Annotated in this window: 49 protein-coding genes and 1 pseudogene (2 of these 50 running past the window's edge); 45 read left to right on the forward strand and 5 right to left on the reverse strand. The window is 41.6% G+C overall.

Features of this window, described 5'->3' with window-relative positions:
• The 36 genes from BMZ41_RS03955 to BMZ41_RS04130 form a co-directional block, all read left to right on the forward strand.
• Window positions 1–6,313, forward strand: the 3' portion of a protein-coding gene (locus BMZ41_RS03955; protein WP_090527047.1) for a family 43 glycosylhydrolase. Its footprint begins 1,037 nt before the window's first position; 6,313 of the gene's 7,350 nt are visible here — the last part of the coding sequence; its start codon lies off the left edge, out of view; the stop codon is at window positions 6,311–6,313.
• A gap of 72 nt (window positions 6,314–6,385) precedes the next feature.
• Window positions 6,386–6,925 carry a YqeG family HAD IIIA-type phosphatase gene (locus tag BMZ41_RS03960; RefSeq protein ID WP_090527049.1) on the forward strand — a complete coding sequence of 180 codons (540 nt, stop codon included), beginning with the start codon at window positions 6,386–6,388 and terminating at the stop codon, window positions 6,923–6,925.
• Entirely contained in the window at window positions 6,922–7,368 is a 447-nt protein-coding gene (gene rpiB / locus BMZ41_RS03965) for a ribose 5-phosphate isomerase B (RefSeq protein ID WP_090169026.1), read from the forward strand. Before BMZ41_RS03960 ends, rpiB begins: the two co-directional genes overlap by 4 nt.
• A 92-nt stretch (window positions 7,369–7,460) precedes the next feature.
• Window positions 7,461–8,804: a trigger factor gene (gene tig, locus BMZ41_RS03970; protein WP_090527051.1), complete on the forward strand. Its 1,344-nt coding sequence runs from the start codon at window positions 7,461–7,463 to the stop codon at window positions 8,802–8,804.
• 144 nt (window positions 8,805–8,948) lie between these two features.
• Entirely contained in the window at window positions 8,949–9,533 is a 585-nt protein-coding gene (clpP, locus tag BMZ41_RS03975; RefSeq protein WP_090169022.1) for an ATP-dependent Clp endopeptidase proteolytic subunit ClpP, read from the forward strand.
• A gap of 53 nt (window positions 9,534–9,586) precedes the next feature.
• Window positions 9,587–10,876 carry an ATP-dependent Clp protease ATP-binding subunit ClpX gene (clpX, locus tag BMZ41_RS03980; protein WP_090527053.1) on the forward strand — a complete coding sequence of 430 codons (1,290 nt, stop codon included), beginning with the start codon at window positions 9,587–9,589 and terminating at the stop codon, window positions 10,874–10,876.
• Window positions 10,876–11,496, forward strand: a complete 621-nt coding sequence (yihA, locus tag BMZ41_RS03985) for a ribosome biogenesis GTP-binding protein YihA/YsxC (protein WP_090169018.1) — start codon at window positions 10,876–10,878, stop codon at window positions 11,494–11,496. Before clpX ends, yihA begins: the two co-directional genes overlap by 1 nt.
• Window position 11,497: 1 nt before the next feature.
• On the forward strand, window positions 11,498–12,487 hold the full coding sequence (locus BMZ41_RS03990; protein WP_177184150.1) for a metal ABC transporter substrate-binding protein: 990 nt from the start codon (window positions 11,498–11,500) through the stop codon (window positions 12,485–12,487).
• 110 nt (window positions 12,488–12,597) lie between these two features.
• Window positions 12,598–13,341, forward strand: coding sequence for a metal ABC transporter ATP-binding protein (locus tag BMZ41_RS03995; protein WP_090527057.1), 744 nt, complete (start codon window positions 12,598–12,600; stop codon window positions 13,339–13,341).
• Entirely contained in the window at window positions 13,334–14,125 is a 792-nt protein-coding gene (locus tag BMZ41_RS04000) for a metal ABC transporter permease (RefSeq protein WP_090527059.1), read from the forward strand. The genes BMZ41_RS03995 and BMZ41_RS04000 overlap by 8 nt, the downstream gene beginning before the upstream one ends.
• 183 nt (window positions 14,126–14,308) lie before the next feature.
• A complete protein-coding gene (locus BMZ41_RS04005) occupies window positions 14,309–15,349 on the forward strand; it encodes an ATP-binding protein (RefSeq protein ID WP_090527061.1) in 1,041 nt (346 codons plus the stop codon).
• 400 nt (window positions 15,350–15,749) lie between these two features.
• Window positions 15,750–17,231: a flagellin N-terminal helical domain-containing protein gene (locus BMZ41_RS04010; protein WP_090527063.1), complete on the forward strand. Its 1,482-nt coding sequence runs from the start codon at window positions 15,750–15,752 to the stop codon at window positions 17,229–17,231.
• A gap of 588 nt (window positions 17,232–17,819) precedes the next feature.
• On the forward strand, window positions 17,820–19,331 hold the full coding sequence (locus BMZ41_RS04015; protein ID WP_090527065.1) for a flagellin N-terminal helical domain-containing protein: 1,512 nt from the start codon (window positions 17,820–17,822) through the stop codon (window positions 19,329–19,331).
• Between the two features lie 399 nt (window positions 19,332–19,730).
• Window positions 19,731–21,263, forward strand: a complete 1,533-nt coding sequence (locus BMZ41_RS04020) for a flagellin N-terminal helical domain-containing protein (protein ID WP_090527067.1) — start codon at window positions 19,731–19,733, stop codon at window positions 21,261–21,263.
• Between the two features lie 193 nt (window positions 21,264–21,456).
• Window positions 21,457–21,981: an adenine phosphoribosyltransferase gene (locus BMZ41_RS04025; RefSeq protein ID WP_090169002.1), complete on the forward strand. Its 525-nt coding sequence runs from the start codon at window positions 21,457–21,459 to the stop codon at window positions 21,979–21,981.
• 50 nt (window positions 21,982–22,031) lie between these two features.
• A complete protein-coding gene (gene tsaA, locus BMZ41_RS04030; RefSeq protein WP_090527069.1) occupies window positions 22,032–22,706 on the forward strand; it encodes a tRNA (N6-threonylcarbamoyladenosine(37)-N6)-methyltransferase TrmO in 675 nt (224 codons plus the stop codon).
• Window positions 22,707–22,729: 23 nt separating this feature from the next.
• The gene (locus BMZ41_RS04035) at window positions 22,730–23,302 is read left to right on the forward strand and encodes a cytidylate kinase-like family protein (RefSeq protein ID WP_090168998.1); all 573 of its coding nucleotides are present in this window, start codon (window positions 22,730–22,732) and stop codon (window positions 23,300–23,302) included.
• Between the two features lie 180 nt (window positions 23,303–23,482).
• The gene (locus BMZ41_RS04040) at window positions 23,483–25,474 is read left to right on the forward strand and encodes an oxidoreductase (RefSeq protein WP_090527071.1); all 1,992 of its coding nucleotides are present in this window, start codon (window positions 23,483–23,485) and stop codon (window positions 25,472–25,474) included.
• 155 nt (window positions 25,475–25,629) lie between these two features.
• The gene (locus tag BMZ41_RS04045; protein WP_090527073.1) at window positions 25,630–26,481 is read left to right on the forward strand and encodes a LysR family transcriptional regulator; all 852 of its coding nucleotides are present in this window, start codon (window positions 25,630–25,632) and stop codon (window positions 26,479–26,481) included.
• A 57-nt stretch (window positions 26,482–26,538) separates the two neighbouring features.
• Window positions 26,539–28,179, forward strand: a complete 1,641-nt coding sequence (locus BMZ41_RS04050) for a glycoside hydrolase family 9 protein (protein ID WP_090527075.1) — start codon at window positions 26,539–26,541, stop codon at window positions 28,177–28,179.
• Window positions 28,180–28,300: 121 nt separating this feature from the next.
• Window positions 28,301–29,113 carry a Cof-type HAD-IIB family hydrolase gene (locus tag BMZ41_RS04055; protein WP_090527077.1) on the forward strand — a complete coding sequence of 271 codons (813 nt, stop codon included), beginning with the start codon at window positions 28,301–28,303 and terminating at the stop codon, window positions 29,111–29,113.
• 66 nt (window positions 29,114–29,179) lie between these two features.
• The gene (locus BMZ41_RS04060; protein ID WP_090527079.1) at window positions 29,180–29,764 is read left to right on the forward strand and encodes a hypothetical protein; all 585 of its coding nucleotides are present in this window, start codon (window positions 29,180–29,182) and stop codon (window positions 29,762–29,764) included.
• A gap of 172 nt (window positions 29,765–29,936) precedes the next feature.
• Window positions 29,937–31,001: an acyltransferase family protein gene (locus tag BMZ41_RS04065; protein WP_090527081.1), complete on the forward strand. Its 1,065-nt coding sequence runs from the start codon at window positions 29,937–29,939 to the stop codon at window positions 30,999–31,001.
• 149 nt (window positions 31,002–31,150) lie between these two features.
• A complete protein-coding gene (gene ychF, locus BMZ41_RS04070) occupies window positions 31,151–32,251 on the forward strand; it encodes a redox-regulated ATPase YchF (protein WP_072911057.1) in 1,101 nt (366 codons plus the stop codon).
• Between the two features lie 86 nt (window positions 32,252–32,337).
• On the forward strand, window positions 32,338–32,574 hold the full coding sequence (locus BMZ41_RS04075; RefSeq protein WP_072911059.1) for a polya polymerase: 237 nt from the start codon (window positions 32,338–32,340) through the stop codon (window positions 32,572–32,574).
• Window positions 32,575–32,659: 85 nt separating this feature from the next.
• On the forward strand, window positions 32,660–33,598 hold the full coding sequence (locus BMZ41_RS04080; RefSeq protein WP_090168983.1) for an AEC family transporter: 939 nt from the start codon (window positions 32,660–32,662) through the stop codon (window positions 33,596–33,598).
• A 16-nt stretch (window positions 33,599–33,614) separates the two neighbouring features.
• Entirely contained in the window at window positions 33,615–34,835 is a 1,221-nt protein-coding gene (pepT, locus tag BMZ41_RS04085; protein WP_090527083.1) for a peptidase T, read from the forward strand.
• Window positions 34,836–34,860: 25 nt separating this feature from the next.
• Window positions 34,861–35,727 (forward strand): YitT family protein, encoded by an 867-nt coding sequence (locus BMZ41_RS04090; RefSeq protein WP_090527085.1) that lies wholly within the window; start codon window positions 34,861–34,863, stop codon window positions 35,725–35,727.
• Window positions 35,728–35,745: 18 nt separating this feature from the next.
• Window positions 35,746–36,372: a uridine kinase gene (gene udk, locus BMZ41_RS04095; protein WP_090168978.1), complete on the forward strand. Its 627-nt coding sequence runs from the start codon at window positions 35,746–35,748 to the stop codon at window positions 36,370–36,372.
• A 183-nt stretch (window positions 36,373–36,555) separates the two neighbouring features.
• Window positions 36,556–37,320: an ATP-binding protein gene (locus tag BMZ41_RS04100; RefSeq protein WP_090168976.1), complete on the forward strand. Its 765-nt coding sequence runs from the start codon at window positions 36,556–36,558 to the stop codon at window positions 37,318–37,320.
• Window positions 37,321–37,440: 120 nt separating this feature from the next.
• On the forward strand, window positions 37,441–38,631 hold the full coding sequence (locus BMZ41_RS04105) for a 2-hydroxyacyl-CoA dehydratase family protein (RefSeq protein WP_090527088.1): 1,191 nt from the start codon (window positions 37,441–37,443) through the stop codon (window positions 38,629–38,631).
• Entirely contained in the window at window positions 38,631–40,181 is a 1,551-nt protein-coding gene (locus BMZ41_RS04110; RefSeq protein ID WP_090168972.1) for a 2-hydroxyacyl-CoA dehydratase family protein, read from the forward strand. The genes BMZ41_RS04105 and BMZ41_RS04110 overlap by 1 nt, the downstream gene beginning before the upstream one ends.
• A gap of 12 nt (window positions 40,182–40,193) precedes the next feature.
• Window positions 40,194–40,982, forward strand: coding sequence for an acyl-CoA dehydratase activase (locus BMZ41_RS04115; protein WP_090527090.1), 789 nt, complete (start codon window positions 40,194–40,196; stop codon window positions 40,980–40,982).
• A 163-nt stretch (window positions 40,983–41,145) separates the two neighbouring features.
• Entirely contained in the window at window positions 41,146–41,865 is a 720-nt protein-coding gene (locus BMZ41_RS04120; protein ID WP_090168967.1) for a carbon monoxide dehydrogenase, read from the forward strand.
• 13 nt (window positions 41,866–41,878) lie between these two features.
• Complete coding sequence (locus tag BMZ41_RS04125; RefSeq protein WP_442960245.1) at window positions 41,879–44,752, forward strand: FAD-dependent oxidoreductase; 2,874 nt, start codon at window positions 41,879–41,881, stop codon at window positions 44,750–44,752.
• Window positions 44,753–44,887: 135 nt separating this feature from the next.
• Entirely contained in the window at window positions 44,888–45,232 is a 345-nt protein-coding gene (locus BMZ41_RS04130) for a hydrogenase maturation nickel metallochaperone HypA (RefSeq protein ID WP_090168965.1), read from the forward strand.
• A gap of 48 nt (window positions 45,233–45,280) precedes the next feature.
• Here the strand turns inward: BMZ41_RS04130 and BMZ41_RS04135 are convergent, their stop codons facing one another.
• Entirely contained in the window at window positions 45,281–46,255 is a 975-nt protein-coding gene (locus BMZ41_RS04135; RefSeq protein ID WP_090527092.1) for a bile acid:sodium symporter family protein, read from the reverse strand.
• Between the two features lie 143 nt (window positions 46,256–46,398).
• Here BMZ41_RS04135 and BMZ41_RS04140 point away from each other — a divergent pair, with 143 nt between their 5' ends.
• Both BMZ41_RS04140 and BMZ41_RS04145 read left to right on the forward strand, forming a co-directional pair.
• On the forward strand, window positions 46,399–47,151 hold the full coding sequence (locus tag BMZ41_RS04140) for a M15 family metallopeptidase (RefSeq protein ID WP_242942010.1): 753 nt from the start codon (window positions 46,399–46,401) through the stop codon (window positions 47,149–47,151).
• Window positions 47,152–47,165: 14 nt separating this feature from the next.
• Entirely contained in the window at window positions 47,166–48,383 is a 1,218-nt protein-coding gene (locus BMZ41_RS04145; protein ID WP_090527094.1) for an acyltransferase, read from the forward strand.
• A 356-nt stretch (window positions 48,384–48,739) separates the two neighbouring features.
• On the opposite strand, the pseudogene BMZ41_RS16115 reads toward BMZ41_RS04145, so the two are convergent.
• From BMZ41_RS16115 to BMZ41_RS04160, 3 genes and pseudogenes are all read right to left on the reverse strand, one after another.
• A pseudogene (locus BMZ41_RS16115) lies at window positions 48,740–48,925 on the reverse strand (DnaJ domain-containing protein); the annotation flags it as partial.
• On the reverse strand, window positions 48,922–49,779 hold the full coding sequence (locus BMZ41_RS04155) for a DUF5685 family protein (RefSeq protein WP_090527096.1): 858 nt from the start codon (window positions 49,777–49,779) through the stop codon (window positions 48,922–48,924). The gene BMZ41_RS04155 and the pseudogene BMZ41_RS16115, both read right to left, overlap by 4 nt.
• A 4-nt stretch (window positions 49,780–49,783) precedes the next feature.
• On the reverse strand, window positions 49,784–50,221 hold the full coding sequence (locus BMZ41_RS04160) for a hypothetical protein (RefSeq protein ID WP_242942011.1): 438 nt from the start codon (window positions 50,219–50,221) through the stop codon (window positions 49,784–49,786).
• Between the two features lie 248 nt (window positions 50,222–50,469).
• On the opposite strand from BMZ41_RS04160, the gene BMZ41_RS04165 reads away from it, so the two are divergent.
• From BMZ41_RS04165 to aspS, 3 genes are all read left to right on the forward strand, one after another.
• Window positions 50,470–50,850 carry a metal-dependent transcriptional regulator gene (locus BMZ41_RS04165; protein ID WP_090168957.1) on the forward strand — a complete coding sequence of 127 codons (381 nt, stop codon included), beginning with the start codon at window positions 50,470–50,472 and terminating at the stop codon, window positions 50,848–50,850.
• 2 nt (window positions 50,851–50,852) lie between these two features.
• On the forward strand, window positions 50,853–51,320 hold the full coding sequence (locus BMZ41_RS04170; protein WP_072911114.1) for a Fur family transcriptional regulator: 468 nt from the start codon (window positions 50,853–50,855) through the stop codon (window positions 51,318–51,320).
• Between the two features lie 73 nt (window positions 51,321–51,393).
• Complete coding sequence (aspS, locus tag BMZ41_RS04175; RefSeq protein ID WP_090527099.1) at window positions 51,394–53,157, forward strand: aspartate--tRNA ligase; 1,764 nt, start codon at window positions 51,394–51,396, stop codon at window positions 53,155–53,157.
• Window positions 53,158–54,065: 908 nt separating this feature from the next.
• On the opposite strand, the gene BMZ41_RS04180 is transcribed toward aspS, so the two are convergent.
• Window positions 54,066–54,626, reverse strand: a complete 561-nt coding sequence (locus BMZ41_RS04180) for an ECF transporter S component (protein ID WP_090171370.1) — start codon at window positions 54,624–54,626, stop codon at window positions 54,066–54,068.
• A 120-nt stretch (window positions 54,627–54,746) separates the two neighbouring features.
• Between BMZ41_RS04180 and pdxR the strand changes: the two genes are divergently transcribed.
• The 4 genes from pdxR to BMZ41_RS04200 all read left to right on the forward strand — a co-directional run.
• Entirely contained in the window at window positions 54,747–56,051 is a 1,305-nt protein-coding gene (gene pdxR, locus BMZ41_RS04185; protein WP_090527101.1) for a MocR-like pyridoxine biosynthesis transcription factor PdxR, read from the forward strand.
• 63 nt (window positions 56,052–56,114) lie between these two features.
• Window positions 56,115–56,951, forward strand: coding sequence for a transporter substrate-binding domain-containing protein (locus tag BMZ41_RS04190; RefSeq protein WP_090171364.1), 837 nt, complete (start codon window positions 56,115–56,117; stop codon window positions 56,949–56,951).
• A gap of 15 nt (window positions 56,952–56,966) precedes the next feature.
• Window positions 56,967–57,623, forward strand: coding sequence for an amino acid ABC transporter permease (locus BMZ41_RS04195; protein WP_090171360.1), 657 nt, complete (start codon window positions 56,967–56,969; stop codon window positions 57,621–57,623).
• Window positions 57,624–57,634: 11 nt separating this feature from the next.
• On the forward strand, window positions 57,635–57,671 hold the start of the coding sequence (locus BMZ41_RS04200) for an amino acid ABC transporter ATP-binding protein (RefSeq protein ID WP_090527103.1). Its footprint extends 716 nt past the window's final position; 37 of the gene's 753 nt are visible here — the first part of the coding sequence; the start codon lies at window positions 57,635–57,637; its stop codon lies off the right edge, out of view.

Below are 57,671 nucleotides of genomic sequence, written 5' to 3' on the forward strand. Positions count from 1 at the left end.
TCAGGCAGATTATGATGCTCTTGAGATTTTCCAGGCTGATGATGTAAGAGGAAACATCACTCTTCCTTCAGAAGGAAAATATGGTTCAAAGATTACATGGAAGTCGAGCGACACAGATGTAATCACAGATAAGGCTACAAAGAATGATGATTACGCATCTACACCAGCAGGCGTAGTTACAAGACAGTCTGAGGATACAAAGGTAATTCTTACAGCTACTGTATCCAAGGATGGTGAAGAGAAGGAAAAGGAATTTGAGGTTACTGTTAAGGCTAAGAAGAAGCAGGAAAAGACTACAGATTACCTTTTTGCATACTTCACAGGAAATACAGTAAAAGGCGAGAATATTTTCTTCGCTGTTTCTAATGATGGTCTTAATTACAGCGAGCTAAACGATGGCAAGGATGTACTTACATCTACAAAGGGCGAGAAGGGGTTAAGAGACCCATTTGTTATGAGAAGCCATGAGGGTGATAAGTTCTACCTTATTGCAACAGACCTTAGTATTGGACGCAACGGTGACTGGACAAGAGCTCAGAAGTCTGGAAGCCAGGCAATCATGGTATGGGAGTCAAAGGATCTTATCCACTGGGGCAATCAGCGAATGGTTACTCTTACAGATACCATTGAGGCAGGCTGTACATGGGCACCAGAGGCTTATTACGATGAGATTACTGGAGAGTATGTAGTTTTCTGGGCATCTAAGACTACAGCAGATAACTACGGACTTCAGAGAATCTACTATAGCAAGACGAGAGATTTCAACACCTTTACTGAGCCAAAGGTTTGGATTGATAGAAAGACAGTATCCACAATCGATACAACTATAGTAAGTGGAAATGATGGATATCTTTACAGAATCTCTAAGAACGAGGGAGGCGGAACTCTTCCAGATGGAACAAAGCTGACAGCTTCAACCGTATATATGGAGCGTTCTAAGAGTATCTTCGGTGAGTGGGAGAAGGTTGATTCGCCATCTCTTGAGGGCATTCAGGGTGTTGAAGGACCTACAGCTTTCAAGTTTAATAAGGATGATGTAGAGGAAGATACATGGTGTGTTCTTCTCGATCACTTTGGAGGAAGTGGATACAAGCCAGTTATAACAACTGATATTGCAAAGGGTAAGTTCAAGACTCCAGAGGAATATGCTCTTCCATCTGCTCCAAGACACGGAACAGTGCTCAACATTACCTCAGAAGAGTACGATGCTTTGGTAAAGGAATATGGCATCAAGGAGCCAGAGAAGGACCCACTTGATATGGAAAATATTCCAGATGATGTTTTATACTTCATCGATTCAGGTGCAAACTCAAGCACTAAGTTCAACAAAATAAGCGATAAGTTTGGTGTTCTCAATGAGACTCCAGATGCTATCTATGGAGAGGATAGCTCTTGGGGAATCGTAAATGAGGATGAAGCAAATTGTGGAAAATATACATCTTCCAGTGATGATGTATTCTCAGATGGCTGGTGGGCTAGAGGCGACAAAAACTGCGAATATATCGTCCCTCTTTCAGAAGGTGAGTACGTAGCTACTGGTATCTTCAATGAATGGTGGAGCGTAACAAGACCTATGAACTTCTATGTTACATACAAGGATGACAAGGGCAAGGAAGTTAAGTCTGATGTGACAACAGTTAAGCTTTCAGGTTCTGAGCCACGCATCATTGATAAGGTAGAATTCAAGGTGGAGAATGTAGCTAAGACTACTGAGGTTCACTTTGTTGTTACTCCTGAAAAATCAGGAGATCCAGATCCAGTTATTTCAGGTCTTATGATTTCTGGTACAGCTCAGAAAGCTGAAGTGGTAGAAGAAAAGGCTTTTGATACTGAAATCAAGCTTAACCCATCACAATCAACACGTTTCAACGATACAGATGAAGACGGATTTGGTGAGTTCCAGGGCTGGGGTACATCCCTTTGTTGGTGGGCAAACAGAATAGGCTACAATAGCAAGCTTACAAAAAAGGCTGCAGAGGCAATCTTTGGAGATAAAGGACTTCGCCTTAACATTGGACGCTATAATGTTGGTGGTGGTGATGACCCAATCCATAATCATATTATTCGTTCAGATTCTGGTGTGCCTGGTTACTGTGTAGATGTAACGAAGATGGATTTGAGTAAGCATAAGCTCAGCTACTATCAGGAGAAATTTGATAGAGCTGATAGGACTAGCGGATATGCTTGGAACTATGACTGGAGCGCTGACAACAATCAGGATAACGTTCTTGTTGCAGCCGCAAAGGCTTCAGGAGATGATTTCATCGCCGAAGCATTTTCAAACTCGCCACCTTATTTCATGACAGAGAGCGGATGTTCATCAGGAAATAAGAACGCTAATGATGACAATCTTCGAGAAGATTGTGTCACAGCATTTGCTTGTTACATGGCAGATGTTATCGAGCATCTTGATAAGGCAGACAATGGAGTAAGCTTCCAGAGTGCAACTCCAATGAATGAGCCTTATACAAATTACTGGCAGGCAAATTCAAACAAGCAGGAGGGTTGCCACTTCGATATAGGAGAGTCTCAGTCACGTGTACTTGTTGCACTTAATAAAGAGCTTGAGAAGAAGGGACTTAATATTATCATTTCAGCATCTGACGAGACTTCTATCGACACAGCAATTGATTCTTATAACGCACTTTCTGACGAGGCAAAGGATGTTGTTACAAGAATTGACACACATACATACAGCGGTTCAAAGAGAAGCGCACTTGCTAAAACTGCAGTAAACGGTGGCGAGAATCTCTGGATGTCAGAGGTTGACGGTTCATTTACTGGCGGTCAGGATGCTGGTGAGATGTCAGCAGCTATCGGTATGGGTGCCAGAATTGCCACAGATATCAAGGGATTAGATTGCACAGCGTGGATAATGTGGAACGCAATCGATATGCATGTGGATAGCTCAGATTATGGTAAATCATGGGTTAAGAAGGGATCAGAAAATGATTACCTTACAGTAGCTGCCATGGAAAAGGCATGGGCTTCAAGGACTGATAAGGGATATTGGGGTGTTGCAGCAGCTGACCATGATAATAGTGAGCTTATCCTTTCTAAGAAGTACTATGGATTTGGTCAGTATACACGCTATATCCGACCAGGCATGACAATTATTGGAGCAAATAGCAGCACACTTGCGGCTTATGATCCAAAGAATGATCAGGTAGTTGTAGTAGCAATCAACTCAGCTAAGAAGGACAAGGTGGCAAAGATTGATCTTTCTGGATTTGATGAGATTACAGGAGAGACAAAGATTACAGCTATCAGAACAAGCGGAAGCTTGGAGGATGGTGAAAACTGGGCAGATGTAACAGACTCAGATGAGATTTCACTTAGCAAGGCAGAGTCAGCAGCTTTCGCTAACTTACTTGGCAATTCAATTACTACATATATTATTGATGGAATTCACTACTCAGGCAGTGGCAACGGACAGCAGACAGCAGAGAAGAAGACACGTACAGGTGCTGAGCTTGCAAAGCTTGAGGAAATCAAAATTGAGCGCTCTATGGTTTCAGGTTCTAAGCCATGGGCTGACAGCGCTGATGTAGATAAGGCAATCGACAGCAATCTTCATACATACTTTGATGGATTAGAGTCTGGATACCTTCTTGTGGACCTTGGCAAGGAAGAGGAAATCGCAGCATTCTCATTTGCTCCTAGAAAGGGTTACACAGACAGAATGCTTGGTGGCTGCTTCTATGGCTCAAAGGATGGCGAGAAGTACACATTACTTCATGAGATTTCATCTACAGAGGCACCAACAGCAGAGGTACTTACAAATGTATTTGCTGGGGAGTTCCAGTCTAAATCAAATACATTCAGATACATCAAGTACGAGCCAGCTGACGGAGCTTGTGCAAACATTGCAGAAATCAAGCTTTACAGAGAGCTTACAGGTGATAACAAGACTACATATTCTACAATCTCTGGTACAAACGGTGATGTAAGATATGACGACAAGGGTCAGGTTATTCAGGCACACGGTGGACAGATTCAGAAGCTTACAGTTGACGGTGTAACAAAGTACTACTGGATTGGTGAGGACAAGACTAGTGATTATATGCCATGTCCTGGTGTTCACATGTACTCATCAACAGACCTTTACAATTGGAAGGATGAGGGACTTGTACTTCGCACAATGACTTCGGAAGAAGATTTCGATAAGGATTACTTCAAGTCACTTTACGGTGGTCGTGAAGATGGAAAGCTTTCAAAGGAACAGAAGGCAATTTATACAGATCTTTGGGCTGGTACAGCAGATGGCGGAAGCGTAATCGAGCGTCCTAAGTTCCTTTACAATGAGAAGACAGGCAAATATGTGATGTTCTTCCATGCAGACGGACAGAGCCCATATGCTTCAGGTTCATCTTCAAACTATGCAAAGGCAAAGCTTGGTATAGCAGTGTCTGATACAGTAAACGGACCATACAAGCTTCTCGGTACATACCTTCTTCATCAGGATACCGGTTATGACTATGGCTGGGACAATGAAAATGGTCATGTAAGAGACATGAATGTATTTAAGGATGATGACGGTACAGCTTATGTAATCTACTCATCAGATGGAAATGCAAATATGTACATCGCTAAGCTCAACAATGAGTACACAGGTCTCGAAGGAGATGAGTACACTGTAAACTTCGTTGGAGCAAGCCGTGAGGCACCAGCAGTATTTAAGCGTGATGGAAAGTATTACATGATTACATCAGGCTGCACAGGTTGGGCACCAAACGCCGCGCAGTATGCAGTGGCAGATTCTATGCTTGGTGAGTGGTCAGTAAAGGGAAATCCTTGCACAGATGAAGGCGCTTCCACAACATACGATACACAAAGCACATGTGTGGTAGATTTAGGAAAGGGCAGATATATGTACATGGGAGATCGTTGGTCAAATCCTGACAAGGGATACCTCCTTCGTGATTCTAGATATGTATGGCTCCCAATCGAATTTACATCAGATGGCGGAATCAGAATCTTTAGATACAATGACTGGGATTTATCAATTTTTGATTCATTAAAGTCATACGATATAGTTACATCACTTCCTACAGTTGTGGCAAGTGTAAAGGAATTAAAGGAAAATCTTCCCCCTGATATCGAAATTAAATATCAGGGGGAGGAAGAGACAATTAAGATTCCAGTTGTTTGGGATTCAATTGAGGCTGACGATAATGCAATCGGTGAAATGGAAGTTTCCGGTCTCATGGAAAATGGACGTACAATCAAATTTACAGCAAATGTTGTAAATGACAAGCTAATCTATTTCTTCGATTGTGCCTCTACAAATGCAGACGGACAGAAGATTGATAACAGCTTCTTCAATAAAGTTCAGAATATGCAGGGTAAGGTACTTCGCAATGACGAGACAGACCAGGCATATACTTCAGAGAATCACGCTGGATACACAGGAAACTTTACAGACGATCTTGGCGTGAAGTATTCAAGTGACGATATCTGGGGACATGGCTTCTGGGCTCGTTCAAACAAAAATATTGATTACAGCTTTGATCTTGAGGCTGGTAAGTATGCTGTAGATCTTGGTGTTTCAGAGTGGTGGAATACAACTCGTCCACTTAGAATTACAGTAACAGATGGTGATAAGGAGATTGCAGTTAAGGACTTCACACTTAAATATAGTGATGTTGAAAATCAGCAGACTGTACTCTTCGAGCTAGCAAAGAAGGCAACAGTAACAGTATCACTTTCTAAGACAGGAAGCGCTGATGGTGTATTGAGCTGGATTGCTCTTATCAAGACTGATTTAGTAAAGGCTGAGCCAACACCAGAGCCAACTCCAACTCCTGCACCAGCACCACAGCCATCAACTAGTGGAAGTACAGGTGGTTCTTCATCCAGCACATCATCAGGTAGCAGCTCATCTTCATCAGGAAGTAGCTCTAGCACAGCATCATCTACAACCACAACAGCATCAACAAATACTGAGGCTGTAACAGTTCCTGAGACTCAGGTGCCACTTGCTGGAGATACAAATAAGCCTAAGACAAAAGGTTCTACTAATAAAAAGCAGACTAAGACAGAAGAGACTGCTGAGGAAGAAGTAGCTGAGGAAGAGGAAGTAACTGAAGAGACTTCTACAGAAGCTTCTGAAGAGAGCTCAGAGGTAGAGGAAACAAATCCTGAGACATCAGAGGAAACAAAGGAAATTTCTGAGGAGGAAGCTCCTAAGTCAGTATTAGATAAGAGAGATACTTCTTTTGCTCAGAAGGTTGCAGCAGTCATAGTAGTACTTGGCGCAATAGCAGTAATCGCTTATACAACACTCTTAAGAAAAAGAAATTTGAAAAAATAAGACAGTGATATAGGCAATAATTATACAGGGGCATGGTTTTCATGTCCCTGTTTTTGTGTTAAAATCGAGCCTATGAGTAAAAGAAATTTATATCCAAGAGACTATGTAGATAGTACTTATTCAATTGATTTTAAAAAGCTTTATGAGCAGGGCTACAGAGGAGTTATCTTTGATGTTGATAACACACTTGTCCCTCATAATTCCCCAGCAGATGACCGAGCAAAGGAATTTTTTAAGGAGCTTCACGAGATAGGCTTTCAGGCGTTGCTTCTATCTAATAATAAAGAGCCACGTGTAAAGACATTCAAGGAGGCTGTTACATATTGTTCTTACATCTACAAGGCAAATAAGCCATCGGCAAAAGGCTACCAGAAGGCTATGGAGCAGATGGGCACAGATGTCACCAACACTATCTTTGTAGGAGATCAGATTCTCACAGATGTGTGGGGAGCTAACCGTGCAGGCATCCGCTCAGTAATGGTTAAGCCAGTATTAAAATGGAAAGAGGAGCCTCAGATTATCCTAAAGCGCTTCCTCGAGGCGGTTATTTTGCTTGGCTATAGAATTTATAAATTATATGGAAAGGAAATAAATAAGGTACCTGTAAAATGAAAATCGTAATCGCTAACGACCACGCAGCACCAGAACTTAAATTTGAGATTAAGGAGTACATTGAGAGCCTCGGACATGAGGTAATCAACATCGGCACAGATTCAAAGGAAAGCTGCCACTACCCAGAGTACGGCGAGAAGGCAGCCAGAATGGTAGCAGCAGGAGAGGTTGATCTTGGAGTTCTCATCTGTGGAACAGGTGTAGGCATCTCCCTTGCAGCTAACAAGGTTAAGGGCATCCGCTGTGGTGTTTGCTCAGATACAGCTACAGCACGTCTTATCCGTCAGCACAACAACGCTAACATGATTGCCTTCGGAGCAAGAATTGTTGGCTCAGAGCTTGCGAAGGATATCGTGAAAAGCTTCTTAGAAGCTGAGTTTGAGGGCGGTGGACGTCACCAGACAAGAATCGATATGATTTCTGCTATTGAAAATAAAAATTAGTTCTGCTATAATTTTTTGGCATGTTTAAATGCGCAAATAATAGACCTTTAAGGTCGTACCTGATATATACATTAGAGGAGGAATATTAGTAAATGAACGTACAGGTAGAAAATCTTGAGAAGAACATGGCAAAGCTTACAGTCACAGTTGACGCAGCTGAGCTCGAGAAGGCTATTACAAAGGCATATAACAAGCAGAAGAACAGCATTTCTGTTCCTGGCTTTAGAAAGGGCAAGGTTCCTCAGCACATGATCGAGAAGATGTATGGTGCAGAGATTTTCTATGAGGACGCTGCTAATATTATTATGCAGGAGACATATCCACAGGCTTATGATGAGTCTAAGCTTGATATCGTTTCACAGCCACAGGTTGATATTACACAGCTTGAGAAGGGCAAGGATTTCATCTACACAGCTACAGTTGCTGTTAAGCCAGAAGTTAAGCTTGGTAAGTACAAGGGTGTATCTGTAACAAAGATCGATTCTAAGGTTACAGCTACAGAGGTTAACGATTCAATCAAGGCTGAGCTCGAGAGAGATGCTCGCATGGTTACAAAGAACGGTAAGGCTGCTAAGAACGATACAGCAGTTATCGATTTCGAAGGCTTCATCGATGGTGTAGCATTCGAAGGTGGAAAGGGTGAGAACTATGATCTCGTTCTTGGTTCTGGTTCATTCATTCCAGGTTTCGAGGATCAGCTCATCGGTCACAAGGCTGGCGAGGATGTAGATGTTGAGGTTACATTCCCAGAGACATACCAGGCTGAGGATCTTGCAGGAAAGCCAGCAGTATTCAAGTGCCACATCCACGAAGTAAAGAAGAAGGATGTTCCAAAGCTTGATGATGAGTATGTTTCAGATCATACAGAGTTCGAGACAGTAGACGAGTACAAGGCATCTGTTAAGGAGCGCCTTGAGAACAATAAGAAGGCAGAAGGCCGTCGTGCACAGGAAGATGAAGCTATCGCTAAGATCGTTGAGGATTCAGAGATGGAAATCCCAGACGCTATGCTTGATTACCAGGTAGAGAACATGATTAACGACTTCGCTAACAACATGGCACAGCAGGGTCTTTCACTTCAGCAGTACATGCAGTTTACAGGCATGACAATGGACGCTTTCCGTGATCAGGTTCGTCCAGATGCTCTTTCACGTACACAGTCTTCACTTGTACTTGAGGCAATCGCTAAGGCTGAGAAGATTGAAGCTACAGACGCTGATGTTGACGCTAAGCTTGAGGAGATGTCAAAGCAGTACGGCATGGAGCTTGAGCAGATCAAGAACCTTGTTGGTGAGAACGAGAAGGAGTCTATGAAGAAGGATATCGCTATCGAGAAGGCTATCGAGCTCATCATGGACAACGTTAAGGAAACAGCAAAGAAGAAGACTACAAAGAAGGCAGAGGCTGATACAACAGAGGCAGCTGACGCAGAATAATAGTCTATTTTGTAAAGTTTTTATTAACTTTTTGTAAAATCCGAGACAGAAGGTTTAAAAACCTCTATAATTAATAACGTAATTTAGCAATAGCCTGAGCGTAAGCTCGGGCTTAGCTTCTATTAAAGGAGGATACTTAAAACTATGGCAACAATACCTTATGTCATTGAACAAAATTCACGCGGAGAGCGTTCGTATGATATTTACTCTAGACTTTTAAAGGATCGTATCGTATTCCTTGGTGAGGAAGTTAACGAGGTTACTGCATCACTTGTAGTTGCTCAGCTTCTTTTCTTAGAGTCAGAGGATCCTAGCAAGGATATTCATCTTTACATTAACAGCCCAGGCGGTAGCGTTACTGCTGGTATGGCTATTTACGATACAATGCAGTACATCAAGCCTGATGTTTCTACGATCTGTATCGGTATGGCTGCATCTATGGGTGCATTCCTTCTTGCAGGTGGACAGAAGGGTAAGAGATTTGCACTTCCAAATGCAGAGGTTATGATTCACCAGCCACTTGGCGGCGCAAAGGGACAGGCTACAGAAATCGAGATCGCTGCTAAGAACATTTTAAAGACTAGAGAAAAGCTCAATCGTATGCTTGCAGCAAACACTGGCAAGGATTACGAGCAGGTTTGCATCGACACAGAGCGTGATCACTGGCTTGATGCTCAGGAAGCTCTTGATTATGGTCTTATTGATGAAATCATTACTAAAAAGAACTAAATAGCCGATAAATATATAGGGCTATTGTTTTTAAATTTATTTAAGAGGTAGTTATGTCAAGAAACGATGATAGAATTCGCTGCTCATTCTGCGGCAAGACACAAAATCAGGTTCGCAAGCTTATTGCAGGTCCTAATGGGGCGTTCATTTGTGATGAGTGTGTAGATATCTGCCAGGAGATTATTGTTGAAGAGCTTGAGGATTTTGCTCCAGCAGCTGACAACGATTCAATCGAAATCAACCTTCAGAAGCCAGAAGACATGAAGGCATTCCTTGATCAGTATGTTATTGGTCAGGATGAGGCTAAGAAGGTTCTTTCTGTTGCAGTGTACAATCATTACAAGCGAATCATGGCAAATCCAGACGACATCGATGTAGAGCTCCAGAAGAGTAATGTGCTTATGCTTGGACCTACAGGTTCAGGTAAGACACTTCTTGCTCAGACACTTGCCCGTGTACTTGGTGTTCCATTTGCTATCGCAGATGCTACTACTCTTACAGAGGCTGGTTATGTAGGTGAGGATGTTGAGAATATCCTTCTTAAGCTTATCCAGGCAGCAGAGTTCGATATAAAAAAGGCAGAAATCGGTATCGTTTATATCGATGAGATAGATAAGATTACAAAGAAGTCTGAGAACGTATCTATTACACGTGATGTTTCAGGTGAAGGCGTTCAGCAGGCACTTCTTAAGATTATCGAGGGTACAGTTGCAAATGTTCCACCACAGGGCGGACGTAAGCATCCACAGCAGGAGACTATTGCCATCGATACAAAGAACATTCTCTTCATTTGCGGTGGTGCATTTGAAGGTCTTGAGAAAATCATTTCTCAGCGTACTAATGTCAGCGCTATTGGTTTTGGTGCAGACGTTAAGGATAAAAACAATCAGAAGATTGACGAGCTTTTACAGCAGGCTCTTCCACAGGATTTCATTAAGTATGGTCTCATTCCTGAGTTCATCGGACGTGTGCCTATTAATGTATCCCTCAATGAGCTTACTGAAGAGGATATGATTCGTATCCTTAAGGAGCCAAAGAATTCTCTTACAAAGCAGTACCAGGCATTATTTAAGATGGATGGTGTAAAGCTTCACTTTGAGGATGAGGCACTTCGCGAAATCGCTAAGAAGTCAATCGAGAGAAAGACTGGAGCCCGTGGTCTTCGTGCTATCGTTGAGTCAGTTATGATGGATTACATGTATCATGTTCCATCTGACGAGAGCATTACAGAGATCACAGTAACAAAAGAGATGGTAGATGCAAATCTTCTCCTTATCGATAAGGAAGCAGAGGATGAGGCAGCAGTCGTATCCATCGAGGATAAAAAGGAAAAGAGCGCATAATGGTTATCCGTTCATGTAATCTTGAAACAGTGTGCGGGCCTACATCCACACTTCCTAAGAACGACCTCCCAGAGGTTGCCTTCGCAGGTAAGTCAAATGTAGGCAAGTCATCACTCATAAATGCGGTTATGAACCGTAAGGCTTTAGCCAGAGTTTCAGCACAGCCGGGCAAAACTCAGACGATAAATTTCTACAATATTAATGACGAAATTTACGTAGTTGATTTGCCGGGCTATGGCTTTGCTAAGGCATCTGAGAAAGAGCGTGAAAGATGGGGTAAGATGATTGAAACATATCTCAACACCTCAGATATGATTCGCGCTGTTTTTCTGCTTGTGGATATTCGTCACGCACCATCTGCCAACGATAAGCAGATGTTTGAGTGGATGGATTATGTTGGCTACGATCCAATCGTTATCGCCACAAAGGCTGATAAGATTAAGAGAAGCCAGCTAGACAAGCAGATTAAGATCCTTCGCGAGGGCTTAGGTGCTGGAAAGGATACCATTATCGTACCTTTCTCATCTCAGACTAAGCAGGGCTTAGATACTATTCAGGACTTTTTAGACCAAGTAATAGAAAACGAAGCATCTCTCACAGATGTAGATGATCTGGATTAATATGAAAAAAAATAAATATATTTTTGTGCTGCTACTGCTAATCTCCATCACCGTGGTGTGCAGTATCGGCACATTTTTTTATGTAAAACTAAATAATGAACAGGTGGCAAAGGAGGATGAGATACTGGTAATGACCAGCTGTAATCCTGTATATATTGCCACTTTAAACCTTCTTGATGGAGTAGAAGGCTATAAGGTTCAGAATCTTTCACAGCCTACCACAGGTTGCCTTCACGATTACACCCTTACCACAGAGGACATGAAGAATCTGTCAAAGGCAGATGTGCTTATTGTAAATGGCGGGGGTATGGAAGGCTATCTTGATGATGTGGTGGCTGCATATCCAGACCTTAAGATTATAGATACCTACGAGGCTATAGAGCATTCAGATGGATTCATTGGTATGGACGAGTATTTGATAGAGGAAGATGAAGAGGAAAGCCATGAAGAAGAGGATGAGGTGTCTGAACACCATCACGATCATGGTGCCAACAGTCATATCTGGATGGATGACAGGCTCTATGCGTGTCAGGTAGCTGCTATAGCCAATGAATTAATGGGGCCTAATCCAAATAGAGAAGAGACTCCTATTTCTAAGAACTTTTTCGAGTATAGCCATAAGCTTGATAATGAAATAGACAAACAGGGATTAGATGTGGCAGTGGCAAATGAAAACGTTGCCATCCTTCATGAAGCATTTGCATATACAGCACAGTCTCTCGGAGCTAATGTAGTAGCAACCATGGACCTTGATGAAGAGCGCCAGGTCAGTGCAGGTGAAGTCAGCGCATTCATTGATGAAATCAAAGAACATAATGTTAAGCTTGTCTTTGCAGAATATGACTATGGCAAATCTATGGGAGACCTCATCGAGGAGCAGACAGATGCGAAGGTAGTATACCTTGAGACGCTAGTACACGGAACGTATGATAAAGATTCGTACATCTTCGTACAGAATAATAATTATATGAAAATTAAAGAAACATTATAAGATTAAAGTGAGTCAGTAAGCATCAAGCTCTGAGGTCTTTGAACGAGACATGTTAGTCGAGAGAAAAGACACTCAGGCTTGTAGCTGTAACTGACGGACTAGGATATTAGATGAAGAAAATTATCCCATGTGGATTCCACTGTATTAAATTCAATAATTTAGGCGTAGCCTTCGGAGACCAGCAGGTACTGGAGAATATTAATCTACATGTGCACTGTGGTCAGATGACTGCTGTGGTAGGCCGTAATGGTGCTGGTAAGTCCACACTTGTGCGAGCTATCTTAGGTGAGGTGCCATATACAGGTGAAATCCAGTTTAAGAATAAAATGAATAATAACATGCCAAGTCTTAAGATTGGCTATGTGCCTCAGACTGTTAATATAGATAGAAGCACACCACTTTCAGTGTATGATTTATTCCAATCCTTCACAGGCAAACTCCCAATTCTTCTTAATAGCAAGAAAGAGCATGAGCATGTCCGTGAAGCCTTAGCAGAGTTTGATGTGGCCGAGCTTATTGACCAGCCAGTAGGTACACTTTCAGGAGGACAGCTTCAGAGAGTGCTTCTTGCCATGGCAGTACATGACACTCCAAACCTTCTATTGTTAGATGAACCAGTTTCTGGTATTGATAAAAATGGTATGGATGCTTTCTATGAAAAGATGAAGTATCTAAAGGAGACACATGATCTTGCTATTATCCTTGTAAGTCATGACCTTGATTATGTATATAAGTACGCAGACAATGTCATCCTTATAGATAAGACAGTGGCAGCTGCAGGCCGTCCAAAGCTTGTTTATGAGACTGATGCCTTCAAGAATGTATTTGGAAAGGGGGCGGCAGGAAATGTTTAGTTACGCATTTATGGTGCGAGCCACCATTGCAATCCTCCTTATCTCTCCATTGTTTGGAATGGTAGGTACCATGATTGTTCAAAAGCGCATGGCATATTTTAGTGATGCACTGGGACACTCAGCGCTTACTGGTATCGCAGCAGGTGTCATCATGGGCATAGCCAACACCACAGTGTCCATGATTATCTTTGGTGTTTGCTTCGCACTTCTTCTTAATTATATAAGTAGAAAGGGGCTCAGCTCATCAGATACACTTATCTCTGTTTTTGCAAGCTGTGCCACAGCCCTTGGTCTTGCAATCCTTTCAAGAGGCGGCAGTTTTAGCAACTACTCAGCAATACTTGTAGGTGATATATTATCAATCACCGTTACAGAGATTATTCAGCTTATAGTATTGTTCGCTGTAATCCTTATTTTCTGGTTTGTAAGTATCAACAGACTGACAGCTATCAGTATCCATGCCACTTTGGCAAAGAGCCGAAGCATGCAGGTGCGAGTAATGGAGGATGCTTTTGCGGTACTTATAGCACTTCTAGTAATGCTTAGCATTAAGTGGGTTGGAATCCTTCTTATTAATGCATTGCTTATCCTTCCAGCAGCCAGCAGCAGAAATATCTCTGAGAATTTTAGAGAGTATACCTACTTCTCTATGATATTCAGTATTTTCTCTGGCGTGGCAGGACTTTTTGTATCCTACTTCACAGATATGGCCACAGGCCCAATGATTGTAATCATAGCAAGTGTTATTTACTTTGCGACATATATATACGGCAAAGACCGTTAAAAGGAAGGCTTCCCAATGTGGAAGCCTTTTATGATGAATTATGATAAAAAATGCGAATTATGATTGATTATGATAATATTATCAAAAATTGGCAGTTTTATGATAGATTATGATAAAATATGCGTATTATGATAATTTATGATATAATATGCATATCAATAGAATTGGAGTTTGGAGGGAACTATGAAGAAGGATAACCCATTTACACTTACCTTTGGAAAGCAGCCAGGTGAATATATTTCTAGATATGAGAATACTGATACAATCATTAGCACATTCGAGGCAGACAATCCTATTAGTAATGCCTATTTGATAGAAGGTGTTAGAGGTAGTGGTAAGACTGTGCTTATGACTACTATTGCTAATATTCTTTCTGAGAAGACAGAATGGGTTGTTGTAGATCTTAATTCTACTCAGGACTTGGTTGAGGATTTTGCACAGAGATTAAGTGATGAATGTAGGAAAATCCCCAATTTGTTTAAGAATGGATTTAGTGTTTCTGCCGGTGGTATTAGTATAGGACTAAATGGAATAGGGCAGACACAGGATAATGTAGGTATTATAGATAGCATACTGGCATCATTGAAAAAGAAGAATAAGAAAGTTCTTATTACAATAGATGAGGCTATGCCTACAGAGAATATGAGACATTTTGCAAGCCAGTTTCAGATATACCTGAGAAAGGACTACCAGATTTTCCTATTGATGACAGGTTTATATGAAAATATTTATGCAATTCAGAATGACCCTGCATTAACATTTTTGCTTAGAACTCCTAAAATAAACATGGAACCGCTGAGCATACCACAGATTACCAAGCAATATAAATCAATTTTCAATCTTGAAATAGAGGATGCTCATAAGATGGCTATTGTTACTAAAGGGTATGCTTTCGCATTTCAGGCATTAGGAATGCTATATTATGAGTATAATGATAGCTTGGATTGGGACGAGATTTTATCTAAGCTAGATGATTTGTTAGATGATTTTGTTTACAAAAAGATATGGGAAGGCTTGTCAGAGAAAGATCGAGATCTTATAAGAGCAATTGGTTCAAAGGTTGCATCAGTTTCAGACATATGTGATGTGCTTCAAATTTCAAACACCAGCTTCCCTAGATATAAAGAGCGTCTGCTAAAAAAAGGAGTTATATCTGTGGCAGGCAGAGGATTGGTTGAACTTTCTTTGCCTAGATTTGCAGAAGTTGTTGAGTTATATCCATAAATATAATATTTAGAAAAGAGCGTCCATTTTGGAGGCTCTTTGTATTATATAACAACAAAATAAATGAATATGGTAAATTAAATATAACAAAACCTGATCTTGTCGTTATTTTTGAATGAAAGTTAACAGGCAATTTATGAACAATTAGTGAAAAGTCTGTTAATTCCAAAAAAAGGTGTTATTATATGGTTACAGAAATGAGGAGAGATTTCTGTGCGTTAAAATTTTATAACGCAAAAGCAAAGACAGTATACCGCACGAGTACTGTTGGTTAGGTATTAACATTCAAGTCTTTTTGGAGATTCGGATTTGGGTGTTAATGTGAGGTTATTAACTGATGTGCTAGGCACATCAACCGGGAAAGGATTCTCGGACAGGTATCTACAAGGAGGTAGAGATTATGGTAGTACAACACAATATGCAGGCGTCAAATGCTTCAAGAATGCTTGGTATCACAGCAAGTAGTCAGGCAAAGTCAACAGAGAAGTTAGCATCTGGTTATAAGATTAACCGTGCAGCTGATGATGCAGCTGGTCTTTCAATTTCTGAAAAGATGCGCAAGCAGATTAGAGGTCTTTCTCAGGCGTCTACAAATGCACAGGATGGTGTATCTGCAGTGCAGACAGCTGAAGGTGCTCTTACAGAAGTTCATTCAATGCTTCAGAGAATGAATGAGCTTGCAGTTCAGGCTTCAAACGGAACAAACAGTGAGTCAGATCGTTCTTCTATCCAGGATGAAATTAATCAGCTTACAACTGAAATCGATCGTGTTGCTGAGACAACAAAGTTCAACGAGTCTTACTTATTAAAGGGTGACTACGGAACAAAGAATATCAAGATTGCAGCTCATGATGCTGGTCTTGATGGAACACTTACTCAGAACACAGAGAAGGCTACATTCACAATGAATGCTCTTGCAATGGGTGATAGCTACACAATCGGTGGAACAAAATATACTATTGGTGTAGCCGGTAATAATCCATCAGATCAGCTTGATAAGGCAATGAAGGCATTGGGATTAACTAATGGAGCTAACGATCTTGATCCTGGTGCTGTAATTAAGATTGATGGAAAGTCATTTACAATTGCAGGTGCGACAAATGCAGACACTGCTGAAGTTAAGAAGGATGAGCTTGATACATTTGCAGGTGTAGGCTCAACAATTGAGTACAATGGCAAGTCAGTTAAATTGTTTAATACAGCTACTGGTCCTGCAGCTGATAGAAATGGTGTAGATGAGAAAGATGCTACTCTTATCACAGCAGACCATGCTTATGAATTAATTGCAAATGAATTTAAGGCAGCATCTTCAATTGGTTCTGATGAGGTAATTCAGACAGTAGACAAGGAGTATAATAATACTACCTATAATAGTACTAACACTAACAACAAGTTAGCAAGCGAGCTTGAGACTAGTGGTAAGAGAAATAAGGTTACATTCTCTCTTACAAAGGGTGAGGCTACAGTTCAGGAAGACCTTACATTCAACCTTCATGTTGGTTCTGATGCTGATATGACAAATAAGATTGGTGTTACAATTAGTGCTATGGATTCAGCAGCTCTTGGTATTAAGGGTATTAATGTAGCTGATGCTACAGGTAAGGCTGCTACATACGCTATCGATGCAATTGCTGATGCTGTTTCTAAGGTATCTGCACAGAGATCTTCTCTTGGTGCTATTCAGAACAGACTTGAGCATACAATCGCTAACGTTGATAACGTAGTTGAGAACACTAACGCTTCTGAGTCACGTATCCGTGATACAGATATGGCTGAAGAAATGGTTAACTACAGCAAGAATAATATTCTTACACAGGCAGGTCAGGCAATGCTTGCACAGGCTAACCAGTCTACACAGGGAGTACTTTCTATCTTAGGGTAATGAAAGTTAATCTTAGGTAACTATTAACCAATTTTATCGTGCGACTAGATAATAAAGCATAATTACAGGGGCTTCTTCCATTTGGAAGAGGCCCCTTTTCTATAGTAGTAAATATTTTTTTAAAAATTTTTAAAATAGGGGTTAAGTTTATAACACCTCATCCGATATATAAGGTGTACGGAAGAGAAATGGCTTAAAACTAACCCGATTTAGAATAGAAATAAAAAAGATTAAAAAAATTTCTAAAAGGGGTTAAGTAATAAAACCAATCTTCCGATAAAGCATATGTAAGGTGAAAGAAAAGGAATTCTTTACCTTCGAAAAATAATAATCCAATTTCAAATGAATTCGAAACAGGACATGGATGTTATGGATCGAAAGTAATCAAATTTATTTTCCAATCTCGCTTTACAATTAAATATGCAACTTGAAAAACTTGTACTAACTATACTAGATATTGTTTCGATATTCATAAACAGTATGCCGCGCGAGTACTGTTTTGGATATAAATGTAATTTGTTAACAATATGTGCATAGCACATCTTCCGGGAAAGGAATCCAGGAAGTATCTACAAGGAGGTAGAATTTATGGTAGTACAACACAACATGCAGGCAAGTAACGCTTCAAGAATGCTCGGAATTACTTCCGGACAACAGGCAAAGTCAACTGAGAAGTTAGCATCTGGTTACAAGATTAACCGTGCAGCAGATGACGCAGCTGGTCTTTCAATTTCTGAGAAAATGCGTAAGCAGATCAGAGGTCTTGATCAGGCATCTACAAACGCATCTGACGGTGTATCAGCTGTACAGACAGCTGAAGGTGCTTTAACAGAAGTTCACTCAATGCTTCAGAGAATGAACGAGCTTGCAGTACAGGCAGCTAACGGTACTAACAGTGAGTCTGATCGTTCTTCAATCCAGGACGAAATTAATCAGCTTACAACAGAAATCGATCGTGTTGCTGAGACAACAAAGTTCAACGAGACTTACTTACTTAAGGGCGATTATGGAACAAAGAAGATTCAGATTGCAGCTCATGATGCAGGTCTTATCGGAACACTTACTCAGAACACAACAACAGCTACCTTTACAATGGGCGCTTTAGCAATGGGCGATACCTACACAATCGGAGGTACACAGTACACAATCGGTGTTTCAGGAAGTAGCACAGCTGATCAGCTCCAGAAAGGCTTGAAGGTGATTGGTGCTGGTGATGGAACACAATGTACTCTTTCTGAGGGTTCAGTTATCAAGATTGATGGAAAATCATTCACAATAGCAGCAAAAACTAATGCAGATACATCAGAAGTAGCAGTTACACAGCTTAACAAATTTGCAAGTGAAGGTTCTACAATTGAGTACAATGGTAAGGAAGCAAAACTCTTTAGTGCAGCAGACGGTGCAGAGCCAGATGGAACAGCATCAAAAGTAAAGGGTATCGATGACAAGGATGCTACACTTATTACAGCTGAAAAAGCTTATGAGCTTATTGCTAATGAGCTTAGAACCGCATCCTCAATTGGTTGTGATGAGGTTATTGGTTTAGTAACAGCTACAATCGGTAAAGGAAACTCAATGCAGGATGTTGCTGGTAACTCAAATGCACAGGACCCAACAGATGTTAGACCAAAAACTGGTGATCAGACTAAGGTAGAGTTCAAGATTACAAAGGGTAATGCTTCAGTTCAGAATGACCTTACATTCAACCTTCATGTTGGTTCTGACGCTGATATGACAAACAAGATTGGCGTTACAATCACAGACATGAGCTCTGCTTCACTTGGTATCCAGGGACTTAATGTTTCTGATGCTACAGGTAAAGCAGCTACATACGCTATCGATGCTATCGCTGACGCTGTTGCTAAGGTATCTGCACAGAGATCTTCACTCGGTGCTATCCAGAACAGATTAGAGCACACAATCGCTAACGTAGATAACGTAGTTGAGAATACAAATGCTTCTGAATCTCGTATCCGTGATACAGATATGGCAGAAGAGATGGTTAACTACAGCAAGAACAACATCCTCCAGCAGGCTGGTCAGGCAATGCTTGCTCAGGCTAACCAGGCTACACAGGGCGTACTTTCAATTCTTGGATAATAAATACATGAACATCTTAAGCATAGCTTAGGATTTATCCAAAATAATTGTTTCGCGCAGACTAGTTACCAACTAGTAAAATTGGGGCTCTCCGAAAGGAGAGCTCCTTTTTTGATGTGCGGACTAAAGTTTTTTCACACTCCTCCGATAAAAAAAGTAGATGAAACATTATTCATCATAATAAAATCGTAGCTTTAAAACTGAATAAGGCTATACTACTTAATTTCTTCCCTACTTGATAACCTGGGGTGGTTGGTCACACCTCTTGTTATATAGATACGGATGCAGCCTAAAGTATGTAGCATTCCAAATCAAAAGAAACTTTTAAAAATTTTGTTATGCGTTCGTCGCATCTCTTATGAATGGAATCAGAAGAGTATCTACAAGGAGGTAGAAATTATGGTAGTACAACACAATATGCAGGCAGCTAATGCTTCAAGAATGTTAGGAATAACAACAAATGCTCAGTCTAAGTCTACTGAGAAACTTTCTTCAGGATTTAAGATCAACCGTGCAGCAGATGATGCAGCAGGTCTTTCAATTTCTGAAAAGATGCGTAAACAAATCAGAGGTCTTGACCAGGCGTCAACCAACGCGTCTGACGGTATCTCAGCAGTACAGACCGCCGAAGGTGCCCTCACAGAAGTGCACTCTATGTTACAGAGAATGAATGAATTGGCAGTCCAGGCAGCAAACGGTACAAACTCTGAATCAGACCGAGGATCCATCCAGGATGAAATCCTTCAGTTAACAACAGAAATCGACCGTGTCGCTGAAACGACTAAGTTCAATGAGACCTATCTTCTCAAGGGGGATTACGGCACCAAGTCGCAGGTAATTGCAGCTCATGACGCAGGTCTTGCAGGCACACTTACACAGAACACTACAACAGCCACATTTACTATCAATGCCCTTGCAATGGGTGATACAGTCACAATCGGTGGCGTTAAGTACACAATCGGTGTTCAGGGAACAAGCGTTGGAGACCAGCTTGCAAAAGCTTTAGCAGTTGTTGGTACATCAGCAGATCCAGATACAGGATTAAAACATGGTGAAGTTGTAAAGATCGATGGCAAGTCATTCACAATCGCAGCAAAGACAAACGCAGATACATCTGAAGTAACAGCTTCACAGCTTAACAAGTTTGCCAGCCAGGGTTCTACAATCGAGTACAATGGAAAGGTTGCAAAACTTTTCAGTACAGAGGACGGTGGTGCACCAGGTGAAGGCAAGGGTGATGGTATCGATCCTAAGGATCAGACACTTATTACAGCAGCAAAGGCATATCAGCTTATGTCAAATGAGCTGAGAGCAGCTTCATCTATCGGTTGTGATGCAATCGTAGATCTTCCAGATGTTTGGTATGGTGGAACCAGTGGATCAAAATTCTATGAAAGTGGAACTACAAATCCAACAACAGCGGAAGCTCTGGCAGTTAATGGAAAATTACCTAGTGAGGTAACAGGTGATAACCTGACAAAGGTTGAGTTTGTTTTGAAGAAGGGTTCTGCAGTAGTTCAGAAGAGTTTATCATTCAATCTTCACGTAGGTTCTGACGCAGATATGACTAACAAGATTGGTGTTACTATTGACTCAATGACAGCTACAGCACTTGGTCTTCAGGGACTTAACGTAGGTGATGCAACCGGTAAGGCAGCAACATATGCGATTGACTGTATTGCAGATGCTTTAGCAAAGGTATCAGCACAGAGATCTGGTCTTGGTGCTATTCAAAACAGATTAGAGCATTCTATCGCAAATCTTGATAACGTAGTTGAGAACACAGATGCTTCTGAATCACGTATCCGTGATACAGATATGGCTGAAGAGATGGTTACATACAGTAAGAATAATATTCTTATGCAGGCAGGCCAGTCAATGCTCGCACAGGCAAATCAGGCAACTCAGGGTGTTCTTTCATTACTTCAGTAATTAGCGTGGCCAAACGCAATAAGGTACTTTACGTACTATCCACAAAATTGGGGTCCTTCGGGACCCCGATTTTAATTTGCAAAAATTGCTATAAACCTATATAATTGATAAGGATAATATCTTTTTGTCCAACTATTGTTTGCACTTTCTAAATTGGAAAAATATGGTGCTATACAGTTAGAAGGAGTTTTAAATGAAAAAAGTAGAAGATTACGTAAGAACTATTCCGGATTTTCCAGAACCAGGTATTATGTTTAGAGATGTCACAACAGTTCTTCAGGACGCTGAGGGCTTCAAGCTCGCCATCGATGAGATGAAGAAGCTTCTTGATGGAGTTGATTTTGACGTTATAGCAGGAGCAGAGAGCCGTGGTTTCATCTTCGGCGCACCACTTGCATACGCTATGGGCAAGCCATTTGTCCTTATCCGCAAGAAGGGTAAGCTCCCATGTGAGACAGTTGAGAAGTCTTATGACCTCGAGTACGGTTCAGCTACAATCGAGATGCATAAGGATTCAGTTAAGCCAGGACAGAAGGTTGTTGTAGTTGACGATCTTATCGCTACAGGCGGTACTATCGAGGCAGCTTGCGAGCTTATCGAGGAGCTTGGTGGCGAAGTTGCCAAGGTTGTATTCCTTATGGAGCTTGCTGGTCTTAACGGACGCGAGAAGCTTGCAAAGTATGATGTAGCTTCAGTTGTAACATACGAAGGAAAATAAATAAAAATTTTAGGCTTCCCATTGTGGGGAGCCTTTTTTATAATATAAATATGGAATTAACGCAGATTGCTCATATAAACACAGGATTTACACAAAAGTTTGGTATACCTAGACAAAGTGGATTGGTTGGTGAAATAGGCCACATTATCTTCGAACCAGAATTTAGAAATCCCACTTTTATCGATGGAATCACGGATTACGACTATCTGTGGCTCATCTGGGGATTTTCCAAGAATAAGCCCTTAGAGGGAGGCACCGTTCGTCCACCTCGACTGGGAGGTCAGAAGCACATGGGGGTATTTGCCACCCGAGCGCCATTTAGGCCAAACAATATCGGTCTTTCATCTGTGGAGCTCATAGAGGTTCAGGAGAAAGAGGAGTTCGGCCCAGTCCTTGTGGTAAAGGGCGTGGATATGCTTGATGGCACACCAATTTACGATATAAAACCTTATATTCCTTATGCGGATGCTCATCCCAATGCCAGGGGAGGCTTTACAGATGAGCTTTCAAAGGGAGCACAGGTTAAGGTGGATTTTCCACAGGAGCTTTTACAGAAGCTTCCGGAGGAAATCAGAGAATCAGCAGTGGAGCTGTTAGGGCAGGATCCAAGAGCTGGCTATGACCGTGGAAAGCAGCGAGATTTTAGGCTTGCCTATCACGGATATGATATAGTATTTTTAGGTAAAGATGGGGAAATAACAGTTACTGATGTATTGAAAATTTGATTCAAATTAAGGAGGGGCTCATTATGTATGACTATATTGCCATTGAACGTACCTACGGTAGTGGTGGACACAAGATTGCTGAACAGCTTGCAAAGCGATTAAATTATCGCTTGTACGACCGCAGCGTAGTAGTTGAAACCTGTAAACGTATGGGGCTGGATTATGATGTGGTTTCAGGCATGGATGAGCAGAATCCTGTTAAGACATTCTTCAATGCTCCAGGAGATAATCCTTCCATGGAGGAGAAGATTTATGATACTCAGGTGTCTATTATTAAAGAGGCAGCTGAGCAGCCAGGCTGTATTTTTGTAGGCCGTGGCGCCAGCGAGATTCTTAAGGATAAAAAGATTCTTAAGGTATTCATTACAGCACGTGATTCATATCGCCGTGACCGTGCTAAGAATGTCGAGAAAATCGAGGAAAACAAAATCGATGAGACAATGAAGAAATTCGATAAGAAGCGTGAGAAATTCTTTACCACCCACGTAAATGGTGGAAAGTGGGGTTCTATCGAGTACTTCGATTTGATTATAGATTCCAGCGAGATTTCAGAGGATGGTGCAGTTGCAATGTTAGAGGCATTGGCAAAGGCTTAAGCTGACCACAATAACTCAAAAAATTAATTATATGGGCTGCTTCAGGCATAGTTCTGAGGCAGCTTTTTTATTGGGATTTTTGGGTCATAAAAGATTAGTTGTTCGACGACAACTTTTTGTTGATGGTTATTATTTTTAGACAACGTTAAAATAATAACAAAGTAAAAGGAGGATTCAACAATGAAATACCAGGGACTTTTTGAGCCTATCAAGATTGGTAAGCTCGAAATCAAGAACCGTTACGCAATGGCTCCTATGGGACCTCTTGGTCTTGGAGATTGCGAAGGTGGATGGAATGACAGAGGTATCGACTACTATACAAGACGTGCACAGGGTGGTATCGGTCTTATCATCACAGGTGTTACTTTCTCAGACACTGAGGTAGAGAAGCCTTCATTCCCAAACACACCAAACTCTACATACAATCCAGTACAGTTCGTTAGAACTAGCCGTGAGATGACAGAGCGCGTACACGCATACGGCTCAAAGATTTTCTTACAGATGTCAGGTGGATTTGGACGTGTTACTATTCCTACAAACTTAGGTGAGTTCCCACCAGTTTCAGCATCAGCTATTCCACACAGATGGCTTGATAAGACTTGCCGTCCACTTACAGTAGAAGAGATTCACGGAATCGTTGAGAGCTTTGGTAAGGGTGCTTACAATGCTAAGCGTGCAGGCTTCGATGGTGTTGAGATTCACGCTGTTCACGAGGGTTACCTTATCGATCAGTTCGCTATCTCATTCTTCAATCAGCGTACAGACGAGTACGGCGGAAGCTTAGAGAACAGACTTCGTTTTGCTAAGGAAATCCGTGAAGAAATCGCAAAGACTTGTGGTTGGGACTTCCCAGTTGCAATGAGATTTTCTCTTAAGAGCATGGTTAAGGACTTCCGTGAGGGAGCACTTCCAGGTGAAGAATTCGAAGAGAAGGGCCGTGATATCGAGGAAGGTATCGAGGCAGCTAAGCTTCTTGAGAAGTACGGCTATGATGCCCTTGATGTAGATGCAGGTACATACGATGCATGGTGGTGGAATCACCCACCAATGTATATGGAGAAGGCTCCATACAAGGAATTTGCAAGAATCACTAAGGAGCACGTTAACATCCCAGTTATCATGGCTGGTCGTGTTGATAATCCAGATACAGCGCTTGACTGCTTAAACAATGATATCTGCGACATGATTTCACTTGGCCGTCCAACACTTGCAGATCCAGATATCGTAAACAAGATTCGTAGAGACAATCTTAGCCAGATTCGTCCATGTATCAGCTGTCAGGAAGGCTGCATGGGTCGTATCCAGACTTATTCACTTATCAACTGTGCAGTTAATCCACAGGCTGGTAAGGAAAGACTTAATCAGTACAACCCAATCGTTAAGAAGAAGAAGGTTCTCGTTGTAGGTGGCGGTGTTGCAGGCTGTGAGGCAGCACGTGTACTTGCAGAGAGAGGACACGAGCCAGTTCTTTACGAGGCAACAGGTCGCCTCGGTGGTAACCTTATCCCTGGTGGCGCTCCAGCATTCAAGGAGGATGACATCGCTCTTGCTAAATGGTACGAGGATGAGATGGTTCGTCTTGGCGTAGAGGTTCACCTCAATACAAAGGCTACAGATAAGGAAATCCTTGATAAGCAGTTTGATGCAGTTATCCTTGCTACAGGTTCACGTCCAAAGATGTTCTCACTTGGCGATGATGAGAAGGTTTACTCAGCAGAGCAGGTACTTCTCGGCGAGAAGGAGACAGGCGACAATGTAGTAGTTGTTGGTGGCGGTCTTGTAGGTTGCGAGCTTGCACTTGATCTTGCTCAGAAGGGTAAGAAGGTTACAATCGTTGAGGCTCTTGAGAAGCTCATGGCTGTTAACGGACCTCTTTGCTCAGCAAACAAGGAAATGCTTGAGAAGCTTATCCCTTTCAACGGTATCGATGTTGTTACTGGTGCTAAGGTTACTGAGTACAAAAACGGTGTACTTAAGGCTTCAGTTGGCGAAGACACTAAGGAATTAAATGCAGACAGCGTAGTACTTTGCGTAGGTTATGCCAGCGAGAACACACTTTACAACCAGCACAAGAATGATGTGGACGAAATTTATCTTCTTGGCGATGCAAGACAGGTATCAAACATCATGTATGGTATCTGGGATGCATTTGAGGTTGCAAACCACATTTAATTACTTTTAACCCCAATTAATTACATAAAACCCTATACTGTTATATTATTTTTATAAAAAATCCCCCATTTTTATATAAAAAACTTATCTCCCCTATTAATATATATCCCGTCAGGTCCGTTGCCTGACGGGATTTTTTATATTAAAATTATCCTATGAATACGCGAAATTTTAAATGTTTCCAAACTGTATATGAGGAGAGAAATCTTCAGGTAGCTGCCAGTAAGCTTTTCATGTCTCCACAGGGCCTCAGCAAATTGATTAAAGGATTGGAGGAGGAGTGTGGTACTACGCTTTTCTCCAGAACAAAGGACGGCTTTATCCCTACAGAAAGTGGTAAGGTTTTCTACGAGAAATCCAAAATCATTACAAAGGATCTCAATGAAATGTTTTCCGCTATTGAGGCTGTTAGCGATAGAGAAAAGCGATTTAAAATAGGGTTTGCTGCTGGTACCACTCGCGTGATTGATATTCCGGCAGTAAACAATTTTATGAAGTCCAATCCTGAAATCGTAGCCAGCTGGGATGAGCAGGAAAATGGCATTGTCCTTAACCGTGTTTTGAATGATGAGATTAATTGTGGCCTGGTGGTAGGAAAACCGGAGGCTACAGGACTTGTTGCAAAGCTGATAAAGTCGGTCGAGATTGTGCTTTATGTGTATAAGGGACACCGACTTTGGGACAGCGATCAGGTGAACATCCTAGACATAAAGGATGAGCCGCTGGTATCCATGAATGAAAAATATCACATATATCACGATGTGGTTAATGCATGTCACACCAATGGCTTTAATCCGGAAATCATTGCCCGTGTTGGTGATGGTGTAACAATGCACACTCTGGTTAAGAACAAGATTGGCATCGGTATTTGTCCTAGATTCTTTGAAGATGATGAGGACATAAAGTCTGTTGCTATTAATGATGCCTACACCTGGGATGTGTACGGAATATACATGGAGAATTCGCCAGATGCACCGCTGGCAAAAAGATTTTTGCAGGAAATGTAATACAATATGTAATACATAATGTAATACAATTAAATATTTTTAGGGGGATTATTTGTAATGGAAAAGATATTTGTTAATCAGGTAGGCTTTTTGCCTGAAGGGGCGAAGAAGGCTGTCTTGAATTTTGATGCGCCAGAATTCAGACTTGTGGATGAGTCCGGAAAGTCAGTATTTGAAGGCAAGACAAGTCATTTTGGTACTGATGAGATTTCAGGTGAGGACACTTTTGTAGCGGATTTTAGTGGCTTCAGCGGACAGGGCAAGTTCAAGGTGGAGGCAGATTCTGTGGCAAGTGCCACATTTGCCATTGGTGACAGCGTCTATGACAAGCTGATGCACGATATTTGCAAGTGCTTCTATTATCTTCGCTGTGGAGATGCTCTCGATAAGAAATATGCTGGGGAATATTATCACGAGCCTTGTCATCTTTCAAAAGCTACAGTTTATGGGGAGGATGTGGAGCCCGTTGATGTAACAGGTGGCTGGCATGATGCAGGTGATTATGGTCGTTATTCTACAGCTGGTGCAGTGGCAGTAGCTCATCTTTTATATGGTGTGCGTTTCTTCAAGAATCTTCTCGATGTAAAGTTTGATATTCCTGAGGAGAAGTGCGATAAGGGCACATTGCCAAACATCCTTGCAGAGGTAAAGGTGGAGTTGGATTTCCTTATGAAGATGCAGCGTGAGAACGGCAGCGTTTGGCACAAGGTTACCACATTTAGTCATGCCCCATTTATCATGCCTGAGGAGGACAAGTCAGAGCTTTTCCTATTCAGCGTTTCATCTCTTGCAACTGCTGATATTGCTGCAGTATTTGCACTGGCTTATACAATATATAAGGATTATGATAAGGCTTATGCCGATTTGTTGATGGAGCGAGCATTAAAAGCTTATGCATGGCTTGAGGCAAATCCACAGGCTACATTATTCAAAAATGCCGAAGGCTCTAACACTGGCGAGTATCCTGAAAACGAGGACAACTCTAACAGATTCTGGGCTGCAGCAGCATTATTTGAAGCTACCGGAGAAAAGAAATATTATGATGAGGCTATGAAGCAGAAGCCACTTATCGAAGCATATGATAAGAGCGATGCTTTCAAGGAGTACACAGGAAACGTGTTCACATGCCTTGGATGGGGTGATGTGGCAGGTCTTGGCGCATTATCACTCATTCTTAAGAATGATGGCAGCGAGCTTTGCACATTTGCAAAGGAGTGCTTCGCAGGTGAGGCAGATAGACTTTGCAAGAATGCTAAGACAAACGGCTTTGGCTTATGCATGCTGAAGGAGAATTTCATCTGGGGAAGTAACATGGAGCTTTTGAAGTACCTTATGGTGCTAACCACTGCAAATGTTATTAATCCACAGGAGAGATTCGTAAATGCGATAACAGCTGGTCTGGATTACCTTCTTGGCTGCAACAGCATGGACGTAAGCTACGTTACAGGCAATGGCGAGAAGGCATACAAGAACCCACATCTTCGTCCAACAGCAGTAGATGACATTGAGGAGCCATGGCCAGGCCTTGTTTCTGGAGGTCCAAACACAGGTCTACAGGATGAGCAGGCTCAGAAGCTTCCAAAGGATACAGCACCAATGAAGTGCTACCTTGATCATGTGGACTGCTATTCTCTTAATGAGATTACCATCTACTGGAATTCACCACTTGTATTCGTGATGGCCGGACTATTAAAGTAATACTGATGATTCCATGAAAATAGTGGGAGCTTGCCTGATGGCAGGCTCCTTTTTTGGACAATTTTACTCGTGTTTTAGGGTGTAAAATGTGGACTAGATTTTTTATGGAAGGAATTAGTGTATGAATTATTCTGTAATAGCTCTTGATTTAGATGGCACACTTTTAAATAGCAAAAAGGAAATTAGTAAGCGAAATAAAGAAACAATTATGAAGGCAGCCAAGGCCGGAGCAAAGATTGTCCTCGCCTCTGGACGCCCAGTTCCTGGGGTTAAGAAAATTGCCCATGCACTTCGTTTGGAGGAAGTGGGAGGATACATTCTAGCCTACAATGGTGGCATGATTATCGATTGTAAGACTGGAGAGGTGATTCGTCGCGAGACAGTACCTACCGAGTTCTATCACACAATCGTTCAGATTGCCCACAAACATGGTGTTACACCACTTACATACGATGCAGAAGGAATCATCACTGACAATGCTGACCATGAGTACGTGCAGCTTGAAGCAAGAATCAACAACATCCCTGTAAAAGAGGTCTTCCATCTCAACGAGGTGGCTGCACAGGATCCACCTGTAAAGTTTTTAATGGTGGGAGAGCATAAGGTATTAAGACAGGCAGAGGCTGAGCTTAATGAAAAGTTAAAGGGTGAGGTAGAGGTGTTCTTCTCAGAGCCATTTTTCCTTGAGATTACACCAAGGGGAATCGAAAAGGCTTCTTCTTTGGAGCTTCTTTTGAATCGTATCGGTATGGAGCGAAAGCACCTCATGGCTTGTGGCGACGGTTTCAACGACATTCCTATGATGAGATATGCAGGTCTCGCTGTTGCCATGGAAAATGCCCAGGATGAGACAAAGGAATGGGCAGATTACGTTGCACCTTTAAATGATGAGGATGGCGTTGCAGTAGCAATAGAGAAATTTTGCTTAAGTTGACATCTCCTGAAAAGCGTGTTATAACTGTATTACTACAGTTAATACAGATGGTAAGGAGATTTTGAGATGAAAAAGAGATTTTTAATAATGATGATGACAATGGTAATGGGCTTATCCATGGTAGCTTGTGGAAAGAGCAATGATGATTTCTACAATTCAAACTGTGGATGCGGCGTAGATTACGATTGTGATGACGATGGTGTTGTAGAAACAGGTCTTAAGGCAGAAGATGCACATACTGAAACTACTATAGATAGCGATGTGTTTGATATTCATATTTCAGTAATGGATGATGGTGATACAGTACTTGACAGACTTACAGAAGAGTTTGGTGACCCTACAAACACAGAGGTTAATGACAACTATCACACAGATACATTTGATGATATTTCAGTTACATACTGTGAGGAAGATGGTAAGAAGGAGCTCATTGAATTTAAGGTTATGTCTGACAGATACAAGACTAGCAAGGGAATCACAATCGGCTCTACAGTAGATGATGTAAATGCAGCTTATGGTGAAGCCTTATGTGAATATGATGAGGGTGATGAGCACTATATGAATTACTTCTACGATGATGGCTTCAGCATCTACTTCACATGCGCTAACGGTGAAGTAATCACATACCAGATCGTAATGGGTAGAGGCTAAGAGAATATTATAATTCGGCAATTTTGCAGGAAAGTGACAAATTATAGTACCGGTCATAACTAAATTTAACAAATAAGACTATAATTATGTAAGCTTCGCTTGATAGACAGGCGGAGCTTATTTTTTTATAATAAAGGAAAATGTTAAAATATTTAACAAAGGTGGTAAAAATATGAGAAAGACATACTTAGATAATGTTCGTTGGATAACAGTAGTGCTAGTTGTCATATATCATGTTATTTACATATTCAACGGCGTAGTTGTACATGGAATCATCGGACCATTTAGTGAACATCAGCCACAGGATACATATCAGTATATCGTGTATCCATGGTTTATGTTTTTGCTTTTTGTGGTATCGGGCATGTCAGCTCGCTTCGAGCTGGGCAAACGAACAGAAAAAGAATTCATCAGAGTAAGGACAAGAAAACTTCTTGTGCCTTCCACAATCGGTCTTCTGGTCTTCGGCTGGGTTCTCGGCTATTACAACATGCTTATAAGCGGTGCATTTGATACTATGGGCAATGTACCAAAGCCGGTTCTTTTTCTGATAATGTCAGTCAGTGGATGTGGCGTTTTGTGGTACATCCAGATGCTTTGGATATTCAGCATGACTCTGTTATTGATTAGAAAGATTGAAAAGGACAGATTCTATAATATCTGTGGAAAGGCCAATCTTCTGATAGTCATGCTACTTGTCATCCCAGTATACGGAGCTGCCCAGATACTTAATACACCGATGATAGTGGTGTACAGATTTGGTATCTACGGACTGGGCTTTTTGATTGGCTATTTTGTACTGTCACATGATGTCGTGATGGATAGACTTGGCAATAACTGGCTGATATTAGGTGTTCTCGCAGTTGTATCCTGCGTAGCCTTTGTGATTTTATACATAGGTCAGCCTTATGCAGATCATGTTGTCTTAGATACAATCATGTGCAACGTTTACACATGGTTTGGAACTATTGGCATACTTGCCTTCATGAAAAAATGGGGCAATTTCGAGAATGCCTTCACTAAGTGGATGTGCAAAAAATCCTGGGGCTTATATGTATTCCATTATCTGATGATAGCAGTCAGTGGATGGTATCTGCATACATTATGTCCGGACCTTGCACCTGTTATCGTATACCTGCTGGTTGCAATAGCAGCATTTGCAGGTTCATACCTTCTGTATGAGATTATTAGTTGCATACCGTTCATAAGATGGTGTGTTTTAGGAATAAAAAAGTAGAAGAGATAATGAGTTTTGCAGATAACTCAGTTGTTGCCGGCGATGAATTCAAGGGTGGAGATATTCCTCGAATTATGGTAATATACTGTAGATTTAGACAAAATATTTAAAACATAAGAGATTTTTCATATAGAAGGAGATATATTACCATGAAACTCGGAATCGTAGGTTTACCAAACGTTGGTAAGTCAACCTTATTTAATTCACTTACAAAGGCAGGAGCACTTGCAGCAAACTATCCATTTGCTACAATCGACCCAAACGTTGGTGTCGTATCAGTTCCTGATAAGCGTCTTGATGTACTTACAAAGATGTACAACTCAAAGAAGACAGTTCCAGCTACAATCGAATTCGTTGATATTGCTGGTCTTGTAAAGGGTGCTTCAAAGGGTGAGGGACTTGGAAACCAGTTCCTTGCAAACATCCGTGAGGTAGATGCAATCGTTCACGTTGTACGTTGCTTCGAGGATGCTAATGTAGTTCACGTTGATGGAAGCATCGACTCACTTAGAGATATTGAGACTATCAACCTTGAGCTTCTTTTTGCAGATATGGAGGTTATGGAGCGTCGTTACTCTAAGACAGAGCGTTCAGCTCGTATGGATAAGACACTTCAGAAGGAAGCTGCTATGCAGAAGCGTCTTCTTGATCACATGGAAGCTGGCAACATGGCTAAGACTTTCGAGCTTAACGATGAGGATGAGGAGAACTACTTCAAGGAGTACAATCTTCTTACAGCAAAGCCAGTTATCTATGCTGCAAACGTTGAGGATGAGGATCTTGCAGATGATGGCGCAAACAATAAGAACGTACAGGCTGTTCGTGAGTACGCTGCCAAGGAAGGTTCTGAGGTATTCGTAATCTCAGCTCAGATTGAGCAGGAGATTTCAGAGCTTGAGTCAGAAGAAGAGAAGCAGGAGTTCCTTGAGGCTATGGGACTTTCAGAGTCAGGTCTTGACAAGCTCATCACTGCATCTTACAGACTTCTTGGACTTATCTCTTACCTTACATCAGGTGAGGATGAGACTCGTGCATGGACAATCAAGAAGGGAACAAAGGCTCCACAGGCTGCTGGAAAGATTCACACAGATTTCGAGCGCGGATTCATCAAGGCAGAGGTTATAAGCTATGATGATCTTATGGCAAACGGTTCTATGACAGCTGCTAAGGAAAAGGGTCTTGTACGTATGGAAGGTAAGGAATACGTTGTTGCTGATGGTGATATCATCAACTTCAGATTTAACGTATAAGCCGTATCGCTTCACACTTTTTTGAATATTATGTATTATTATGAGGATTATAGATAATCATTTATTTTCCTTCAAAGGAGGTACATATGAAGCTTACAAATATCAAAGATACGGAAGCATTTTTCAAGGTTATTGATAGCTGCACAGGCACAGTAGAGCTTGTTACAGGCGAAGGTGATAGATTAAATCTCAAGTCAAAGCTTTCACAGTTTGTTTCACTTGCAAATATCTTCAAGGCAGAGGAGAGCATCCCGGAGCTTGAAATTATTGCATATGAGCCAGATGATGCAAAGAAATTACTTGAATTTATGATTAATCAGTAATATAACATTTAAAAGATGAGGGGGTCACGTTTATAAGTGCCCCCTTCTTTAATGTAAATTTTTAATCAACTAAGGAGCGACATAAATGTTAGAGAATCTTATTTTTTGTTTGAATGCAACTGTACCAATTTTTCTTCTGATGGTTTTGGGAGGAGTGTTCAGAGCCACTGGGATTTTTAATGAAGACCTCACCAAGGGACTGAATAATTTCGTTTTCAAGATAGCTCTTCCAGTCCTTGTTTATAAGGAGCTTGCCACATCAGATGTGGAGGAGCTGTGGGACACAGGCTTCATTGTTTTTTGTTTTGTGGCTACCTTGATTTCTATTCTGATTGGCTGGGCCTTTTCATTTCTTGCTCACGATAAGCGCACCCGTACCGAGTTTATTCAGGGAACTTATCGAAGCAGTGCAGCACTCCTAGGAGTGGGAATTGCAGTAAATCTTTACGGCACAGCAGGCATGACGCCCCTTATGATCATTGGAGCAGTTCCTCTTTATAACGTGGCTGCTGTAATTATTCTTACTCTCGGCTCTAACGACGGTAAGCTTACACCGGCACTTTTAAAGAAGACTGCCATAGGAGTTATCAAGAATCCTATCATCATAGGAATCACACTGGGAATAATCCGTTCCTTTATTCCTGTTTCAATTTTACTTCCAAAGACACTAGATTCAGTTAGTGCACTTGCTACACCGCTTGGACTAATGGCTCTTGGAGCCAGCTTCCAGATGGGTGAAGCTATTAAGAAGTACAAGCCTACAATTGTGGCTACTTTCTTTAAGCTGATTGGTTTTTGTGCCCTTTGGTTGCCTGTTGCCATAGCCCTTGGCTACAGCCATGATAAGCTGGTGGCAGTCCTTATTATGACAGGTTCACCAACTACAGTTTCATCATTTGTCATGGCTAAAAGTATGGGGTATAATGGAAACGTTTCAGCAGGTATTGTAATGCTGACCACCATATTGTCAGCCTTCACACTTACAGTATGGCTTTATATTTTAAGGTCCATGGGACTTATTTAAAGGAGAATTTATTTTTATGAGAGCGTATGAGAGATTATTAAATTACGTAAAAATATACACCACTAGCGATGAAGACAGCACTACTGTGCCTTCTACAGCTCGTCAGTTTGACTTGGCTAAGCTTTTGGTAGAGGAGCTTAAAGGTCTTGGCGTTGCAGATGCACACGTAGATGACAAGTGCTATGTTTACGGCACTATCCCTGCAACAGCAGGCTATGAGGACAAGAAGGCTATCGGCTTTATTGCCCACATGGATACTGCACCAGATTTCACTGGTGAAAACGTTAATCCAGTTGTTGAAGAGAATTACGATGGTGAGGATGTAGTTCTTGGTACATCAGGCCGTGTGATCAAGGTCTCTGATTTCCCACATCTTAAGACATTAAAGGGTCGCACCCTTATTCATACAGATGGCACTACACTTCTTGGTGCAGATGATAAGTCAGGAATCGCAGAGATTATGACTTTTGTTGAGGAGATTCTTAGCAGCAATCAGCCTCACGGCAAGATTTGCATTGCCTTCACTCCAGACGAGGAGATTGGCGCTGGCGCAGATCATTTTGATGTAGAGGGCTTTGGTGCAGATTTCGCTTATACTGTAGACGGAGGCGAGGAAAACGCTGTTGAGTATGAGAACTTCAATGCAGCAGGTGCAGAGGTTAAGTTCAATGGTGTTAATATCCATCCAGGTGATGCAAAGGATATCATGGTTAATGCAGCACTTGTAGCAATGGAGTTCAATGCACTTCTTCCTCCTACAGAGGTTCCTTCACAGACAGAAGGATATCAGGGCTTCTTCCACCTTACAGATATGTCAGGTGATGTTGCAGAGGCTACACTTTCTTACATCATCCGTGACCACGATGAGGAGAAGTTTGCTTACAAGAAGAAGATTATGGAGCACGCAGCGAACATCATCAATCAGAAGTATGGTGAGGGCACTTGCGAGCTTACAGTTAAGGATCAGTACCAGAACATGCTTGAGATGATTAAGCCACATATGTTCTTAATAGATTATGCCTTTGATGCCTTAAAGGATGCAGGAGAGAATCCTAAGGCAGTTGCAATCAGAGGTGGCACAGACGGTGCACGCCTTTCATTTATGGGATTACCATGTCCAAACCTTGGAACAGGTGGATACAACTTCCACGGCCCAATGGAGCACATCACAGCCGAGGGTATGGATACCGTAGTTAAGGTTCTTCATGGAATCACTAAGCGCTTTGCGGAAAATTAAACTGGCGTAATTAGGGGGAAGATAAATGTCATCAGAGAAGAGAAAAGAAATATTTGTAGATATTTTGATGGATGCCTTGTCAGGCTTGTGTATTGGTATCGCATTGTATAATTTTGCGGCAGATGCAAAATTCCCATTGACAGGACTGACTGGTATCGCTATGATTTTCTATCAGTACTGGGGATGGAAAATCGGTATTGCCACCATTATCATGAACATTCCACTTATCGTGTGGGCATATAAGGTTTTAGGAAAGAAATTCTTGCTGAAATCTTTCAAGACTATGGCTGTAGGCACGGTTATGATGGATTTTGTGGCACCATTGGTGCCTAAGGTGGACATCGGCAATCTGTTTTTGAATGCCGTAGTAGTTGGCGTGTTTACAGGACTTGGTTATGCGCTGGTTTATATGCGCAATTCATCTACTGGTGGAGCTGATTTCATCATGATGATTATCAAGGCAAAGCATCCACATATGTCCCTTGGAAGAATTTTCTTCATCGTGGACACTGTAATTATTGTTATCGATACCATTGCATATGCTCATTCCTTTGAAGCACTTTGCTATGGTTTTGTAATAAGCTATATTGGTTCTCTTGTAGTTGATAAGGTAATGATTTCTGCCGATGCAGGTATGATGTGTATGATTGTTACCAACAAGGCTGAGGCCATCGCAGACGCTATCGATAAAGCTGTGGAGCGTGGCACCACAATTTTTACCGCAAAGGGCGGTTATAAGGGAGATGAGAGACAGGTGCTTATGTGTGCCTGCTCAGACAAGCAGATGTATCAGGTCAATCGCGTTGCAAAGAAGATTGATGTGGATGCATTTATTGTCATCATGGAATCTAAGGCCGTTTACGGCGAGGGGTTCAAGCGTTTTAAGGGTTAAAAGTAATAAGGAGTATTTATGTCAGAGAAAATTTGCGTTCTTGGCGTAGCAGGAGGTTCTGCTTCAGGCAAGACTACAATCATCAACAAATTACAGGATTTCTTTGGAGAGGATATTGCAGTAATCAGCCATGATGCTTATTACAAGGCTCATCCAGAGATGTCTTTTGAAGAGCGTAGCCAGCTTAACTACGATCACCCAGATTCATTCGAGTCAGATAGAATGGCTGAGGATGTTAGAAAGCTTATCAAGGGTTATGCCATCGATATGCCTGTTTATGACTATGTAAATCACAACCGTTCAGATGAGACTGTTCGTGTTGAGCCTAAGACTGTTATCGTTATGGAGGGTATTCTTATTCTTGAGAATAAGGAGCTCCGTGATTTAATGGATATTAAGATTTTTGTTGATACAGATGCTGATGAGCGTCTTATGCGTCGTATCCAGCGTGATATGATTGAGCGTGGTCGAAGCATCGAGTCAATCATCGAGCAGTATTCAAAGACAGTTAAGCCAATGCACGAAGAGTTCGTTGAGCCTTCAAAGAAGCATGCTGATATCATCATCCCACGTGGTGGTGAGAACGCAGCCGGCATTGAAATGCTTACTACATATATGACCAAGAAGTTACACGACGAGGAATAATCCTCATTTTGCTTGTGCAAAATGCTTTTTGCGCCACAGAGGTTTTTGTTTATTACAGCAAAAATCCCTGTGGCGTTTTTGTTTCCCTTTATTTAAGGAATACATCTATGATAAAATCGAATAGCAATAATTGATAATAATTTATCAATTTGCGATAGGAATTAAAGGGAGAAAAAATTAAAAATGGAAAAGAAGCCTATAGTGTTGGCTGTTGCTGGTAAAGGCGGAGTTGGTAAAACCTCTCTTGCGTCAGTAATGGTCAAGTTATTAGTGGAAGCTTATCCAGACAAGAAAATCTTAGCAATTGATGCGGACCCAGCTGTTGGTTTGTCCACAGCCCTTGGCGTGGAGCCAGAGCTTACTCTTGATGATATCAGGAAGGAAGCTGTGGAGGCAGCTGAGAATGGGGATGCCAAGGCTACTGTTGAGGTGCTTGGCGAAGCCAGATATCGCATTTTCGATGCTATGGTTGAGATGGATGGCTTTTCTTTTATTGCAATCGGACGTCCTGAAGCGGCAGGATGCTATTGCAAAATTAACACATATCTTAAAGAGGTCATCGCTCAGGTGGCCGACAATTTCGATTATATCGTTATAGACGGCGAGGCTGGTATCGAGCAGATTAATCGCCGTGTCATGGAAAAGGTTACACACCTTGTTCTTATTACCGATTCTAGTAAGAAGGGCTGTGGAGTAGTTAAGACAATCAAAGAAGTGGCAGACAACCTTGTAATGTACGACGAGATCGGAGTAGTAGTAAATCGTGTTCCATCCGAGGACGTTTTACAGTACATGGATTTGGGAGATATTCCACTTTTAGGTTGGATTCCAGCAGATGCCAATCTTACAGAACGTGATCTAAAAGGAGAATCCGTTTTCTACATTCCAAGCGAAGCACCAATCGTAGAGGGCTTACGTAGTTCGCTCAAAAAGATGGGTGTTTTATAAAATTTTTAAATGAGCATGTAGCTATCAAGCTCTTAGTGTTGCACAGCGAGACATGTTAGTCGAGCGGAGCAATATCTAAGGCTTGAGAGTGTAACATGCGGATTAGGGAGAATTGAATATATGAAGGATTTAAAGCATTTATACTACTTTGAAAACCTTCTAATGGACGCCGATAATGAGCTGGTTAGACAGGCCCAGGCTGAGGGCCGCGTCTGCGTTGGTTCAGTTTGTTATCAGATTCCAGAAGTGTTGATGAACTTAGGTAATGCTTTCACAGTAAGACTTCGTGCGCCTCGTACAGGTTCCATGGAAATGGGAACCTACTACCTGACCAGTCTTTTATGTGAATATTCCAGAGCATTGCTTGAGCGTGCCATCGAAGGCGGATACCAGTTTTTAGATTGCCTTATGGCACCAGATGGATGCACCATGATCAACCGTTGCGTTGAGAACATGGAGCTCCTTAAGATGAATGAAAAGGAGCATTTCTTCTACCAGTACCTTGAGGTTCCAATGAAGGCTGATGAAAATGGATTAAACCTCTATATTGGTCAGTGCAGAAGCAAAATCCTTGAGCCATTACATGAGAAGTTTGGTATCGACATTAGTGATGAGGCTCTTAGAAAGGCAGTAGAAGAACACAACAAAATCTGCCGTCTTATCACAGAGCTTGGAAACTTCCGTAAGGAAGAGAAGCCTCGTATTACAGGCTATGAGTTCCACATCATCACAATGTGTACTTATGTGTGCCCTCACGATTTACTTATCGAGAAATTAGAGGAGACACTTGAAGAGGTTAAGAATCGTCAGCCAGACGAGAAGTGGCCATTTAGAGCAAGAGTTGCTGTGGTTGGTTCTGAGATTGACGATATTGATATGATTAAGCTTGTTGAAGATTCAGGAGCTTATGTTTGCGCAGACAGATTCTGCTTTGGTTCATTGCCAGGACGACAGGAAATCATCCTTAACGATGAGGAGGATGTTCTCACACAGATTTGCCGTCAGTATATGATGAGCTGCATGTGTCCACGTCACATGGATACACCAAAGATGAATCGTAGACGCGAGTATGTAGATGAAATTGCCAAGGAATACAAAGCAGATGGAATCATCTACGAGCAAATGAAATTCTGCGACCCATGGGCATATGAGAGAATGGTTGGAAGCCATGTTTTACGCGACGAATACGGTTATCCAGTTCTTACAATTGACCGCCCGTACGCAGTAGGAAATTCCGGACAGTTACGCACCCGTGTACAGGCCTTCGTGGAGAGTATCGAAATCAAGAAAATCCAAGGAGGTAAGAAGTAATGGGAAAAGCAGTCGGCAGCTCACAGCTTGGAAAGCTTTATAGTGGTGATAAAAAGGTTTTCAAGCATCGTGAATGGAGAGGAATAAAAGATACTTGGTACGATTACACCAGATGGCTGGGAATTATGGCCATGCTTGGTAAATTTATGCTTCATCCAAAGAATGTAAAAGGATTCTTTAGATATCGTTGGATGCTCAATTATTTAGCTGTTCCAATGATGATTGATAAGCATTCAATGGGGCTTCGTGGCCCACAGCTTCGCATCTGTCGTGAGGAGTACGATTTAGTAGCTTCAGACGTTGCTAAGCTTCTTACAAAGATCTTTTCTATGGATCAGAATCTTGGCGCTAAGCCTGAGAAGTCAAAGCATGTAGTCCTTATGGATGAGAATGAGATGACCAACATCATGTGTGGTTTTCCAAATCTCGAGGGACTTAGCTGGGAGACAGCAAGCTGCTATGTTTGCGTGCTTCTTCAGGGAGATGCCATGACACATTATCTTGATGTAGTTCAGGAATGTGGTATGCCTGGTGATGTTTGCCCTATGCCAGCATCCGAGGCAGGTATTTGTATCGATGGAGATATGCCAATCTTTGGTAAGTGTGCCGTTCAGTGTAACACTACCTGTGATGGTTCCCTTATGGGAAATGGTGTTATTTCACGAGCTCTTGAGCGCAATGGAATTCCAGTTCATCAGCTTGCTACACCACTTCGTCACACAGAGCCAGGAGTTCAGGAGTATGCTGCTCAGGAGGTTAGAAATGCAATCGCCTTTATCGAGGAGCAGACAGGCGAGAAATTTGACTGGGATTACTACTTCGAGTGTGCTAAGCGCATCAACATCGGAGCACGTGAGTGCTCAGAATGGCTTGAGCTTTCAAAGACAGATTATCCTCAGGTAATTGGAAATAACATCCTTCTTTACCGTGAGACAGAATACATGGCAATCGCTGGTAAGGTTCCAGCCTTTGCAGAGCTTGATAAAAAGATTACAAAGATGGCTACAGAAGCCTACAAGAACAAGACAATGCTTGCTAAGGAATACCGCCACCGTGCAGTAATCTGGGGCGTTCAGTCACAGTTCTATACAGATTTTGTAGCATGGCTGTTAAATTGCTGGGGAATTCTTCCACTTTTTGATATGCTTACTATGGTTTCTCTTGATCCTATCTCAGAGGATGATAAGGAACAGGCATATTACGATATGGCTCACCAGTACGAGAACATGATTATGAGAAACCGTACTCATGGTGGTTACGAGGTTCTTCTTGATGATCTTTGGAGATACTGTGAGGAGTTCAATGCGGATATGGTAATCCTTTGGGAGCACATTGCATGCAAGGCTCTTGATGGTATGCACGGTATGTTCGAGCAACAGGCCAGAGAGCATGGCATTAAGCTTGTGTGGGTAAACCACGATCTTTACGATCCACGTGTTATCCCAAGAAAGAATCTTCGTCAGGATGTTAACCGCTATATGCGTAGCGTATTGCGTGAAGAACCGTTAGATCCTACATTAGAGGACTACGATGATACTAATTTATGGTAGGAGAATAATAATATGAAATATTTTGGTGGATGTGATTCCGGTTCTACATACACAAAGTGTGTAATCATTGATGAGACCGGAAAGATGGTAGCTGATGTGACTCTTAAGAGTCGAATCAATGCAGTGCTTTCTTGTCAGGATGCTCTTGACCAGGCAGTAGCTCAGGTTCCAGAGTTAAACAGTGCAGAGGATTTAACATATCTTGTAGGTACAGGATATGGCCGAAATAAGGTTCCATTTGCTGATGAGAACATTTCAGAGATTAGCTGCCATGCCATGGGTGTGCACGTCGCAGACCCTGAGGTAAAGGCTATAATTGATATCGGTGGTCAGGACGTTAAGGGTATCGCTGTGGATACAGACGGTACAGTTCTTAACTTCGCCATGAACGATAAATGTGCAGCAGGTACAGGACGTTTCTTCGAGGCTATGGCAAGAGCCTTCGAGATGGATTTGGACGAGTTCTCAAATCTTTCCCTCAAGGCAAAGAACGTTATTCCAATCACTGCTCAGTGTACAGTTTTCGCTGAGTCAGAGGTTATCTCACTTGTTGGTGAAGGTAAGCCTATGGATGAAATCGCTGCAGGTATCGAGCTTTCAGTTGCTAAGCGCTGCTTCGTAATGTCGAAGAAGGCTGGTGCTGTTGATAAGATTACACTTACAGGTGGTTGTGCAAAGAATGCAGGTCTTAAGGCAGCTATTGAGCAGGTTCTCAAGCTTAAGGTAATCGAGCTTCCAGTGGACCCACAGCTTATGGGAGCACTTGGCGCAGCTGAGTTCGCACGACAGAAAGGACTATAAAATGTTGAAAATTCTTTTAATAATTGCACTTATTTTGCTGTGTCTCTTCGTATTATCGTTTATCGTTTATTTCTTTAACTTAGATATGAAACTTACATCAGCAATTCAACCGCTGTTAGCTAAGCACTATGACAAGATAAAGAGAAATAGAAAGATTTAATCAATGAAGCTATATGATGAGACTATAAAGTGCATTATGTCTTCCTTTGAAGGGGCGCCATTAAAGCAGCTTGATATCGCAAATGCGAATTGGGCTGATGCAGGCGATCACAATCTTATCCTTAGAGCAGACATGGCTTATGAGCTGGGTGGTGGCACACATCCCGCAGTCAGCGCAATGGGTGTTACAGCAAACACCGAGCTTGTTCCAGCTGATGAAGTTTATATTCTTGGACCAAATTTGTCTGAGATAAAGGCAGATCAGCCTTACGCCAGAGTTGCTCTTGTGAGGGTAGCAGAGGACAGCCTGGGAGATGGCAATGTACTTTATAACGCTATTAGAAAAATCGAATATGTGAGATATCACATAAATCCAGAAGGGTACATGACTCGTATCTCTGCATCAAACGGCAGAGAGCCGGTTAGAGTCAGTGCTGAGGCTATTAAAAAAGGTCTTGGTTTCGCCCAGGTAGGTAAGCTTTTCTTGGATACCTACCATGAAAACAAAAATATTGAAGCTGTAAAGCTCATATTTATAACTGATCCAGATTTCGATTATAAATCGTTGTCTGAGCAGTCACGTCATCTTGAAGAGATCACTGGCACAATCGATCACATCTTCAAGAACGTAATGATGGATTGTGGCTCGTGTTCATTGCAGAAGGTTTGTGACGAAGTTGAGGGGCTTCGCGAGCTACATTTTAAAGAAAGAAAGGGAGTATAAGGAAATGCCAGAAATGAGTAAAGCAGTCATTCCACCACACATGAATGACAAGGCACCAAGCAAGAAAATCATTGAGCTTGGTAGAAAAATTACAGATGTTGCTGGACACAAGATGTTCGGTGTAAAGGTTGAGGATCCAGAGTACTGGGGTCTTGCAGAAATCGTAACAGAGGAGATGGCAGAGGTTGGTCTTACTATGAAGCTTCGCCATCATTACACATTTGATGAAATGTGCAAGATGAATCCTGAGAAGGCAAAGGACAAGGAAGCATTTCAGAAGCTTCTTGATGAGATGTCATATATTGGTCTCTTAGAGTACGATTACGGCGATCACTACGATCACAACGGACGTACAGCTGAGCCTTCAGAGAGAAGATATTGTCTTCCTATGTTCGTTCCAGGTTCTGCGGAGCTTTTCAACATGGAAGAGTCAGTTCCTGGCGAGCGTTCAAATAATAGATTAAAGGAGCATCCAGCTCTTGCATCCTTCTTCGAGAGAATGACATTTATGCCACTTGATGGACTTACACACCTTATCCCACCAGGCGGTGCTGGTGTAGGTATGCACGTTATCCCTGTTGAGAAGGCTATCGAGTTCGAAAACGAGAAGTTAGACCTTGAGCAGATTTCATACTGGCTCAAGAAATACGAAGGCCACATCGGTGTTGGTCAGTGTTCATGCCGTGTATCAAGAGCTTGTCTTGAGGAAGGTTGTGGCGATGACGAGATGAACTGGTGTATCGGTCTTGGTGATTTCGCTGATTACTGCCGCGAGACTGGTAAGGGTCATGACATCACATACGAAGAGGCTATGCGTATCGTTGAGCGTGCTGAGACTCTTGGTTATGTTCACCAGATTACAAACATCGATGGCGAGAACAAAATCTTCGGTCTTTGCAACTGTAACGTAAACATTTGTAATGCCCTTCGTACATCACAGCTTTTCAACACACCTAATATGTCACGTTCTGCTTACACTGCTCACGTTGAGGCAGAGAAGTGCGTTGCCTGCGGTAAGTGCGTAGAGTACTGCCCAGCTGGAGCTGTTAAGCTTGGTCAGAAGCTTTGCAAGAAGGACGGAACTCAGGTTGAGTATCCAAAGGTAGTTCTTCCAGACAAGGTTCACTGGGGCAAGGAAAAGTACGATGAGAATTATCGTGATAACAACCGTAAGAACTGCTACGAGACAGGTACAGCTCCATGTAAGGTAGCTTGTCCTGCACACGTTTCTGTTCAGGGTTATGTAAATATGGCTAAGGAAGGCCGCTATGAGGATGCTCTTGCCCTTATCAAGAAGGACAACCCATTCCCAGCTATCTGCGGTCGTGTATGTAACAAGAGATGTGAGGCTGCTTGTACACGTGGTACAATCGACGCTCCTGTTGCTATCGATGACATTAAGAAGTTTATTGCTGAGCGCGATCTTCACGCTGAGACAAGATACATTCCACCAATCGACATCGCATCAAACCGCTTAACACAGTGGGATGACAAGATTGCTATTATCGGTTCAGGCCCTGCAGGTCTTTCATGTGCTTACTACCTTGCAACAAAGGGTTATAAGCCAACAGTATTCGAGAAGAACAATCGTCCAGGTGGTATGCTCACATGGGGTATCCCTTCATGGAAGCTTGAGAAGGACGTTGTTGAGGCTGAAATCGATGTTATCCGTCAGCTTGGTGTTGAGATTAAGTGCGGCGTTGAGGTTGGTAAGGACATCACTCTTGATGAGCTTCGTGCTCAGGGCTACAAGGCATTCTATGTTGCAATTGGATGCCAGGGTGGTAAGATTCCACCAATCCCAGGTACAGATGCTAAGAGCGGTATCGACATCGCTGTTACCTTCCTTCACAAGGCTACAGAAGATCAGAACCAGAAGATGGATGGCAATGTAGTTGTTGTCGGTGGTGGTAACGTAGCTATCGACTGTGTACGTACAGCTGCTAGATTTGGTGCTGGCAAGCCACAGATGTTCTGCTTGGAGCAGCGTGATGAGATGCCTGCAAACAATATCGAGATTACAGAGACTCTTAAAGAGGATATCGCAATCAACAATGGTTGGGGTCCAAAGGAAATCCTTAAGGATGCTGAGGGCAACGTAGCTGGTATCGTATTCAAGAAATGTACATCTGTTAAGGATGCAGAAGGAAAGTTCAATCCACAGTACGATGAGAATGACACTATGACAGTAGAGTGCAAGAACATCATCTTCGCTATCGGTCAGGGTATTGAGTGGGGCGGACTCCTCGGTGATGGAAAAGAAAAGGTTGAGTTCTGGCATGGCAACTACCCAGTGGCAGATCACCTTACATACCAGACAGCGCAGCCAGACATCTTTGTTGGTGGTGATGTTTATTCAGGTCCTAAGTTCGCTATTGACGCTATCGAGGCTGGTAAGTGCGCTGCTGATTCACTTCACAGATTCGTACAGCCAGGCTGCTCTATGACAATTGGTAAGAACCGTCGTGATTTCATCGAGCTTGACAAAGACAATATTCTTGTGGAAGAATATGATACAGCAGGACGTAATGAGCCTGCTATCGACACAAGCATTGATATGAAGCATTCATTTAGAGATGCTCACCTTACTCTTACAGAGGAGCAGGTTAAGGCAGAGGCTAGCCGTTGCCTCAAGTGTGGTGCGTCAGTAGTAGATGAGAATAAGTGTATCGGATGTGGTGTCTGCACAACTAAGTGTGCTTTCGATGCTATCCACCTTCACAGAACTCATCCAGAGTGCACACATATGGTTCCTGCTGAGGATAAGTTCAAGCATATCGGTGCTTACGCACTTAAGCGTGCTGCAAAGGTTGCCTTCTCTAAGAAGAGCGAAGCTGAGAAGCAGGCTGAGCGCGAACACAAGGAGTATAAGCGTAACCGTAAATAATTCATGGTTATGTCAATGAGCCAGTAAGTAACAAGCTCTTAGGTTTCTGAATGAGGCATGCTATGGCCGAAAGAAGAAACACTAAGGCTTGTGACTGTAACTGGCGGTGTTGGTTTAGAAAGGGTAGTATAAGTAATGCATGAGTTAGGAATTGTATTTCACGTTGCGAAACAGGTAGAGGAAGTAGCCGAGCAGAACGGTGCTGAGCATATCAGCGAGGTAGTTCTCTCAATCGGTGAGGTTTCTACAGTTATTCCAGATTATCTTATTGATTGCTGGGCATGGAATGCAAAGAAATATCCAAGACTTGAGGGTAGCAAGCTTGTTTGTGAGACCATCAAAGCTGTGACTTTCTGCGAGGATTGTAAACAGGAGTATGAGACAGTTGCTCACGGAAAGACTTGTCCACATTGTGGCAGTGGCAATACATATCTTGTCACAGGAAATGAAGTTATACTAAAAGAAGTTATAGCGGATTAATAGAAATCCCACGGCTGAGCGCCGTGGGATTTTTTACATAATCTTGTTTTAATCTGTAGCTTCTACTGAAAGATCAACATCAACATCTTGATCTTTATCTTCAGTCATTCTTCTATAGATGTTTGCAAGTAAGGCGCCTGAGATGTTGTGCCATACTGAGAAGATGGCACCAGGTACTGTTGCCATTGCAAGATCAGGGAATGCTGTAGCAGCAAGTGAGGTAGCAAGACCAGAGTTCTGCATACCAATCTCAACTGAAAGAGCCTTCTTTTTAGAAAGAGGAAGCTTAAGAGCCATTCCAAGTAACAATCCACAAGCGTAACCAAGAAGATTATGAAGGATTACAACCACGAAGATGATTGCGCCTGTTGTAAGAATTTGTTCAGAGTTGTGTGATACAACAGCAGCTACAATCAAAGTTATAGCAAGTACAGAAACAAGAGGAAGTGCCTCTTTAACCTTTGCTGTATATTTGCCAAAGAAGTGGTTGATGACGAATCCAAGAGCGATAGGAACAATTACCACCTTGATAATTGAGATAAACATTGCCAACACATCAACAGATACTGTTGTGCGAAGGAATAAATAAGTGATTACGGGTGTGAGAAGTGGAGCAAGAAGTGTGTTTACACTGGTCATTCCAACAGATAAAGCTACATCACCTTCGCTAAGGTATGTGATGACGTTGCTTGATGTACCACCAGGGCATGTACCAACGAGGATTACACCTGCAAGGAGCCCAGCCTCAAGTCCAAAAGCCTTTCCAAGAAGAAAAGCAAGAAGCGGCATGATAGTGAACTGTGCAAGGCAACCGATAAGAATATCCTTTGGATGAGTAAATACTAAAACAAAATCTTCAGGCTTAATTGTAAGACCCATTCCAAACATTACTATCATTAGGAGATAGTTAATCCAACTAGTCTGAATCCAAAGGCAGGTGCCAGGCTTAAAAAGAGCCAAAGCCGCTACTACAAGTACGATGATTGCCATGTACTTTCCGATAAAGCTACTGATTTGTTTCATAACAAAAAATCCATCCTTTCTTGAATATGTAATTTAGCACTTTAAAGTGCTACTGCTATAAATCAAGATATCACTATGATTTTCATTTTTCAACTATCAATGGTAAAATTATTCATGATTAACATCTAAACGAGGGTGTGACTATGAATAAGAGAATATTTATATTGTTGATTGCACTAGGGCTGTCTATGTCAGGTTGTGGAAATCAGATAGAAAATGTTGAATCAAATGAAAAAGAAGAAAAAGAAGAGAACATTGTTATGAATAAAAATGAAACAGAGAATAATAAAGATTTCTACGCCGTGGAATTCGATGAAAACAGCGATATCTTCGCCAGAATAAAAGGGAAATCCTACAAGGACAATTGCACCGTACCACTATCGGATTTACGATATTTACATGTGAAGCATATAGGCTTTGATGGACAGCCCCATGATGGAGAGATTATCTGTAACAAATATATAGCAGAAGATTTGCTTGAGATATTTGAAGAGCTTTACAATGCAGGTTATCCAATCGAGAAAATCAGACTTGTGGATGAGTACAATGCAGATGATGAGAGTTCTATGGCTGACAATAATTCATCAAGCTTTAATTTTAGATTTATCAGCTACACCACAAAAATTTCCAAGCATGGTTATGGTCTTGCCATGGACATCAATACTTTGTACAATCCATATGTGAAAACTGTCGATGGTCAGCTTTCAATTGAGCCAGCTAATGCAGCAGCTTACGTTGACCGCACACAGGATTTTCCCTATAAGATTGACGAGAATGATTTAGCATACAAGCTCTTTACAGTCCACGGTTTTGAGTGGGGCGGTGCCTGGAAAAAGTCAAAGGATTATCAGCATTTCGAGGTACCAGACTCAGTGGTAAAGAAGCTTTACAACTAAGGAGAATAGACATAATGAAAAAAATTGCATCTACTATCTACTGGCTTGCTGTAGCAGTCGGGAGTTTAGTGTTGTTAAACTATACAAGCTATGTAAAACCCCAGTGGCTATTCTTTGGGATAGCAGTGGCAGTTGGGGCTGGCATATGCATTTTCAAATCAATAAAAAACGAGAACTATGTAGGCCAGACGCTGGCTATATCTAAGAATAACAACAGAAATCCTGTATATGATTACCTGAGACTGGTGGCGGTGCTTCTTGTAATCATTATCCATGTACTTAATCTGGATTTGAGACTTGCAGCTGATATGGCAGGTACAGGTATCTACAACACCATGAATTATATTCGTTGCTGGAGTGGAAATTGTAATACCTTCTTCATTATGATTTCCGGAGCACTTCTGCTGGTGGATAAGGAGGAATCCGTATTTACCTTTTACAAAAAGCGACTTCTTAGAATTGCTATTCCTTTGATAGTTTATTATCTTTGGTATCTTTGGCAGTATGAAAAGATTGGTGTGCTTACATGGCAGGAGATAGCCGTAAAGATATTATCAGCAGATGTTTACAACGATAATGTGCCACATTTCTGGCTTGTGTACGAGATAGTGGCAATTTATGTGGCTGTGCCATTTCTTAGAATTATGCTTAAGAACATGTCATATACAATGCTGACACAGCTTGTGGTTATTACTTATGTTCTTTCGATTTTAATGAAGTTTATTCCAAATCAGATTGGAACTATTATTCCACTTTCAGGCTGGTGCGCAGTGGCAATAGTTGGATATTGGTATAGCCGAGAGGAATCTAGGAAGTTTGATACATGGATGATAATCGCTGGAGTTCTTGTGAGCATACTAGAGTACTTTAAGATTGATCCAAACTTGGCTTATCAGGATTCAATGACAGCGCTTACTCAGTATTTTATAATCACTGTTCTTGCAGTATTTGCCATCTGCTTTAAGCTTCAGAACCATCTTAAGAATTTTTACCTTTTGAGATTGGTTAGCAAGTACAGCTACGGAATCCTTTTGATTCATATGTGGGCTTTGTATTTCGTTGTAAGAAACATTATTCATGTTTCATCGGTAATGTACAAGGGAGTGGGCTTTATAATTTTGGTGGTAGTTACTCTGCTTATTTCCACAGTGGCTGCATATCTTATAGAAAATCTCTTTATTGATATTTTCAATACAGTCATATCAATTATTGATAGAAAGAAAAATAAATAACAAAGGAAATACCCTCGGGTGGCTGAAGCCCGAGGGTATTTTAGTTTGCATGTCAATTAGAACATGCAGATATAGGGAGAAAATATATGAAAGGTCCGAATGACCTGGATATAAGCTAATTAAAAGAAACAACAGATGTTGCACAGCAGATTAAGAATAATCATGCTTGCACACCAGCGAACAACGCCGAAATATGGGCGATTGTAGCCGTAATAGTAACGTTTGTATTCATACCAGTTGTCATAGTTCTGTTGATTCTGGTTTTGGTTGCCATAAGGTCCATAATTATTGTAAGGACCATAGTTGGCAGACTGGTTATTGTTGTAGTAATCCTGATAAAAGGGACCGCCATTTTGGCGCTCATCCATGATACGGTTATATGCTGCCTGGATTTCTTTAAACTTTTCTTCTGCAGCCTCTTTATTAGGATTGTTTATATTGGCATCTGGGTGATATTTTCTACTAAGACTTCTGTAGGCTTTTTTAATTTCGTCTTCAGAAGCATTTCTTGATACACCTAATATGCTATAAGGATCTGTCATTTACGATTCTCCTTGGAATTATTCTTTCTCTTTTCTTTAAGCTGAAGATATTCGTATCTGGTCCATACACCGGAGTAAATAATATTTCTTAGAATATCTACATTATCGACTATAGGTAGTCTTTCAAAGGATTTGGCACATTCTGTCATCAGCGATGTAAGATTGATTTTTACAAAGCACTCAAATTCCTTTGGTGATTCTTTTTTCAAAAATAGGAGAGGATTGTAGCTTCCTCTTTTTTCATCTTTTTTTATGTCATCATAGGCATCAATCAAATAAATGAATTTGCCCATGTAATAACCCATACCATGAAGGGTTTGTCCCCAGGAATCCTGTTTCCAGTTAAATAGCTCGCCCAGCATTTCACCGGTGTAGCCTGAAACAAGATCAATGTTTCTTTCGCCTGATTTTTCAGCATATGACAGCTTGTTGATATAATCCTCAACTGCCTTAACCTGTCTAGGATACTGTATACTGATTCTGTCGTAATCTTTTTTCAGCGAACTTGCAGCCATGCCTGAAAGCTTTGAACCATCATCGGCATAATTATCCATTAGGCTATGGTAGGAAAGAATGATATCCATAGCGGCTGCGTATTCCATTGCTTCACTGGAAAAGCCCTGTTTCTTTTTTGCAGGATGAATCATGCATCTGAAATCCTGTTGATTAAGCTCAGGTTCATAGAGACTCTGAAGCAGTATTGCTAAAAAGCATAAATCAAAATTAAGAAGCATCTGGCCTTTGACACCTGCCTGCTTTCCTAATTCCCTGCACAAGCCACAGTAAAAGCTCTGATATGTGCGCTTATCTTCTTGAGATAGCTGACTTCGATCTGCGTTAATATATCCAAACAATCCTTTAAACCTTCTTTATAAACTGTGTGCGACATCTATTACAGGTAACCTGAATTTTACCTCTGCCTCTTGGCGCACGAAGCTTTTGCTTACAGCTAGGACATTTAAAAATCTTGTAGGTTCTACGCTGGTCCATGTCGTAGCGCATTTTTGCGATTTTGTTTTTTATATTTGGTGTAAGTCTAATAAAGAAGCCTCTAATCTTTGCTGTCTTCTGAAGAAACATCTGATTCTCATAATATCTCTTCTGATAGTTTTTGGAGAACATTCTCCATATGCTATAAATTAGACATGCCATTGCAAGCAGGTAGGCTATATTGGAATGACTGAACATAGTAACCAGCATTAGTATCATCGCAGCCCAGGTAAAGGTTCTGCCTAATGCATCCACGCCGGTTCTTCCAGCGAACATTCGTGCTAATTTGTATCTGAAATTGTTCATTTGCTACCTCCTAAACAATTAGCTTATCTGCACTTTAAAGGTTTCCAGGTCCACCGTCAACAGTTTGGGAAGGGATTTAAGAAAAGTTTAATAAATGCTTAAGAAAGCTTGATAAATCAGTTGGGTTAGTGTAAACTAACTTTAGTTTAACGAGTTGCACAGGAGTTGGAAATATGGTACTCTTTTAATTGTGGTGAGTTGTATGCAATCGATTTATCACAGGTTCAAAATAACAGGAGGTTTTTATTTTGAGAACATTTGTAAATGAGTCGTCAGAGAACTATTTAGAGACAATTCTTGTACTTAGCAAGAAGCTCCCAGTTGTTCGTTCTGTAGACGTAGCTAACGAGTTGAATTTTAAGAAATCATCAGTCAGCATTGCTATGAAGAATCTTCGTGAGAAGAATCACATCACAGTGACTGACGCTGGATATATTTACCTAACAGATGAAGGAAAGGCCATCGCTGAGATGATTCTCGAGCGCCATGAGCTTATTACTGATATTCTTGTTAAGCTCGGTGTTGATGAGGAGATTGCGTCCGAGGATGCATGCCGTATCGAGCACGTAATCAGTAAGGAAAGCTTTAAGGCTGTTCGTGATTATGCGAAGGATAAGATTTTAAAGTAATTATGGATATTGCAGTAAATAATAACGAACAAAGAGACATTATCGTGCAGCAGCTTCGAGAGGCGGGCTGTCGAATTACAAAGCAGCGTCTTGTGGTATTGGATATCATCCTTAATTCAGATCCTTCCTGCGTGAAGGAGATTTACCGCGAGGCCATCAAAATCGATAAAAATATAGGTACTGCCACAGTTTACCGCATGGTAAATACCCTCGAGGAGATTGGCGTGCTTAACCGCAAGAATATGTATCAGGTGGATTGCACAGCCTGTGAGCAGCATTGTGCTGATGAGGACTGTGATCCAAATTGTCCTGGTGGAAGTTGTCTTGCCTGTGAGACCAATGTGGTTGTCACATTGGACGACGATTCTAAGATAGTATTAAACAGAGCAGATTTACAGGACATTTTATACGAGGGATTGAAGGCAAAAGGCCGAATTTCTGACCAGAAGATATCTAGACTTGCGTTATAAAAAGGTGTATTATAAAAGGGCTGTCAAACCGTTGACAGCCCTTAGTTTTATTTATTAGAAGAGGAGATATAAAATGACTCAGTCACGTACACACAACTGTAACGAGCTTCGTCTTTCAGATGCAGGCAAGCAGGTTACTTTAGTTGGTTGGTTCGAAAACATTAGAAAGGTGTCTAAGAATCTTGGCTTCGTTATCCTTCGTGATTTCTATGGCACTACACAGATAGTTGTTGAGACAGAAGAGATGATGGCTGTTATCGATTCTGTTAATAAGGAATCTACAATCTCTGTTACTGGAGAGGTTCGCGAGCGTTCTTCTAAGAACACAGAGCTTCCAACTGGTGAGATTGAGGTCGTTCCTACATCAATTGAGATTCTTGGAAAGTGTACTCACAACGAGCTTCCATTCGAGATTAATCGTTCAAAGGAAGCAGATGAGAACACTCGTCTTAAATATCGTTATCTTGATCTTCGTAACCCAGAGGTTAAGAGCAAGATTATCCTTCGTAGCAAGATTGTAGCAGAGCTTCGTGCAGCTATGATTGCTCACGATTTCATGGAGATTACTACTCCAATCCTTACATGTTCATCACCTGAGGGTGCTCGTGATTACCTTGTTCCAGCTCGTAATCATCCAGGAAAGTTCTATGCACTTCCACAGGCACCACAGCAGTTCAAGCAGATTCTCATGGCATCTGGTTTCGACAGATACTTCCAGATTGCTCCATGTTTCCGTGATGAGGATGCTCGTGCAGATCGTTCTCCAGGAGAGTTCTATCAGCTTGATATGGAGATGGCATTTGCATCTCAGGAAGATGTCTTCGCAGTTATCGAGGATGTACTTCCACCTATCTTTGCTAAGTACGGCGTTTACAATTCAGCTTCTACAGCTCCATTTGTACGCATTCCATATCTTGAGTCTATGGACAAGTACGGTTCAGATAAGCCAGATCTTCGTATCGACCTCGTTCTTCAGGATGCTACAGAAGTTATGGCTGATTGTGGATTCGGTCCATTCGAGGGCAATGTTGTTAAGGCTATCGTTGTTGATAATCTTACAGCTACACGTAAGCAGATTGATGCTATGATCGCTGAGGTAGAGGTTGCTACAGCTCAGAAGACATACTGGTTCAAGCTTGATGAGAACGGAGAGCTTGTTGGTGGTATCGCGAAGTTCCTTCAGGAGCGTAAGCAGGCAGTCATCGATGCACTTGGTCTTAAGCCAGGCGATTTCGTTGGTCTTGCAGCAGGTCCACTTCTCGTTGCTCAGAAGACAGCTGGTGTATTCAGAAAACTTCTCGGCGCAGCAGCAGAGGGTCACATGAAGAAGGATACATACGAGTTCTGCTGGATCGTTGATTTCCCAATGTACGAAATCGGCGAGGAGTCAGGCGAGCTTGAGTTCTGCCATAACCCATTCTCTATGCCACAGGGCGGTATGGATGCTCTTAAGAACAAGGAGCCACTTGATATCTTAGCTTACCAGTACGACTTAGTATGTAATGGTGTTGAGCTTTCATCAGGTGCTATCCGTAACCACGATCCTGAAATCATGATCGAGGCATTCAAGCTTGTTGGTCTTGGTGAGGATGATGTTAAGGCTAAGTTCCCAGCTATGTACAACGCATTCACATATGGTGCACCACCACACGGCGGTATCGCTCCTGGTGTAGACCGTATGGTTATGCTTATTGCTGGTGAGGAAGCTATCCGCGAGGTTATTCCTTTCCCAATGAACAAGAACGCACAGGATATCATGATGGATGCTCCTGCAACAGTAGAGCAGAAGCAGCTTGACGATGTACACATCGCAATCGTGATGCCTAAGGAAGATTAATAAAGAATTTATGAAGAGATCTAGTCTTTGACTAGGTCTCTTTTTTGTTTCTTCATCCAGCTTGTTACATTGTATATGGCCATGTCACTGGTCAAGAGCAAGCCCTTCGGGAGCTTTGCTCTCTTGACTCAGCTCCATGAGCCATATAAATGGTAATCAAGCAGGATTAAGAAATGGGTCTGTGGCAGCTGCCACAGTACATATAACAGGTGAAAAATTAGAACTGTTGCATTAGTTTTGTGAAGGTACAGTTTTATTTGAGATTTTTTAGAAAAGCACTGTATGAAAAGTTCAAATAGATAGCTTTTTGAATGCTGTACCTTTTGTTATATTGCAATCGTTTGTTTTTTATACACATACCGATGGCTGTGAGTTCTAGTTACGCCACACCTTTCAAAAAAATACAGTGTTATTTAGAAAAAGCTCAAAAACACTGTAAAATCATAAATCAAATGTTATTTACGGAATTTCAGGCTTCATTCATTGCTTTTTCCGTAGCTGTAATCCTTAATTCCAAGGCAATTACGTAATATATAGCTATTTACAGCATTTGTTACGTAGGATTTAAACAAATATTTTTCTCAGAACGTCTAATTCTATGAAATCACTACGTAAAATATTGTCATAGCAGTATGTTCTTCCGTAATCAGACTAAAAGTAAGAAAAACGACTACGTAATAAATCGCCCTAAATACAATATGTTCCGTAATGTACTGTGGTGGTGCCACAGCACTATTTCTTCAGCGGGCTTGATTACCATTTATATGGCATCTGGTACTGAGTCAAGAGAGCGAAGCTCCCGAAGGGCTTGCTCTTGACTAGGAGCAGAGCCATATACAATGTAACAAGCCTGATGAAGAAAAAAAGGGACTTAGCCAAAAGACTAAGTCCCTAAATAATGTCTTGAACTACACCAACTTACGTAATACAGGATAAACAACAGTACTTATGATTACGCCAAATACTCCCTGGATGATATTTGGTACAATGCCGGCTAAAGACGCAATCACGCCTGCCGATACTGATGTTTTATTTACAATAGCCAGCATGAATATTTCAAAGAGAAAATATCCAAGCACCATGACAGCCTCGCCTGCGATTCCAGAAATAATTAGGGTAGGTAACTCAGTTTTATTACTGAGGATTCTGGAGATTGCTTTGAATACAACGTATCCTACGAGAGCTGTCAGTGCCTTGATAACGAATGTGGCTGGAATATAAATGAAATAGCCACCTATTAAATCTGAAAGTGCGGAACCAATCCCAGCGGCCAACGCTCCCCACACAGGTCCTAAGAGTAGTCCTGATAATAGTACAAAACCATCGCCTGGGTGAATGTAGCCCATGGTAGGTGTTGGTACTTTGATAATCATCGTGCCTACGCAGGTGAGTGCTGCCATCAGTGCGGCGATAATAACTTTTCTGGTTTCAATTCTGTTTGCTGAGTAATGAGTTGCTGAGCTATCCATGATGTTCCTCCTAGTGTCCGTCCTCAAAAATTGCTTTCTTTTTTTTTTTGTTGGGGCTATAATACCACCAAACTGATACCTAAAAAATGGACAAAAATAAATAAAAAATAGGGGACAGATATGAAGGTATATGAAAAGGTCTATAACTACTATATTGAAGAGATGAAGAAAGGTTCTCTGAAAAAGGGCGATAAAATCCCGTCTTTGAGGGAAACGGAGCGAATTTTAGATGTGAGTCGAACCTCTGTAGAAACAGGATATATGCAGCTTGCTGCAGATGGATATATTTATTCTGTGGAAAAGGTTGGCTTCTTTGTTTCAGAGATGGCAGAGCAGCTTTCTGCCATAGATAAATCAAGCCATAAGCAATCCAAAGAGTGGTTCGAAAAAAAGAAGTCAAACAAACCTGTGGCAAAGTACGACCTTGCCACAATCGGAGAAGATAAAAGAAGTTCATGCCTGGATTTATGGAGACGATATATGAAATCGGCTCTGAGACAGGAAGAAAGATTGCTGACTTATGCCAAGAATCAGGGTGAGGATGATTTGCGTGAGGAGATAGCCAGCTATGTCAGAAAGAACAGAAATATTATCTGTTCACCGGAGGATATAGTAATCGGTGCAGGTTTCCAGAGCCTTCTAATTATTCTTATGGGGTTGTTAGAGGGGGAAAAGAGCATTTCTTTCCCAACTAGAAACTTCTCAGATGGAGCAGCTGTATTTAGTAATGGTGGATATGAGGTCAGATACAGAAACAAGGAAAGCCATGTGATATACGTTACCCCATCTTATATGACAAAATGGGGAGAAATCATGACTATGAAACGTCGAAGGGAATTGATTGAACATGCCCAGAAAAATGATCATATCATAATAGAAGATGACTATCAGAATGAGTTCGTGTTTGCCAGCAAGCCGACTCCCAGCTTATATGCCATGACTGGTGGTGACAGGGTGGCTTTCTTAGGGTCGTTTTCTCGAATACTTTTACCTAGTGTGAGAATAAGTTTTCTAATACTTCCAAAAGGTTATCGTGACCGATACGCTCAGATACAAAACCTATATAACCAGACAGCATCAAAGGCAGAGCAGATTGCCCTGACCCAGTTCCTCCGTGATGGTCACCTGAACAGACATATAAAAAAGACTGCCAGACTATACGAGGATAAAAGAAAAAAATTCCATGACCTGCTAAAAAAATATTTCAAAGATGATTCGGAAATCTATATGGGAAACAGTGGAATGGAGATAGGGCTTGTTATCCATAAACCTAATCTCTCTGCTAAAATCAAAGCCTCAGGAGTGGATGTATACATTGTAGATGAAGGAGAAGAATCCACAACCCTGTTACTGTCCTGCGGGATTATCGAAGAAAGCGAAATGGAGGCGGCAATTAAAAAATTATATATAGGTTTACAAAAATAGTTTAGTGTGGTAGAGTGATAAAGTAATAAAGCAATGGAACTAAAACATGAGGAGAGTATAAATATGAGTAGAAAGATTCTTGCATTACTTTTATCAGCTTCTATGATGGCTGCAGCACTTGTAGGCTGTGGCTCAAAGGGTCCTAATGATTCAGAAGTACCAACATCAGGCTCGCAGGCTGAGGAATCCACAGAGAGTGATGTTTCTTATATCCAGAGCAAAGGTACTCTTTTAGTGGGTATCACAGATTTTGCTCCAATGGACTATAAGGACGATGGGGGAGAGTGGATCGGCTTTGACGCAGATTTGGCAAAGAAGGTCGCTGAGAATTTAGGCGTAGAAGTAGAGTTTGTAGAGATTGATTGGGATAATAAAATTTTAGAGCTTCAGAACAAGTCAATCGACGTTGTATGGAATGGTATGACACTTACGCCAGAGGTTACCAGCTCAATGGAATGTTCAAAGGCATACCTTAACAACGCTCAGGTAGTAGTAGTTCCTGCTGATAAGGCAGATGCTATCAAGACAGCAGAGGACGCAGCAGAGCTTAGCTTCGCAGTAGAATCTGGTTCAGCTGGTGAGGCAGCAGCAGAGGAGAACGGTTTCAACTATGTAGCTGTTAAGTCTCAGGCTGATGCAGTTATGGAAGTAGCAGCTGGCACATCAGATGCTTGCATCATTGACCTCCTTATGGCTGGTGCGATGATTGGCGAGGGCACAAGCTACCCAGACCTTGCACACACAATAGAGCTTACAACAGAGGAATACGGCATTGGCTGCCGCAAGGGTTCTGATTTAGCAAAATATATTAATGAGCAGCTCAAGGCACTTTACGATGATGGAACAATGGCTGGCATTGCCACAGAGTACGGTGTACAGGAAGCAGTAGTGGCTCAGTAATTCAAAGGAAGAATTATGTTTACAACAGTTACGATGTCTTTATTTGAGGGTTTCTTAGGAACCCTCAAATTGTTTAGTTTAACACTTTTATTTTCATTGCCGCTTGGACTTATCATTAGCTTTGGCTCCATGAGTAAGAGTCCTATCATCAGATGGCCTATCAGATTTATTATCTGGGTTGTCAGAGGAACTCCACTTATGCTTCAGCTTTTGGTTATTTTTTACGGCCCAGGTATCTTTTTTGGCACAAATCTTTGGGGCTCAGGAGATGGCGGAAGATTTACAGCAGCGCTGGTAGCATTTGTATTTAACTATGCCTGCTACTTCAGTGAAATCTTCAGAGGCGGAATCCAGTCTATTCCTAAGGGACAGTATGAGGCTGCGGCAGTTCTAGGCCTTACAAAGTCTCAGACCTTCTTTAAGATTGTGCTTCTTCAGGTAGTGAAGAGAATCGTTCCACCTATTTCAAATGAGGTAATCACCCTTGTAAAAGATACTTCCCTTGCAAGAGTTATTGCATTCTACGAAATTATCTGGGAAGGCGAGCGATTCATCAAGAGCGCCGGTATCATCTGGCCACTTTTCTACACAGGTGCATTCTACCTTGTTTTCAGTGGATTACTTACATTGCTGTTCGGATACATTGAAAAGAAACTTGATTACTTTAAATAATTTGGAGTGTTATGGCAATTTTAGAGGTTAATGATTTAAAAAAGAAAT

Source organism: Pseudobutyrivibrio sp. UC1225 (assembly GCF_900115215.1).
Taxonomy (GTDB): Bacteria; Bacillota; Clostridia; order Lachnospirales; family Lachnospiraceae; genus Pseudobutyrivibrio.

Coding starts and splice junctions, on each gene's coding strand:
- BMZ41_RS03960 (WP_090527049.1), top strand. CDS start 6,386: ATGAGTAAAAGAAATTTATATCCAAGAGACTATGTAGATAGTACTTAT.
- rpiB (WP_090169026.1), top strand. CDS start 6,922: ATGAAAATCGTAATCGCTAACGACCACGCAGCACCAGAACTTAAATTT.
- tig (WP_090527051.1), top strand. CDS start 7,461: ATGAACGTACAGGTAGAAAATCTTGAGAAGAACATGGCAAAGCTTACA.
- clpP (WP_090169022.1), top strand. CDS start 8,949: ATGGCAACAATACCTTATGTCATTGAACAAAATTCACGCGGAGAGCGT.
- clpX (WP_090527053.1), top strand. CDS start 9,587: ATGTCAAGAAACGATGATAGAATTCGCTGCTCATTCTGCGGCAAGACA.
- yihA (WP_090169018.1), top strand. CDS start 10,876: ATGGTTATCCGTTCATGTAATCTTGAAACAGTGTGCGGGCCTACATCC.
- BMZ41_RS03990 (WP_177184150.1), top strand. CDS start 11,498: ATGAAAAAAAATAAATATATTTTTGTGCTGCTACTGCTAATCTCCATC.
- BMZ41_RS03995 (WP_090527057.1), top strand. CDS start 12,598: ATGAAGAAAATTATCCCATGTGGATTCCACTGTATTAAATTCAATAAT.
- BMZ41_RS04000 (WP_090527059.1), top strand. CDS start 13,334: ATGTTTAGTTACGCATTTATGGTGCGAGCCACCATTGCAATCCTCCTT.
- BMZ41_RS04005 (WP_090527061.1), top strand. CDS start 14,309: ATGAAGAAGGATAACCCATTTACACTTACCTTTGGAAAGCAGCCAGGT.
- BMZ41_RS04010 (WP_090527063.1), top strand. CDS start 15,750: ATGGTAGTACAACACAATATGCAGGCGTCAAATGCTTCAAGAATGCTT.
- BMZ41_RS04015 (WP_090527065.1), top strand. CDS start 17,820: ATGGTAGTACAACACAACATGCAGGCAAGTAACGCTTCAAGAATGCTC.
- BMZ41_RS04020 (WP_090527067.1), top strand. CDS start 19,731: ATGGTAGTACAACACAATATGCAGGCAGCTAATGCTTCAAGAATGTTA.
- BMZ41_RS04025 (WP_090169002.1), top strand. CDS start 21,457: ATGAAAAAAGTAGAAGATTACGTAAGAACTATTCCGGATTTTCCAGAA.
- tsaA (WP_090527069.1), top strand. CDS start 22,032: ATGGAATTAACGCAGATTGCTCATATAAACACAGGATTTACACAAAAG.
- BMZ41_RS04035 (WP_090168998.1), top strand. CDS start 22,730: ATGTATGACTATATTGCCATTGAACGTACCTACGGTAGTGGTGGACAC.
- BMZ41_RS04040 (WP_090527071.1), top strand. CDS start 23,483: ATGAAATACCAGGGACTTTTTGAGCCTATCAAGATTGGTAAGCTCGAA.
- BMZ41_RS04045 (WP_090527073.1), top strand. CDS start 25,630: ATGAATACGCGAAATTTTAAATGTTTCCAAACTGTATATGAGGAGAGA.
- BMZ41_RS04050 (WP_090527075.1), top strand. CDS start 26,539: ATGGAAAAGATATTTGTTAATCAGGTAGGCTTTTTGCCTGAAGGGGCG.
- BMZ41_RS04055 (WP_090527077.1), top strand. CDS start 28,301: ATGAATTATTCTGTAATAGCTCTTGATTTAGATGGCACACTTTTAAAT.
- BMZ41_RS04060 (WP_090527079.1), top strand. CDS start 29,180: ATGAAAAAGAGATTTTTAATAATGATGATGACAATGGTAATGGGCTTA.
- BMZ41_RS04065 (WP_090527081.1), top strand. CDS start 29,937: ATGAGAAAGACATACTTAGATAATGTTCGTTGGATAACAGTAGTGCTA.
- ychF (WP_072911057.1), top strand. CDS start 31,151: ATGAAACTCGGAATCGTAGGTTTACCAAACGTTGGTAAGTCAACCTTA.
- BMZ41_RS04075 (WP_072911059.1), top strand. CDS start 32,338: ATGAAGCTTACAAATATCAAAGATACGGAAGCATTTTTCAAGGTTATT.
- BMZ41_RS04080 (WP_090168983.1), top strand. CDS start 32,660: ATGTTAGAGAATCTTATTTTTTGTTTGAATGCAACTGTACCAATTTTT.
- pepT (WP_090527083.1), top strand. CDS start 33,615: ATGAGAGCGTATGAGAGATTATTAAATTACGTAAAAATATACACCACT.
- BMZ41_RS04090 (WP_090527085.1), top strand. CDS start 34,861: ATGTCATCAGAGAAGAGAAAAGAAATATTTGTAGATATTTTGATGGAT.
- udk (WP_090168978.1), top strand. CDS start 35,746: ATGTCAGAGAAAATTTGCGTTCTTGGCGTAGCAGGAGGTTCTGCTTCA.
- BMZ41_RS04100 (WP_090168976.1), top strand. CDS start 36,556: ATGGAAAAGAAGCCTATAGTGTTGGCTGTTGCTGGTAAAGGCGGAGTT.
- BMZ41_RS04105 (WP_090527088.1), top strand. CDS start 37,441: ATGAAGGATTTAAAGCATTTATACTACTTTGAAAACCTTCTAATGGAC.
- BMZ41_RS04110 (WP_090168972.1), top strand. CDS start 38,631: ATGGGAAAAGCAGTCGGCAGCTCACAGCTTGGAAAGCTTTATAGTGGT.
- BMZ41_RS04115 (WP_090527090.1), top strand. CDS start 40,194: ATGAAATATTTTGGTGGATGTGATTCCGGTTCTACATACACAAAGTGT.
- BMZ41_RS04120 (WP_090168967.1), top strand. CDS start 41,146: ATGAAGCTATATGATGAGACTATAAAGTGCATTATGTCTTCCTTTGAA.
- BMZ41_RS04125 (WP_442960245.1), top strand. CDS start 41,879: ATGAGTAAAGCAGTCATTCCACCACACATGAATGACAAGGCACCAAGC.
- BMZ41_RS04130 (WP_090168965.1), top strand. CDS start 44,888: ATGCATGAGTTAGGAATTGTATTTCACGTTGCGAAACAGGTAGAGGAA.
- BMZ41_RS04135 (WP_090527092.1), bottom strand. CDS start 46,255: ATGAAACAAATCAGTAGCTTTATCGGAAAGTACATGGCAATCATCGTA.
- BMZ41_RS04140 (WP_242942010.1), top strand. CDS start 46,399: ATGAATAAGAGAATATTTATATTGTTGATTGCACTAGGGCTGTCTATG.
- BMZ41_RS04145 (WP_090527094.1), top strand. CDS start 47,166: ATGAAAAAAATTGCATCTACTATCTACTGGCTTGCTGTAGCAGTCGGG.
- BMZ41_RS04160 (WP_242942011.1), bottom strand. CDS start 50,221: ATGAACAATTTCAGATACAAATTAGCACGAATGTTCGCTGGAAGAACC.
- BMZ41_RS04170 (WP_072911114.1), top strand. CDS start 50,853: ATGGATATTGCAGTAAATAATAACGAACAAAGAGACATTATCGTGCAG.
- aspS (WP_090527099.1), top strand. CDS start 51,394: ATGACTCAGTCACGTACACACAACTGTAACGAGCTTCGTCTTTCAGAT.
- BMZ41_RS04180 (WP_090171370.1), bottom strand. CDS start 54,626: ATGGATAGCTCAGCAACTCATTACTCAGCAAACAGAATTGAAACCAGA.
- pdxR (WP_090527101.1), top strand. CDS start 54,747: ATGAAGGTATATGAAAAGGTCTATAACTACTATATTGAAGAGATGAAG.
- BMZ41_RS04190 (WP_090171364.1), top strand. CDS start 56,115: ATGAGTAGAAAGATTCTTGCATTACTTTTATCAGCTTCTATGATGGCT.
- BMZ41_RS04195 (WP_090171360.1), top strand. CDS start 56,967: ATGTTTACAACAGTTACGATGTCTTTATTTGAGGGTTTCTTAGGAACC.